Source organism: Nonomuraea sp. NPDC049028 (genome assembly GCF_043197735.1).
Taxonomy (GTDB): domain Bacteria; phylum Actinomycetota; class Actinomycetes; order Streptosporangiales; family Streptosporangiaceae; genus Nonomuraea.
Map to the genome: position 1 here is coordinate 445,779 of NZ_JBICTR010000009.1, position 52,000 is coordinate 497,778.

A 52,000-nucleotide genomic window follows, 5' to 3' on the forward strand; every position below is an offset into this window, starting at 1 on the left:
ACATCACACCCGCCAAGCCATCCTTAAGCTCAAGGTCGGCGAGGCGTGGCAGGATCACAACCTGGTGTTCTGCACGAGCGTCGGAACCCCGCTGGACGCCTCGAACGTACGGCGGCCTTCCGCAAGATCACCAAACGAGCGGGGCTCGGAACCGCCTGGAGCGCCCGGGAACTACGTCACTCGTTCGTCTCCATCATGAGTGACCAAGGCGTACCCATCGCCGATCTCGTCGGGCACGCGGGCACCAGCGTCACCGAAGCCGTGTACCGGCACCAGCTCAGACCGGTGATCACCAAAGGTGCCTAAACGATGAACTCCATCTTCGGCGACAGCCAACACGGGTAGAGAGTCCGAGCGAGATGGCTCCCCGATTGACTCCCATCGACTCCCAGACAAGGGAAAAGGGGCTCCGGATCAACTCCGAAACCCCTTGTCACCTGCAAATATCCTGGTGGAGATGAGGGGATTCGAACCCCTGACCCCTTCGATGCGAACGAGGTGGAGACGCAAATCCGACCTGGCGTTTCCTGGAGTTTCCCCAGGTCCGAACGGGTTTGGCGTACAACCTGCGGCCACCTGCGACCACTTGAAACCACATGATCCACTCCCATTTTCGCTCCCACTCCTCCCCTCCACTTTTCCCTATCTGTATAGGTTATTTCTGACCGACCTTAATGACTCTTGCATAACGCAATAAGTAACTACTTCCACTTGCGGCGCTCGTGACGCATTATGTGACGGTCCCGTCACCGTGGGGAAGCGCGGGGCAAAGGTCACATAGCGACAGGGGGACCCTCGAAATGACCGCAGCATCCCAACCCGCCCACCAACGTCCATCACCCGAGTTAACCGCGATGGAGCAGACCTACCCCGCCTACCACATCCACGAACAGCGCACCGGCATGTGGAGCGCCGTCCGGGCAGCCGCCCCCACCCGCCGGCAGGCCGAAGCCGGACTCCACCAGTACATCGTGCAGCCCGACGCGCGGGCATTGGCGGCCATCCTCGCGCAACAGCTGGAGATCGCCCACCGGTTTCGCGGCTGACCAATCACGGCTGCGGCCGGTCCTCGGGCGGTATGACGAACGTGCCCATCGACCGGCGCACCACGACCAATCCCTCCTCGGCCAGGGCCGCAATCACGTGCAGGGCAGTGTTTCTGCCGATGCCGTACTGCTGCATGAGCCTGGGAATGCCGGGGATCGTGGTGCGTGGCGGAAACTCGCCGTCCAGGATGCGCTGGCGCAGATCGTCCGCGACCTCTTCCCAGCGGTGCCGCGGCTGCCACTTGATCATGGAATGACGCTAGTGGGACCAGGCAGACCCCATCACACCGGGCATTACCCCGGACTACCTGGGTAGTCCTGGGACGTCCCAGGACTACCCAGGACCGCCACCGGAACCACCTGGAGAATGCTTATGCGTGAGTGATACACATATGGACGTGGCGGCGGGGATCAGCCTCATGCAGAGGTTGTCGGGCCCCGCCGCCACACCTATGGATACGCGGAGAACCGCGATCCGGATGTACGGAGTGCCCTCCCAGTGCCGGCTACACGCCGGAAACGCGTGGGCATACCGGACCCTCCTAAGAGAAAGCATTCCACCCTAGGCGCACCCGATCCACCCAGACGCGAAAAAACTCATACCCTGAGACACAGGAAGCTTGACAAGAGCAACGGCCCTGTGGATACCGGAAGTGGCAAACGAGCCGACCAGGTGCGATCGTGAAGCCTTGTCGCGTTCGACGCCCTCCAGGTAGAGGCCGCTCCCCCGGAGGCAGAGCCAAGCATCCCCGGAGGACATCAATTGCCCTACAGGGTGCAACCCTCGCAGCATGGCGAGATCACCGGTACGTCCCTATGGTGAGCAGTGGGCCTCCTACCTGCTGGAGTGTTCAATTCACGCCGGTAGGAGGCCCAGCCACCCTAGAGGTGGCGGCGCGGGTCGAACATCGTCCACAAGACCTTGAACACGGCGCCGGCAACAGCCAGCGCCGTGCGGATCCTCTGGTGACGCTCGTCCCGCTTGCCACTCTCGGACATGGACCGGATCTCCTCCCCCACCGGGCCATCCGGTGGGCAGTCCTGATGGATCAGGCGGAGAGGTTCGCGCGTGCGATCGGTCCCCGAGAGCTGCCCGCCCAACATCGCTCACCTTGGCCAACAGCGCAACGTGGACAATTTGCTCTCGGGGAGTCGCTTCTCCCTCGTGGCGCGTAAGAAACAGTCCGCCGGAGGACGATCCTTAACCGGAACCTCCGAGGAATCGTTTCAGCTCATCGCCAAATGGGCAGCGGTCAGACCTCGGGCCCGCGGATCTCCACCTTGTCGGCAGGCAGCACTTCGACCTCGCCGCCCCTCCGTTCAAGCACGAACACCGCGGCGTCCGGGTCGAGGTCGAGCCGAGCGCTCTCCTGGTCGTTGGCTATGCGGAAGATGCCGCGGCTTCCCGGCTCCATCACTACGACGGTGATGTCATCCGACCCGGCACGTACGACGGTGCCCCAGTTCGGGACCGTGTAGACGTAGCCGGTCTCGCGCAGATGCTTGATCGCCTTGAGGATGGTATTGCGGGCCACGCCGTACTCGTGCTCAAGCGCCACGACGGCGGGCAGGCGACGGCGAGGCCGCCATTCGCCTGCCTCGATGCGCTCGCGGAGGAGCGCTGCGACCTGCAAGTACACCGGCTGCTCACCCTCGGGATCGATCACGGTTTAACGGTAGGTACAGGGTTGATCCGTACCTGATTGCGCTCAACGTACTGGATAGAACCTAGACCGTCACGTGACCGTTGTTGCGACGCCTACTGGCCTACTGATAAGTAGGGGAATACGGTCGGCTCCATGGCCCTCCCCGACGACCCAGCTGCAAGCGAACTGATGTCCCGTTTTCCCAAGTGGACGATCCGACGCAGCGATGTCGGCCGCTACTGGGCGACTCGGGAGGAGTCGCGGCTGTCGCCTGGATGCTCGGTCACCGTCGACGCCGACGACCTCCACGGCCTTGAGGCGAAGCTGGCTTACCAGGAGCGGCTACGCGCCCAGCTGGCCAGGCGCGCGGAGATCCCGTTCACGACGGGAGATCCGACATGACCAGGCTCCCCAGCGGCTGGCGAGTACCCGACGCCAACGTGTGGACGGGCGAACTCGTGCCCTACCCGCTCGCTTTCGCCTGGCATGCTGCGGTCCTGGACGTCCGACTCTCCTACCTGGATCCGGTCGACGGGGACTGGATGTTCGACGTCCTATGGGCGCGCCACGGCCAGGACCGGTCCGGGCATCACAAGTGGAGGGCTGTCAACGCCCTGCGGCAGCGGACCATGATGGTCGAGCACCTCTGCATGGTGTGCAGCAAGCCTGCCGCCGAGCTGGGCGGACGGATCCCGTGGCTGTTCCACACCGACCCAGAATCGACCGGCGACGGCGCACGGCTGACGAACCTTCCGCCCACCTGCTGGGAGTGCATCCCGGAAGCGCTGGACACCTGCCCGCCCCTGCGCCGGCGCTCGAGAGTCTGCACCGCGGCCGGCAGTCGGGCATTCGGCTTCGTGGTCGATCTGTACTCCCCCAGCGGCGACGACGAGACGGCCGTCAGGGTGGAGTGCGACGCCATGCTCACGGCGTCGTCACCGCTGCTGCGTTGTGCGCTGGCCAAGCAGTTGTGGGTCGCACTGGACGACCTACAGGACGCGGCCCGCCCCTAGAGCAGCCCGGCCTTCGCCGACCGGAGGGGACGAGCGAGGGCCGGGCCTTCAACCCTCCGCAAGGCGCCAGCGAAAACCAGCTGTCAGCCCGCCCACACGATGTCGACGATCCGCACGACAGCCACCCCATCCAGGATCAGGAACGTCACGAACCCGTGGCCACCGAAGTCCGAGCGCCGCACCTGCGGGTCGTCGGTCGCCATCGAGGTGAGCGGATCGTAAGGGTTCTCGCACACGTCGGCCATGGCCTGCGCCAACGCGGTCAGCGCCTCGTCAGGGAACCCACCGAGCTGGGATAACGCCCGCTCGGACAGATCAGGACGGTAGGTCACGAACGGCGGGCAAGTTCCGCTGCGATGGCCTGCGCCAGCGGCACGGCTTCCCCGCGGCCTGCTTTGGCGTCCTCGATGGCCTCGTAGTAGGCGGGCCGGTTCGTGGCAATCACAGCCAGGCTCCAGCGGTGCAGCAGCTGCCGCAGCGCCTTGTACTGGGCGACGTCTCTCATGGCCGCCTGCGCCGCTGCACGGTACTGGCGCAGAAACTCGGGACGCTCCCTCGCCGGCAGACCGTCAAGGATCACTTGAGGGTCCAGCGGGTCATCCTCGAACACTGGCTGAGCAGACACCACACCCTCCTCTCGCTGCCCTTACGAGCCTACAGACATGGCATGTACTTGGCACCCGAGAGGGATGAAGAGATAGACGCACCGACGCCGCATCGACTTACAAGGAGTCGCTGCTATCCTCACGTTTCGCGCCGGTGCCCGGCTTGGGTACCTTGCCTCCCCGTGTCCTCCTGGACAGGAGTGTCGCGGCTGCCTCACCCAGTGGATAAACGGCGGGCTGGTGTCCGGGGATCTCCTTCCCTCTGAGGAGTTCACGGATACGACCGACCTTCAGGGGCTTCTTTTTCAGGTACTCGGCGAGCTGTGCGGCGGTGGCCGTCTGGTCGGCGGCCTCGCCATCGGGTCGCCCTTCGGCTGGCGCGTCACTCGGGAGGTCGGCAGGAGCGTCAGCGGCCCTAAGAAGCTCCTGATGAACGGACACCAGCCACTGCTCGATCCGCTTGTCGATCCGATCGGCCAGTTCGTTGGCTACCCTGGCCCGAACCTCGGTTTCAAGCCGCTCCTCAAAGCTCTCCTTGAAGCGTTCGTCGAAACGCTCATCGAAGCGTCGCTGGAAGCCGGAGCCGTCGCCCCACGTGTCGGCGTAGACGGTGAAAAGGTTGTCGAAGAAGTTGTCCACCCAGGTGTCTACGCCGGGCATCCCGTCGTCCTGCCACGTCTTGAGTTGATCCTGGAACGCCGCTTCGAAGCGGATCTTAAATAGGGCATCGAACCTGTCTTGGAACTTCCGTCCCGCCGTGGTGTCTCGCGCTTGTAGGCGCGGTTCGAGTTCTGTGTCGAACCGCTCGGTGATCCACTGATCGAACCGGGCGTGGAACCACTCTTCGAATTGCTCCTCTGTCCACCGTGCCCTGAACCCCATGTAGCGCCCTCGCCAAGAGCAGGAGAAATGGATCAGTCAAGTGGACGATACGCAGGGAATGAACTGGTCGAATAGAAGATGACCAGGAACGGTTGGGTTTCTCTAGAGAGACAGAAGCCGACCGTTGACGTTCTTAGCCTCGCGAGACGGCGGCTACCAACAGGTCCGTTCGGCCTTGCTCAATTAGGTACTCCACGAGTCGCTTGCGCGCTTCTGGCGTGTCGTTGTGCTGGCTGTTGAACAGAGGACCCTCGGTTTTGATCGCTTCCCGCTCGGCCGTCTCAGCCTCCTTGCGACTAGGGAAGCGGTTGATTGTAGATCGCACCGCGAAGTCCATCCACGACGACGACTCAACGTGCGACATGGTGCGAGTAAACAGCTTGTCGGTGATGCCCACGTAGAGCAGGCTGCCTCGCTCGTCGTAATACCGGTACAAGGCGGTCTGGAGCGGCGGGTCGACTCGGCTCTTCTCGGCCGCAGCCAAGAGGGCTGCCAAGCCATCATCCTGGTCGTCGTCCCCTGCGGAAATGCCTCTGGCCCGCCGCACCATGCCCACCCCATCAGGGGTCCAGGACGGGATCGAGTGCCTACGCACGAACCATGGATGGCGTTCGGGATCGAACCTTTCCCACGTGGGAGCTACCGCGTCCGGCGCGTCCGAGTCCAGATGTGTTCGACAACGCTGCCGAATGTAGGCCGCGTCCGGGAGTCCTGGCTCCATCGCCGATACGGACTTACCGGGAGCAACGCCCCACTCGCTCCACCCACCGTAATCGCAGTTCGCACCAATGCCCTGTTGGCACCGTCCCCGTTTAGTCCGGGCGACGCATTGAGGCAGCGGAGAACTATTACCGAGATCCATGAAGACAAGTAACTGATCTCCGACCCGGACGAGGAGGCGCTCGTCGTCCGGGTCGGCCAGCGTAACCGGGTCCATCTCGTAATCCTCAGACACTGGCCTGCTCAATCTGATCGAAGACGTCGCGGTTCTCTCTTGCGCACGCGAGGAGCTGCGCGGGGATGTCGGCCGTCTTTATGATCTGGCCTTCGCCGATGAAGCGACGCGTGACGAGGATGCCCGCTTCGTGCACATACTGACCGGCATGGCTCGCGGAGGCGTCCTCGATCACCCAAGGGGTCAGATCAAGCTCGAACGCGCCAAGCGCAGTCGCCAACACGCAGCTCTCCGTCGCGATCCCACACACGTAGATGTCGCGCCAGCCGTGCTCAGCGACCAACGCTGCGCCGGCAGCGTCCGCGAATAGGCCGTACCCCTTCTTGTCGATCACAGTCGCCTTGTCGATATAAGGCTGGAGTTCCTGAACGATGTCGATCTGCGGCGACGTCATGCACTCGGACCAGTGCACTAGCCGCTCGAACGGCGATCCGGGATAGTTCAGATACCTGGTAAAAACGACTGCACCGCCCGCTTCCTGCCATCGCTCCACTATGTTCGCAATGACGGGCACTACATGCGCCGACTCCTCTCGCACGAAACCGTTCTGAACGTCGACCACAACGAGCACCGCACTACTCACTGCTGGCCTGCCTCTCGGAGAGCCTCGATTGCATGGTGGAGATGGCCCGGTAAGCCGCTCGTTTCTAAGACCGCGTCACGCATTGACCGGTGTTGGCCAGTCTCTTGCGGGCGAGGGTTGGTGAGTCGGGAGCGTGCGGCCCGCAGGAACTTCCATCCGTAGCCCTTCGGCACAGTGGGCATGCGCCCTTGCTCGACCTGCTGGTTGACGTTGTCGCTGAAAGCCCAAATGGCCTGGAGATTCAACTCGTAGGCCACCAGTTCGTCTTCGGAGAGGGATCGGGCTGGATCGAGCGGATGGTAGGCGACGCCGGACCAAGACGAGTACCCAAGAGAGACTCCTTTGAGGCCGAAAGAGCGCATCTCCTGGTGCTCGAAACCTCCAGCGAGCAGTTCCTTCTCCGCACGCTCAGCGGCGACGAGACAGGTTGCGCTATCTGTACTGTCCCGCTCCACCAGGACGCGGGGTGCGCACATGACCCGCAGCGCGGTATCGAGCATTCGCCCCACCCAGTTCGGGCTGTGTACCCAGTAGGCGCTGAGGACATACGAGGCTCGGAAGGAATCGTCTCCGGCCAATGCCCCCAGACGGCCCGTCGCCCAGTGCAGGTTCTCGTCGTAGGAGCGGTACCGCCAGACAGCCAGGCTGGCGATGTTCGGGACGACGAGATCCTCAACCAGATGGAAGATGGCGACGCCGAATGACCACAGGTGCAGGTTGCACTGCCCGGATGGGTGATCCAGGGGGATGACGTGACAGTCCTGCGACGAGACAGGCATCAGACGCTTCACGGCCGTCTCACCGACGAAGGCGGCGATGAACTTGTGCGAGCGGAGCCCGAGCATGTCGGATGCCGCCGGCGTCACCGTGCTCACCGCAACAACTACGTCGCCCGGCGGCACGACGCTCGACTCCCAGGCTTCGAGCGCGTCCGGAGTGACTGGCCAACCGACCAAGGATGTGAGCGTTGCGGCGAACTCCTCGACGGTCATGCCGAGGCTGTTGCGGGCGAGCGCAAGCCGATTTCGCGCGAGAGTTGCACAGTCAGGGTTGTAGGTGGAGCGGGTACGGAGATCAATCACACGGTCACGCTCGACCATCGACGCCCTCGCTCTCAATGGGGATGCTGGGTTCCAGTGTTCAGGTGCGACGACGCCACGGAGGTGGCCGCGTCGATGCTCGGCATGGGATGTCCGAGCCGGTTGTAGAGCTGTTCGACGAGTGCTCTCAACTCAGCTACCTCGCTAGCGAGATCACGTCCTGACTGCTGGTCATCAACCCGGGCAGCCAGCGCGCGCACCTCGTCGCGCAGTTCTGCGATCTGAACCGCAATGTCTTCCAGATTGACTCGTTCAGCTTCCACTTCTTGGGGCTTGGCAATGACGAAAACCCCCTTGCCGGCGACCCCTTCAACCAACCCTTCGTTCCGGAGCAACGCAACGCCGTTGCGTGCGGCCGTGGCCGAGACGCCGTGCTGGCGCTCGAGTTCCTTGGTCGACGGGATCGCTTCCCCCACGCGCAAAGCGCCCGACGCAATCTTCGCTCTGAGATCGTTCGCAACCTTCACGTAGAGGGTGCGGTCAGCTGCGTCGGTCAAGGAAGCTCCTACTGCACTAGGGACATCTATGTGTCCTAAGTCCAGCACATCCGCAGGTTGCAATCTACTCACCTCCTCGGTCTCTGCTTGACGAACCTTGCATGCATGGTTCAGCATAGCATGCATGAAGACAGTCCCTCCGGTGCAGACAACTGAGACAGCGGTGTGCATGTGCGCAGCTACCGTGCCCGACACATCGGTGGCCGAGCCTGGCATGTCCGTTTCGGAGGCAGCGCGCCTGCTTCGCCGTTCGCGTGAGTACTTGTATTCAGGGCTGCGCGAAGGACGATTCCCGGGCACGCAGTTTGGCCGAGCGTGGGCGATGCCGCGCCAGTTCGTCGAGGGATTCGTGCGCGACGTTCTCCAGCGCGGATTGTCGATCAGCTTCGAGCACTACGCCACCGAGTGGCGTGCCAAGAACAACACCGAGGTCGTGGCCTGATGCTCGCGATCTCCCCAGACATGCGAAAGGCGGCCCCGCCTGCCAAGACATGGGCCGCCCGCATGTCCTCCACCAGTCGTCCAACCGGAAGGAACCCCTTCATCATGGCACAGCCCCACGCTTCCACCGTGCCGGTGCCGGTCGAAACCCTGCAGATGGTTGCGGAGTCGCTGATGCTCGTCGCGAGGTCCGCGGACGTGAACCGGTGCATGATCGCCGACCTGCTCGGCGAGGAGATGCAGGTCGACGTCTCGGTTCTCGCCGAGCAGATCCTTCAGCCCTCCGCGCCGCCGCCCGCTGGTGTGACCGACCTGTCCTCCTACCGTGCTCGTCGTCTGGCGGTGTCGTGATGATGACGACCGCTACCCGCCACGAGTACGTCGAGCGCGGCCACAGCCCTTCCTGGCCCGGAGGCGAGAAGCAGTCCGTCCGGGACGCTTACGACCGGATGCTCACCTACCAGACCGGGACGCGCGTGGACCCGTGCTGCTCGGACCGCAACTGCTCCTGCAAGCGGAGGTCGCGGTGACCGCCACCGACCCGTTCACCACTCCGGCCGAGGCACAGCATGAGGGGCTGGCCCGGCAGGCGCGCGACTTCTTCGCGCTGGCGATGACGCCTGAGCACTTGTCCATGTGGGCCAGGGCCGGCTCCGGTCAGCTCGACTACGAGAACGGCGTGCAGGCGGTGCGGGACGCGTTGGTAGGCCAGGGGCACGCGACGCTCGCGGTCAACGCCAACCTGGACCGGATCGCGACCGCGCTGGAGATGCTGGCCGCGATGCCGTCGGCAATCCAGTGCCTGGGCGACCAGATGAAATCGGGGTTGCAGGAGGTCGGCGGCGAGCTCCACGAGCTGTGCGCCACCGTCGACCAGGGCGTCGAGATCGCCGACTCCACAGCAGCGGCGACCGCCTCGATCTCCGTGTCGATGCACGACCTCACCGACGCAGTACTTCAGCTCTCGGAGCCCCGGCCGCGCTGGTGGCAGTGGCGGATCCGCCGAGCTCTGCGAACTGCCGCCGAGCCGCAGGAGACCGCGCCCCCGCCCTCCTGCGGTGGCCGGGCATCCCAACCCAACTCCTGGAGATCGACATGAGTGCGACGCAGATCGACCGGCTCGTGAAAGCGATCAAAGCGTACGAACTGGCCAAGCAGCGCGGCTCAGACGCCGAGAAGAACCGCTGTTTGGCCGTGCTGGACAGCGTGCAACGCACCTCCTCCCGGAGGGAAATCGGGGCCGCATACCGCGAGTACGTGGCCGAGACGAGCTGACGATCCGTGAGCCTCCCGGCACCCTCCCGGTCGGGCGGTTCACGAATCACCAGCCCTCCTCCACCTGAACCTTTGACCGAACGGACCAAGTGACATGGACGCGACGCACGCACCCCCAGCCCGCGAGATCAACGCGTGGGCCGGCAAGCGGGGCCGCCCCACGCGTGCGATGAAACTCGCAGCCGCGGCGAAGGCCGCCGCCGACGTGCGCGGCTACGACACCGACCCCGACGTGGTCGCGCTGCGGATCGAACGGCTGCGCACCCGCGTGGACCGGCTCATCTGGATCGGCCTGATCCTGGGCCTGCTGTTCACGATGGCGAACGTCCAGCGGTTCGCGGCCCAAGGCGCGGCAGTGTGGTCCATCGAGTGGTGCATCGCCTGGCTGCTCGACCCCATGGTGTCGCTCGTCCTCGTCGGGGTCCTGCTGGGCGAGCAGATCATTGCCCGCCACCAGATCAAGGGCGGCCGGTGGATCCGCCGCACCAAGTGGACCGCCCTCGCGCTCACCTATCTCATGAACACGTGGGAATCCTGGTCGACCATCCCGGCCGGCCGCCCCGACTTCGGCGGCATCCTGCTCCACTCCGTGCCGCCGGTCATGGTGTTCTGCGCGGCTGAGGCGGTCACCACGCTCAAGCACCAGATCACCACGGCCGTCCACAAGGCCTACCACTGGGCTGCCGTACGAGCCGCCGCCATTTCCGGAGCGGGAGAAGAAGCCGTCGCCCGCGCCAAAGCGATCGCCGACGCGCACACCGCCACCGAACCGGACGTCGACTCGCGCGCGTCCGGCGCCCTCGCCGACCTGAAGATGTGGACGCGCCAGCGGGTGCTCGGCGTCGAAACCCCGACGGTGGAGCCGACAACTTCGGTCGCCGCGGCGGTCGTTTCCCCGACCGTTGACGCGACCGAGGAGCGACCGGCCGTGCGACCGACACCTGTCGGGCCAGCGGCGGCTCTCACGGTCGTGGACACGGTCGCGCTACCGGTCGCGGACGGGCACGAATTCGGCGACCGAGACAGCGACCCGAGCCGCGACCCTGACAGCGACCGCGAAAGGCCCGACGAGCAGGACAATCGCGAGGCCGAAGACTGGATCCGCCGTCGGTGCCGCGGCCAAAACGGCGTCGGTCGACGACCGACGAAAACCGAAGTCGCGGAGCGCTACGAATTCAGCGAAACGTGGGGTCTCCAGCGCGTCCAGGCCGTGCAGAAGCGAATGACCGCGCAGGGCTACGAGTTCAAGACCGACAGGACAGTGCTGGCGCCGCCGAAAACGGTCGCTGACTCGGACGCTTCCGGCGACCGGGCGGAGGCGTCCGCATGATCCTCACCGACCCCCCTTCCGGAGACCAGTCATGACCCGCTACTTCGACCCCGCCTGTGAGCACATGCACAACCTGGAAGACCTCCCCACGTGCCCGACACACGGGGTCAACTTCTCTCCCTCGTGCGCCGGCTGTCAGGCCGTGGCCGGGCTGACGCCGTGCAGTCCGCGAGGTGGCCAGTCATGACGCTGAAGATCGCCCTCGCCTGTGCTGCTGTCGCGGCGTTACCGCTGACAACCGAAGCGTGCGCGGCCGACGCCCAGGTTCGCCCCGCCAAGGGCGGCGTGTGCGGGTCCGGCCTGAACAGTGAGCAGGCAGCCAACGCCGCCGCGGTGATCAGGGCCGCCGACGACATGGGCATGCCCGAGCGTGCGACCGTGATCGCCGTCGCCACGACGTTGCAGGAGTCCGATCTGGACAGCAGCACGGTCGGCGACAACGGCCTCGCGATCGGCATCTTCCAGCAGCACCCGCATTGGGGTCGCAACCGAACGAACCCTGAAGTGTCGGCGCGCCGCTTCTTCTCCCACCTCAAGCAAGTCAAGGGATGGGAGGACATGCCCCTCACGCGAGCCGCTCAAGCCGTCCAGAACAGCGCCTTTCCGAACGCCTACGCCAAACACGAATCCCGAGCGACCCGGATCGTTGCCAAGCTCGCCTCCCACGCCTGCAAAGAGGGCCGCTGATGTCGACGCGCGAGACCACTCCGGAGTGCCGCCGCTTGGCGGTCGCCGTCACCCACCGTAATCGGCTGTGTGGGGAGACCTCTAAGGGGCTCGCCCTAAGGGGCCCCATCGGAAGATCAAACGGCGATCCAACGCCTGGGCACATGCGCATGCATGCGCATGCGCGCGCGAGGCGACCCTACCGCATCTCACGCACTGTCACTAGCGCCGGGAGCACATCCATGCCGCGTCACCGCCTTACGCCCCGGCAGAACCGGGCCAAAACCAACGGCCAGGACATCGCCGACGCGGAGGCTCGCGGTGACTGGCGGGCGGTCTACATCATCGCGACTCAGTGGGTGATGGCCGAGGCCAGAGCCCTCGGCGAGATCGACCCAGCCAAGGAGAGCGAGGTCTACGAGGCGCTGTCCAAGCCGCTGCTCAACGCCGCCGAGCAGCTCAACAACCAGACCTGGAGGATCCATGCCTGACACTGCGACGGGCACCAACTGGCTGGCCGGCGTCGTCCCCGACGCGCAGCCGGAGGAAGCCCCCGGCCCAGCCGCGACAGGGCGGGATCCCGCTGATGCTCCCGGCCTGCCGCTGAACGAAGGACCTTCTACGCCTCGACAGGAGCCGGTCGGCCGACCGGAGGACGGGCCGGAGCCGGTTCGGCGTCCGGACCCGGCCGCAGCACCTGAGCCGGAGTCGCAGCCGAGGAAGCAGTTCGCTGGCGCCGTACTGGCCGTGGTCGCGCACTTCTTCGGCATGGCCGCCGAAGACCGCGCCGACCGCAAAGCCCGCGGCAACGGCCGATGGTGGTGGATGCGATGGATGGGCGAGCAGCCCGCCAGTGTCCAGGACCACCTGTACTACTACCTGCACGAACGCTTCACCCGGCGAGACGGCCGCAAGGGCTGGGACCTGGATACCGCCAGCCCGCTGCTCAACTGGCTGTTCGCCACGTTCGTCTACCGCGCCTACGGGCTGACGGTGGGCCTTGTGCTCGGCTGTCTGCTGCCTTACGCGCTGGGGTGGCTCAACCAACGGCCCGCCCGCGGCCTGCTCACGCTGGCGCTGTGCGTGTTCGTGGAGCGGAACGTCGTGTCGTGGCTGCTGGCCACGGTCTGCAAGAGCTGAAGGGAGGTGAGTTCGCATGGTTACCGCAGTTCTCGGCGTGACACTCTTGATGATCGTCAGGGTGTTGAATGACGCCTCGAAGAACAACCGCTTCCGGAAGATCAAGTTTCTTTCGGGGGCTCGCGCGCCAGTCGGCGGCGCGGGCGGCCAGGCCGGAGGCGCGGGCGCCGGAGCGGGGAGCCCCAGCTGGCTGCCCATGATCAAAATCTGGCTGCTGGGGCTGGCCGGCTGGTGTTTCTGCTCCGAGTGGTTCGCCAACAGCTTCCTGCAGTGGGCCGACTTCCATATTGGGCCGCTGCCCGTGCTGCTGATCCCGATCGTGTTCTCGGCCGTCTGGCTGTTCGTGGACTTCGTCGACCGGGGCGGCATCAAACCGCTGTCGTTCAAGCTCGTGTTCTTGCTGCCGATGCTGATGGCGGCCACGCACGGCAAGCTGCACGACCTGGTCGTCTATCTGCCATCGCAGCCTGACACCTTCATCGTGCACTTCCTGGACCAGGTGTTCTAAGGGGGTGAGCTGTGGACCCGCTGACGTTGTCGCTGTTCGTGGCGTGGGCGATCGTCCGCGCCATGAGCGAGGCGGGATGGTTCGGCCTCCAGGTGGTCAAGCAGGCGCCCTCGCGCCGCCGCCAGGCCCTCGCCACCGGCTACGACTTGTCCGACGACGCGCCCGGCACCGAGCCGTTCACGTGGGCGCGTGTGCTCCGCCGCCGCGCGGAGGGCAAGCACGTGCGGGCCACCGGCTGGGCGATCGCCGCGCTGGCCAAGAACCTGCTGTCGGCTGGACGTCTCCCGCTCAAGGTTGGTCGCCGCTTCCGTCAGGGCTGGCGCGCCGGTTGGAGCGAGCAGAGGCGCCGGAAGGAGAGGGACCAGCCGTGGCGGGAGTGGTGGGGAGGGTGGTGGGACTGGTGGAAGTCCCGCGGCGATGAGGACGCTCCTGACACCTACGACGACGAGCCATACGAGCAGGACCCGGACGAGGAACAGCCCGAGCAGGACGACGACAGGGACGAGGAGCCAGAGCAGGAGCCCGACCCTGAGGACGTTCCCGACGCCGACGAAGACCCGGAACCAGACCCGGAAGCGGACGACGCACCCGACCCGGACGACCAGCCCGACGACGAGCCAGACGAAACCGACGAGGACGGCGAGGACGGCGAGGGCCGACGCGACGAGCCGGAGTCCGAGCCCGAGGTCGAGTACGAGGTAGACGTCACCGTCCACCGGCCATCGCGCCGCGGCCCCGCACACATCGAGCCGCCCCCTGACGGCGGGAGACCCCAACTCCCCGCGCCGCCCGTACCCGCCACGGTCGCGGTTTTGGACCGCCCAACAGGAACCGATCAAGGAGAGTCCATGGCAGACGAAGTAGCTACCCGAGACGCGAGCGCGCAGGTCGCCACCCGTGACGGCTCTGCAGCACCCGCCCCGTCGGGCGGGGTCGCGCTCACCCACTCCCAAGCCGTCCAGGTTGGCGAGGACATCGTCAAGCGCATCGCCAAACGCCTCGACAAAATCGACGACCTCAAGAAGGCGATCAGCGCAGACATGAAGTGGATCGGCGACCAGATCAACGACCTGGAAAAGGCTGGCATCGGCGGCGACCTGGTCGCCAAGTGGCTGGACGCGCTGTGGACCGGCGACGCCGTACACAGCGGCGCGAGCTCGCTGAGCAGCCAGATCGTCGATATGCACCAGTCGGCCAAGGACGCCCTCTCCGCCCAGCGGAGTGCGGGCGACACGATGGCCGATGCGAAGGCCCAGGTGGGCGAAGAGAACGTCGCCAAGAGCACCGAGTACTACGACTAACCAGGCCCAGGCCGGGCGAGCTCCGCTTGTCCGGCCCCGTCCCCTGAAGGAGGGAACGGCAGATGACGACCACAACCAGTGACAGCGCGCCCGAGGCGTCCCCTCCTTCGGAGAACGGCGATCCGGCCGAACAGAGCGAGCAGCGGCAGGCGCCCACCAAGACGTACCCGATTGGCGGGGAGGTGCTGAGGGCCGCCAAGAGCGCCTGGTGGCGTAACCAGAAGGGGCTGTACCCCATCGCCTGCGGTGTCGGACTCGCAGTGGCCGGGAGCGGACTGCATGAGCAGCACGCCAGCCCACTGCTAGGAGCCGCCATCCCCGCGGGTGTCTTCCTCGCGTCTCTGACCCAGGAGAAGATCCGGGCTTGGCTGGCCAAGGAGCCGTGGCGGCGCACGTGGGCGGCTGGCTGCCTGGCCGCCGCCGCGGCGTGGACGAGCGCCGCCACCGCGACTGGCGCGGGCATGGACACCCTGATGCCGTCCGCTCTGGTGGTCGGCGGATCCCTGCTGTCCGCGCCGTGGTGGTTCACCAACCGGTGGATCCCCCGTAAACGATGGGAAGCGCCCGTCCGCACCAGCGACCAGGCGGCGGACTCTGAGACAGCCTCAGAGCAGGTTGCGGTCGGAGCCGCACCCGAGCGTGCCGCGATGGATGCCGCGCCGGAACACCTCGCGATCGAGCCACCACCGCACCCGCACCAAGTCAGATGGGATTCCACCCTCGCCCAGCAGGAGTTGAAGAACACCCGCCTGGAGCAGCGGGAACAGATCGTCGATCACCTGGGCGACCCCAACGGCTCGGCGTGGATCATCAACGGCACCGACGCCCGGATGTCCTGGCAGACGATGTTCCGGGCGCTGTCGGCCATCTACGCCAGCTACGACCGGCCGGGCGTAGACAACCTCGTGCACCTGGAGCGGGAGAAGGAGCGGTGGGAGACCCGAGCACGGCTGGTCATCCTGGAGCGCGACCCGCTCCTGCAGACCATCGAGTGGGTCAGGCCGGGCCTGGACCCGGCCACCGGCAAGATCCCGTTCGCCGTGTATCCGGATGGGTCTGGCTGGGCGCCGTACACGCTGTACGTGCCGGGCTGGGGCACGCCGCATGACCAGGTGATCGGCGAGACCGGGTCCGGCAAGGGCGGCGGCCTCCGAGTGATCGCGATCGAAACGCTGGCGGCCGGCAACCGTCTGGTGCTGTTCGATCCGCACGGCAACGGCGCTCTGGAAGACGTCACCGGTCTCGTACGCACGCCGCTGGTCACCCCCCGGCAGATGCTCGCCGGGATGGCCGGCGTCGAGGCCGTGCTGGAGGAACGCATCCGCATGCGGAGCGAAGTCGGCAAGCACCGGTTCGAGGAGGCCATCGACCACAAGATCCTGCACGTGATGGTGGACGAAACGACCCAGGTCCTGGGGCTTGACCGGGAGATCGCGCGCATTCTCGGCCGCGTATACCGGGAGGGCCGCAAGTTCTGGGTCAAGGGCAGTCTTGCCGATCAGTCCACAGCGTTTGGTGACCAGCTCGGCCATTCAGGTGCGGTCATTCGCGATCAGGCGCAGGGCGGCACGACCGTGCTCTACCGCACCTCCCCGACCGAGGCGCGGCGCACCAACCCTGGCGTAGACCTGCCGGTCCCGCCGCACAAGCTGCCCGAATGGATCGACGAGGACGCCGGCATCAGGTTCACCGGCCTCGGCTACGTCATCGGCAGCACCAAGCGGGTGCTGAAGTCGCGCACCCAGTGGGTTCCCGACGCCATGTTCGCGGCCTGGTGCCCGCCGATCGACGAGCAGGTGCTCGACGAACGCTGCGAGGAGGTGTTCCAGCGAGCGTTCGAGGCGGCCATGAACGACGGCGCCGACGCAGCCAGCAAGAAGAAGCCCGAAGTGGCCCAGCGCGGCGACGAACGCCCAAGCAACGTGACGGCCCTCTACTCGTCAGCCCCTGATGATGACGAACGCGCCTCCCAGCTCTTGCTTGAGTTTCTGCACGAGTGTGGTGGCAGGGCCACGCGCGCGCAGATTTCCGACGCCCGCATCTGTCCGGCCGCGCAGGCGCACCGCCTGCTCTCGGCCATGAAAGGCAACCAGATCACCGAGGTCAGCCACGGCGAATACGAGGTGCGGGCCTCGTGACCACCGGCAGATCAGGCGCCGAGATGAGCGAGCCGGTCCCGGACGGTCGGAGCGGAGAACCGCGCCTTCACCAGGCCTGCGGTCGGCTCGGAGTCGGCTCGCTCAGCACGCCAGCGCAGCGCATCCACGACGGCCTGCCGCCCCACCCAGGAGACGGCGAGCTCGTCCGCGTCGTAGACGTGTTGCCGGAACGCCTCGGCGCCGGCCAATCGCAGGCGCAGGCCCAGCGTTCCGCCGACGAGGCCCAGGCCACCGAGGAACACCAGCCAGGCGCTGCTGAACAGCAGCCCGAGCACCAGCACGACCGCGCTGGTCTTGAGCAGGCCGGTCGCCCACGAACCGGCGCGTTCAGCGACACGGCGCTTGGCGCTGTCCAGGTGGACGCGGGCCACCTCGACAGCGACGAGCCCTTGCACCACGGCGCGCGACCCCTCGACGGCCAGCCGCTCACCCACGGTCAGGACCGGGGTCGGCCTGGCCGTGGTGGGCCGGGCGACCTCGACGACGCATCCATCACTGATGAGCACATCGGGGGCGCGGAACCGCTCGGGCACCGGGAGCTCCGCGACACGCTCGCGGACGACCTGGGCGTACGACTCGGCGTGCGAACCCTGCATGGCCGCATGGTAAGCGCGACCCCTGCACCTCGTACAGGACGGACCTCCCGCAAAACCACCCAATCCCTCAGAAGGAGATCGTCATGCCCACCACCGTCACCGTGTTCTGCGGCACCTGCGGCGGACCTATGCAGGCAGCCGCCAGCGCCCTGAACCACCAAGACCCGCCGGCCACGGCGGAATGCCCGACATGCTGCACGACCGTGCAGGTCAGCACCTGAAGGAGAGCGATGTTCGACAACGACCCCGCGTACCAGGATCTGCGGCAGACCCGTGAGGAAGAGGGCTACGACGGCCCTTTGAACTACGGGCGAGACGCCGGCACCTACAGCAAGAGCGACCCGCTCAGCCCACAAGCGCTCGCCGCCGATGATCTACGCAGGCGAGGAGCGGGCACGTGACTGTACGCACCACGCAGGTGATTACTTACACACACCCCGACGTCCTCAGCAGAGGCGTGGCCGAGGGATGGGCCGACCCCGAGCCCGACCCCACGCAGATCGACTGGGCGCCCCGCCAGGCTGCCGCCGCGGTCCCCTTCCGCGTGGTCGACGGCCGTCCGCTCAACCCCTTCGCCCCGACCGGCATCCGGTACGGCCGCGCCGAGCTCGGCCACTGGGGCGAGCAGCTCTGCGCCGACGCCATCGTGACTGCCTTCACCGAGGACGGCCGCCGGCTGGTCATGGTGGAGCGTGGCGACGGCCACGGCTGGGCGCTGCCAGGCGGCTGCGTAGAGCCGGGCGAGAAGCCGGCCGAAGCCGCGGTCCGCGAGCTTAAGGAGGAGACGGGGCTGGCGCTCGAAGGCGTCTGGGACGTACTGCCGGCTCGGTACGTGCCCGACCCTCGCGCCTCGGATGAGGCGTGGATGGTGACGGTGCCCGCCAGGCTCCACCTGGGCACCGCCCGCCGAGAGGACCTTCCGGTTCCGGTGGCTGCGGATGACGCCGCCCAGGCCGCGTGGGTGCGGGCCGACAGCTACGCCGTCCTGGTGGCGCACCTCGCAGACACCTATGAGGGGCGCCTGTTCGCCGCTCACGAGGAGATGCTGTACGACCTGCTCGGCTGACACCCGCGCACAGCCCCCCTGAGCCGGGTGTGTCCCAGCCGGAACCCTGCGGCTGGGGCACACCCCCTCCACCCACTAGTGACAAAGGAGATCATTGTGAGACCCGAAGACCGCACGGACGAGGAAGAACGGAAGCTCGCAGACAAGGAGTACCTGCGGCAGCGGGTGAACGAGTTCTACGACCGGCAGCGCGGCCAGCAGATCGCGGACAACGCACGAGGCCTCCCTACGAGCCGGGCAGAGCGGTCATCATGACCCAGACCAGCAGTCCGGCGTCAGAATCTCTGGTGCCTGCCGACATGGACTGGCGCTACTACGAGGCGAAGATCCTGACGTCTCTCGCGGAACGCGAGCCGGGCGGGGCATGGCTACCAGGGTTCGACTGCCTCCTGCAGCTGTTCGAGGCGCTCCGCCGCGAGGGCGACATGCCGCGTTGCCATCTGCTGGCCCTCACCGCGGAGGCCGAGCACCGGACGCACGTCTGTGATGGCGAACCGGAGCCGCCGGTGGCGACGCTGGCCGACATCGATCAGGCCGTTGCCGACGGCGACCACGGCGCCTTACGCGCGAACGCGTTCGGCCTGTGGCTGCACGTCTGGAACTGCGCTGCCCGCCAGGGCGACTACGACACGCTCGCCCGTCTGGCCTCCATGTGGCTGGCTTACGCCCGCTACTACCCGCCCGCACAGGTCGTCTCAGCTACGCCGCCGATGTTCTGACCCTCGCACCCGATCGGGTGTCCACATAGATAGGCGCCCCTGCCTCATATGAGGCAGGGGCGCCTCCACGTCCGGAACCCATATCCGGTTTGTGTAGATTTGGCGCGTGGGAGTGTGGCGCGGACCTGACGGCATCCAGGTCGAGGTGATCGTGCTGCAGACTCGCCCGCTCTTGAAAGTCACCCAGACCGTGAACCAACGCCGCTACCTTCTCGGCTACTGCCGGACCATCCAGGGCGTGGAGCAGCACGTCGACCTGGCTGACCTCGTCGAGGTGATCGCTTTCCCTCGCGCGCCCCAACGCCTCAGACGGTGACGGGCGGGCGGCTGATCGCCTCGGCGAGCTGGCGCACGCCGGCCACCCGCGGGTGGCGTTCCACCAACTCGGCCGCGATCCGTCGAATTGACGGCCGGTCACGCACCTCTGCTGGCGCATGCCGGTAGGCCTCCAGCAGCGCCGCCGTGGTCTGCTCAGGCTTGCCCCATTGCCAGTAGAAACGGGCGAGATCAGTACGGAGCCGCCCACGCCGCTCAGGTGTCGGGTACATGCCATCACGCAGGTCGCGGGCGGCGTGCAGTGCCGTTCGGGGATCGCCGAGGGCGTAGGCGATATTCGCGCGATAGAGCCTTGCGAAGGGCACGGCGGTCGGGGCCATGGCCGGTATCCGGGCGGCGGCCTGCTCAGCTTCGGCGATCCCCTCCAGGGCGCGCGACTCGTCCCCGCCCCAGGCGTGGGTGTAGGCCCTCGCGCACAGCAGTCGCAGGTGCATGTCGGCTTGAGCCGTCGTACGCAGGCCGGTTGCCGTCAGTTGGTCGATCCCCCGGGACATCACGGCGGCGGCGAGGTCGGGCCGTCCTTGGATGCGCAGCATCATGCCCAGCGCCCGCGCCGCGGCGGCCGTGGCCACCGAGTCGCCGGACCGGGCGGCGTAGAACACCGCCCGTTCCGCCGTGATCCGGGCGGAGTCCTTCCGGCCGACCTTGTTGAGGGTGTCGGTAGCCAAACCGTGCGCAGCCGAGACCAGCGCCCACCCCGTGGGGGTGTCGGCTCGCTCGGCCGCCTCCAGCGATGATGCGAGCAGACCGGGCAGAGTGGCTATCAGGCCGGACAGCTCGCTGCCGTCGAACCGCTGGCGTGCTGCCCGCAGCATCTGGGCGATCTGCGCCGGCTCGGCGGAGCGGAGAGGCTGTGGGGGCACCGCGAGGGCGTCGTCGAGGCGCTGGAGGAGCGACAGTGGGATGCTCAGCCCGGCCGCGGTGAGCAGCGTGCGACGCCTCATCGGATCATCGGTCCTCTCGTCGGCATGACTCTCACCATGAAATGTAGCCGCGCCATTGCTGTGTGTAACTGATTTGGGGCGCTGAGGCGTTTCGAGCGCCGCTCCAGGACGCAGCTCATGGGGCGCCACGTCGTAGAGGCGACACAACATGTGCTCGTAGTCCGCGGATACGGCCACAGCTCCGTGCTCCCACCGGCAGAGCATCACTCCATTGACCGCTGGGAGAGGCCGCCCGTCAGCCTCATACAAGGCCAGAAGCTCGTCCACCGCCTGCGGCCGGGACCAGCCGCGCGCCAGCCGGCACGCCTCCAGCGGCAGAACGTCCGGCAACTGATGAAGAATCGCCGCGGCCACCTGCCGCGCGCCCAAGCCCTGACGCTGGCACGACAGGCGGATGTCGCGGGCCTGGCGGACCAGGTCAGCGCGCTGCGCACGACTCATCGCCACCGCGTCACCTCCAGCGCGAAACACTGCGCCGAGCGTACGCCCGACCCTGTACAGCGGGCATTGCCGCGGCGGCAATGCCCGCATTGCCTCGGCATTGATACGGCGAGGGCAGGGCGAGACCGTGTGCGCACAGGCACATCGAGCACCCACCTCGACGGGCATGCCACGCCGACGCGGATCTCCCGCGCTTGTCCCTGCCCTCATGGGCGGACAGGTGGCCAGAGACGTGCTCCAGTCCATCCCACTCCCCGAACCGCAGGAGGACACATGCGGCCATGTCTGTCTGCCCTCCACATGTGCGCCTACGACGCACGAGGACGGCTCTCCGCAACCGGCCAACTCCATCCCAACCGGGAATCTGGGTTGGTCACGCGGACTCACCACCTACTTGCCGGCCTGGCCCGGCGCAACCCCGCCATTCGGGTCGCCCTCACCAAGACGGGCGCCGCCGAGCCCTCCGCCAGGGCCTACGAACTATGCACCCCAGAGGGCCTCACCGTGACCGTACGGGAGATCGCCACCGCGTTCCCCGAACTGCTGCACCAAGGAGGTCACAAGAGCGAGCGCCTGGTCAGGCACTTCTACGAAGACACCATCGACGATCCGGCCAACCGGGTGTGGTCGTCGCTGGCCAAGCAGTACGCCTGCGCCATCGGCTCCGCCGGCATCCCGCGCGTCCTGGCCCAGTCGATCAATCCCCTGATCAGTCTGCTGAAGGCCCGCGAACTAGGGCTGCTCGACAGGACCTACGTGACCGGGGTGATCAACGACAGCGGGACCGACTTCGCCCGCCGATTCGATTATCTGGCCCGCCAGATCAAGGACGGCGCACAGGTAGCGGTGATCGCGGTGTCGGAATCGGTGCGGCAGGAACTGTGTGCGGCCGGAGTGCCAGACGGCGCCCTGCGCAAGGTGCTCAACGGGATGGACGTGGACGACTACACAGCCCGGCTTCGGCAGGCAGAGGCTGGCGCGGTGTGGGAGCGGGTCCGTAAGCGTAACGCGGTGCCGCCAGGACTCCGAGTCGTCCTGGTGTGCGCCAGACGGGTCGCGTGGAAAGGCCATCCAGACGTGATCCGGGCGGCTCGAATGCTGGCCGAGCGCGGCCAATTGGAAGGAGCGTGCGTGGTGTTCAACGGCGCGGGCATGCTCGACACCCGCGCCCCGGAATACCAGCAGGAACTGCAGTCACTCATCGCCGAGCTTGACCTGGGCGGGAAGGTGTTCCTCCTCGACCAGCTCACTCCCGAGGAGGTGGTGTCCTGCTACGTCGGCGCGCGCGTGGCAGTGCACCCCTCGCGCAAGCCAGAGCCGTTCGGATACGCCAACGTGGAGGCGATGCTGGCGGGGGTGCCCGTCATCGCTACCGCGCACGGAGGGCCGGTGGAGTACATCGAGCACGGCGCCTCCGGGCTTCTGGTCCCTCCACGCAGCCCGGAGCAGATAGCCGTCGCCCTGGAGGCGCTACTTGGAGACGACGCTCTGCACGCGCGGATGGGCCGGGCCGGCCGTGCCAGCGCGGAACGGTTCACTCTTGATGCGATGCTCGACGGTTACCTGGACGCGATCACCACCGCCACGATGGTGCACGGGGCAGGCCGCTGATGGCGCTACTGACTCTGCCGCGCACCCACTACCAGCGAGTGGGCGAGGGCAACCACAGCGAGGTGTACCACCGGCCAGGCAGCCGCTGGTGCGTCCAGGTCTTCAAGATGGATTGCCCGGAGCTGACCGCGGCCAAGGTGCGCCGCGAATACGCTTACCTGGTCGAGGCGTACTCCGGCATGCCCGGCTTGATCCCTCGCCAGCGGCTGTTCGCCCCGGCCGACAACGCCCACATCTCCAGGGTGCTGCTGGTCAAGGAGTGGGTACAGGTCGACACGTCGCTGCCGCTGAATCGGATCCACGGCGACGACCTCACCCCCGGCCGCCGCGCCCAACTCCAGCTGTTCATCGCCATCACGCGCGGCCTGCTGGCCAGAGGCGCCACCGAGGAGATGCTGCTGCCGGACCTCAACGACCCGCGCTTTACCAACCTGGCGTTCTCCACGGCCGGCGCTCTGCGACTGCTCGACACCAACCGGCTGATCTCCACCGCGAAGCTGATGCGCCTTCCCAAGGGAGAGACCCTGAACCTGGCCAGGCGGCGTATCCACGCCCGATGGCTGCGCCGCCTGATGTACCTGGAGGCAACGTTCAACAGCCAGACCCGGGACGATCTGCGGCGTGACCCGCTGTTCAGCCGCTACCTCGCGCTGGCTGACTTCGAGGCCCTGTTCAACGACAGCGTCGCCTTGGGCGAGCTGCTGTAACGGCCCCACGCGTGGCGCGGCCCGAAACGACAATGTCGGGCCACGCCCCCGTGACACGATGACATCCAGTCGCCGACGACAACGAGGATGTTTCATGCTGCGTATCGCCATCCCGAACAAGGGCTCACTGTCGGTTCCCGCGTCGGAGATGCTCCGCGAGGCCGGATACCGACAGCGGAGCCAAGCCAAAGAACTCGTCGTCGAGGACCCTCGTAACGGCATCGAGTTCTTCTTCCTGCGCCCCCGTGACATCGCCGTGTACGTCGGCTCCGGCCGCCTCGACATCGGCATCACCGGCCGCGACCTCCTCATCGACTCGGGGGCCGCCGCTGAAGAAATCCTCACTCTGGGCTTCGCCCCTTCATCCTTCCGCTTCGCCGGCGCACCCGGCATGGCCGCCACGGTGCACGACCTCGCCGGGAAGACGATCGCCACCTCATTCGTCGGCATCGTCGAGAAGTATCTGGCTGAGCACGGGGTGGCCGCCGCGGGGATTGTCCACCTGGACGGCGCAGTAGAGACGGCATTGCGGCTGGGCGTCGCTGACGTGATCGCTGACGTCGTCGAGACTGGGAGCACCTTGCGAACTCTCGGCCTGACCACCATCGGCGAGCCGATCATGGAGTCCGAAGCAATCGTCATCCGTCCTGCCGGGGCCAGACCCGCTCAGGACTCCGAGCGGCTCTTCCTGCGCCGCCTGGACAGCGTGCTCATTGCGCGCCGGTACGTGCTCATGGACTACGACATCCGCACATCGGACGTGGAGCGGGCCATCACTTTCACCCCCGGCCTGGAATCCCCCACGGTCTCCCCGCTGCACCGCGAGGGCTGGGTAGCTGTCCGCGCCATGGTTCCTGCCGATCAGGCGCAGACGATCATGGACAAGTTGGAGTCTGCGGGCGCTCGCGCCATCCTGATCACCCAGATACACGCCTGCCGCGTGTAGAGGTAGGAGCCGCCGCCGACCGGCTGGTCACCAGCGCCTAGTCGGTCTTGTCGGCAGCCTCCTGGAGCGCCTTCTCCGCTGCCTCCCGAGCCACCAGATCCGCCGCCTCCCGAAGCGCCCTCTCCGCCTTCTGCCGGCTGTCTACCGTCCCCCACCAGGCGTGCTCCTGGATCTCCACCGCCAGGTCCCGGCACCTCGCTTGGGCGTCCAGCCACGCTGACGACGCGGCCCGGCCGAGGGCGGACAGCTCCTCCTGAGCGGCGACGAAGGCGGCCCGCTTCTGCAGCAGGTCGGGCGGAATCTCGTAGCCGGCCATGGTGGATCTCCCCTGGTTGAGCGCAGTCGCCGCGATCCTAGCCCGAACGGGTGTGCGATCAGGGATGCGGGGCCTGGTGTCGGCAGCAGCGGCTACCGCCTCACGACAACCAACATGGCGTACCTAGCGTCTCACTCGTTGTCACGTTCCACTACCCCGCCCAAAGGACTCAAAGATGCGTCCCGCTCCCGCCCTCACCGCCCTCGGCACCGCTGCGACCGTGCTGCTCACCCTCACCCCGGCCGCCCAGGCGGCGACTCCCGCCCTGATGTTCACGAAGGTCTACTACGACAGCCCCGGCAAGGACACCCGCTCCAACGCCAGCCTGAACGCCGAATACGCGACCTTGAAGAACACCACCAGCAAGACGGTCCAGCTGGAGAAGTGGATCCTGCGCGACAAGAGCGGCCACAAGTACCGGTTCGGCCGGCTCCTCCTCGCTCCGGGCAAGAGCGTCACCGTACGGACCGGGTCAGGCAACGACGGGACGAGCACCGTGTACTGGGGCAGCGGCAACTACATCTGGAACAACTCCCCCGGCGGAGACGTGGCGGGCATCTACCGGGGATCCGACCTGAAGAAGATCGACACCTGCTCGTGGGGGCGCAGCAGCAGGGCGTACACCACCTGCTGACGAAACTGTCGGAGGCGTCACCTACAGTCAGCCACGGCCAGTTGGGCTTCCCCGGTATGACGAAAGAGCCCGCCGCTCCACGAAGGGAGCGGCGGGCTCGGCGCGAACTGACTCGCGCGAGCTCTAGCCCGCCGGTTTCCACGCGGGTAAAAGCGCGCCTCCTCGCGGTCGGCATCGCGGCTTTGGGGGACCTACGGGATTGAGCGACGTCCTCACTGCCCAGGTGGGCATGCTGGCCACACCTCGTTCATGGAGAACTCGAGCCGCAGCGAATCGTCGTCAGGAAGGACTATCACCCGGGCCTGCGAGTTCGTCGCCCACCAGCACTCGGGGAGGAGAAAGTACCGCCGGTTCGAATGGATCAGCAGGCGCAGGCCGGTGTATCGGTAGCGGAACATCGCGTTCGGGTCCGGGAACTGCGTCTCCGGAAGGTCCTCCAAGTACAAACGCCGCGCCGCATAGACCACCGTGCTCGGTAGCATGCTTGGATCCACCTGGAACTGGCGAGCCTCATCCTTTCCCCGCTGCTGCGCGAACACCGTGACGGCCCACAACAGCAGGACCAGGAGGAGCGCCGCGCAGACCGCGCAGATCGCGCGCCAGACGATCTGGTCCTTGGAGGGGGTCATTTGCCGCGGATTGAGCCTGCGGTACAGAGAGGCGCTGTAGACCAGCGCGAAGGCGCCGAGGCCCAGGCCAATCGGCACGACGTAGTCCTGGAGTGGCTCCAAGCGGACTTTCCGCATGACGTCGGGCAGGCCTGGCAACGGGCTGGTCATCTCCATAATGCCTACCACGGCGCTCGCGACTCCGAGCACGGCCGCTACCGCGACCGTCCACATCGTGGCTGTGCGATGCGCAGCGACGGACCGGGTCAGCCACACGTGCACCGGGGCAGCGATCAGGGCCACCACTAGGACCAGCACTAGCGCTTTAATGGTCGGTGCGACGCTGTACTGCACATAGTCCTGGAAGGACAGGCCCAGCATGCTCTGATTCACACCGAGGCGCCCGTACATGGTGTTGGTGCGTACCGCTCCGAAGTACATCATGATCGCCGCGACGAAGGTGGTCGGTGGCACGATGTGGGCGAGGATGCCCCATACGCGAGAGAAGTCCTGACCGGCCTTGCCCCTGTCACGTGCGGATGTGTTCATGGCCGGAGGGGTTCTACGACTGGCTCGGCGCCGGACCATCGTCATCATCATCCGGCGGTGTGGAGGTCTCTTCTTTAGGTGACGTGGTAGCGCCGTCGGTGGGGGTGGTGTCGTCTGTCGGCCCGCTATTGGACTCCTCGGGCTGGGGCGTCACGGGTGTTTCCGGCTCGTCCGACGGGGATTCGGTCATGGTGGATGAAGGTGTGGCCGTCGCGCACGCCGGGAGAGAGGCAGGATCGGACGCCACCGCGCACGCGTCCCTAGCGTAGTCACCTGATTTGTAGCCAAGCTTCGCGAGGCGGTCAAGGGCCTTTTCGGCCCTGTCGTACTCGCCCACGGCAGCGGCACTGACCGCCTCTGAGCGGAGGCGGAGGTTCCGCATGTGCCAGTGCATGCTGTCGGGAATATCGCCGCGATGCCGCTCCGCCGCGTCAACGCTATCGAGCGCCCCGCGGTAATCTCCCATGCTCGTCTGCGCCGCCGCCAAGCAGGTCTGCGCGATAGCCTTTTCGCTGTCTGTGCTGTCGTCGTCGGCCGCCACCCGGCCCATCTCTGTGGCCGCAGACTGGAAATCGTGGTTTTCCAGCCACCTCTGGCAGTCCAGGCCCACCTTGACCGTGGCCTCGGGAAGGTCCCCCCTGCCCTTGAGCGGGACGAGCTGGCCGGCCGGCGTGATGGCCGGCCGTGCCTGCGCAGGCGAGCCACCACAGCCGCCCATCAGCACCACGGTGGCCGCGAACACCGCCCCCACGGCCGACAAGGTCCTCTCCACCGTCCCCCCGATCCCTTGCTGGTACCGAAGTCAGGTCATACCGCGCCAGGGTGGGCCCCACTCTCGTAGGACTCACCGATCACCATGAGCTGGTGAATTCTTGCCTGATCTCCCATTCGCGGGTGGACGTCAACGTTCTACTGGGGGCTCACCATGCAGCCGTCCGAACGGTCCGCGCTGCAGAAGATGCTGGCCACCTGCTAGCCCGTACAACGCGAAGAAGCCCGGCCGTCCCGAAGGACAGGCGGGCTTCTCGCTCCCAGGCGTCTCTCGGCACCGTACGCCGCGAGACCTCCGATGCGCTACTGCTTGGTCTCACGGCCCCAAAGGTCCGCAACCAGATCGACTCCCTGAGGGGTGGCATAAGCCACCGGGAACACCGCGCCGTTCTGCGACTCTGTCTTCACGCTGAAGTGCCCGGAATTCTGGCTCGTGGTCCGGGGAAGGTTACGAGCGCCACCGTTGCGCGACACCTGACGACGAAACAGGTTGATCTCGACCAGCCAGCTCGTGAGCGTCTTGGCGTTGGTCTGCAAGATGTCGGCCAGCTCGGTCATCCCGATCAGGCCCTCGGAGTTGCAGTAGGCGTCCCACTTGCCCGCCTTCGGCTTAGCGATCGCCAGTTCCTTGGAGACCTGCTGCTCGCGCTCCAGAACGGCGACGTACTTGCGCGCCATCTCCAGCTCGGACATCGGCCTGTTGGTGGCGATCTCCGCCTCGCGTGTCCTCACCGCGAAGTACGCCTGCGCGGCGGCAACCTGCGGCTTATTCGGGTCGCCGTTCATGGCGATCAGATAGGCGGCGTAGCGGTTCAGCCGGTAGTCGACTCGGGGAGCACCTCCGGTGCCTTCTTGCCGGAGGCGGCAAAAAGCCTGTTCAGAGTAGGTGGCGGTGTTCTCGGCCGAGCGGATGGCGCGCTCGATGGAGTCTTCGAAACGACGCCACTGGTCGTAGCCCATGACGGACTGGAGCTCGCGCGCGAACCAGTATTCACCCTGCTCATCCTCGCGTCGGATCGCGTCGAACGGCGAATCGGGCCCCGCCCCACCATTGCTGGTACGCGCAATGCTATTTTCGGACACGTCAACTCTTCCGTTCTGGAGTTGGCCGAACCCGGGCCTGTTCGCGCAGGTGCCGGGTCTTGAATCGAACTTGGCATCGATTCTCCCAGTAGCCACCTGTGTGCAATGCGCGCATTACGGACGTGTCGACTGGGAGAAATCTCACTTCGATAACGGGAACACCTGATGTCCCAATAGAAGCAGAATCCATGCTTGCCAGACTGGAGATAACGGGTTACCAGGTCAGCCGTACAACGCGAGAAGCGCCGCCGCCCCTCCCCGCCGTCAAGGCAGGAAGAAGCGGGGGCGTCGCGTTACCGGCTCTTGGCGAGCACGTCAGTACGGTTGCCGCCATGGCCAGCGAGACCAGGCGACGTAGAACCTACTGGCAAGACGACGAGGACTACCTGAGGCGGCGGAAGGAAGCGATACAGCGGATCGTGGCCGAAGCCCCGCCAATAACGTCCGACCAGATCGTGAAACTGCGGCACATCTTCGGCAGCGCCGTACGACGGCAGGACCAGCGCCCCTCCTAAACATGGAAAAAGGGGCCGGGCGGCCCGAAGGCGACCCGACCCCGTAAGTACCCGCCGCTGTACCACCGTCGTGGGTGCCAGGGTTTCCCATGGCAGAGGCGGGCAGATCAGCCTAGCGAACCAGGCTGACACCCTTCGGCGACGACACCTGACGGACGAACATGCTGACGCCCATCGCGACGAACGCCATGATGGCCGTCGTCTGGTCACCCGACAGGGCCAGGCCAAACACCAGCGCCAGCGTGATACCCGCCTGAGCGAAGCCCAGCACCGCCGACTGGATCGAGGATCCGCCGTCCGCTGCTCGAGTAACGACCGCCGTCCACACGCCGATCGCAGCAGCCGCTATCGCGTTGATAGCACCCACCTGGTCGGAGGTGAGCGGCAGCACGAACGCCGTCAGCATCTGGAGGGCCGCCGACAGAAAGCCCAGGATGATGGCCGGTTCACGGCCGAACAAGGTTGGAGAAGAAGCCATGTCAGCCTCCTACGGCTTGACGGTGTAGCCGTTGTCGAAGTCGTAGGCGAACGACTCCGAGTCGGATCCCTTGGTGATCCACGCGGTGTCGCCGCCGTTGCCCCAGATGTGGCCGTGGTAGCCGCAGAGGCTGTTCATGTAGAGCGCGTGGACCGAACCGCCAGCCGACACCGCGGGGACGCCCCGACCGCTGTAGACGCGCACCGTGTGGCCGACCGGAAGCATGACGCTTCCGTCCGTGCCCGTGACGATCCCAGCCAGCGAGGTGACCTTGAGCGTGTTGCAGTTGCGGTCGTTGTCGTCGACGTGGCTCTTGGCCCACTGATCAGCGACGACCAGGCCCGCCACGTTCACCGCGTCGGCGCCGGTATTGCGGACATCGACGAATTCCTGGTTCCTGTTCCAGACGGTGTCGCTGCCGTAGGCGTTGTAGCCGACCTGCGTAATGGCCAGGCCCGGCACGTCCGCAGAAGCGGTGGCCGAGGCTGGAGCGCCGGTCAGGCCCGCGGCGGCGATGACAGCGGCGAATAGGACAGCGCTCTTGCGCATGAGGGATGCTCCTCGGATGGGGGAAATGCGAAAGGCGGACCACATACGGCAGTCCGCCCAGGGACCGAGAATCGAACTCGGGAAGCCGGTCCTCAGTTACCGATCAGTTAGCGGCAAGACCTGGCGCCAGACTCCACGCCTGCGACACAATCACCCGCTGTGGCCGATCAAGAAACGTACGAACAGAAGCTCAACGCGGTGATCCGCGAAGCGAAATGGCGGAACCTACTGGCACTGTCAGGCATGGTCGTGAGGCAGATCATCTATGCCGCGGTCGTGTGCGCAGCAGTCGGCTACTTCTACGGCCTCGACCTGGACGCCTACCCGGACCTGCTGCTGGCAGGGGTCCCCGTCGGCACCGCCGTGTTCCTGATCATCGCTACGCACAAGTCCGACAACCGCAACGCGGAAGCCGTCTTGCGAGCAGGCGTTACCTGGACGACATCCAAGCGCAAGACACTTATCCCGCCGGACAGGCCCGTGCCCGCCGCTGAGGGGTTGTAGAGGGCGTTCCTGGTACGGCCAGTAGCGCAGCCAGAGGCCGTCCACGCAGGCCGGCTACTTGCCGACTTCGAGGTGGACGCTGACGTTGTCCAGAGCGGTCCGGATCTGCTCGATCAAGGCGTCAACGTCGAGGTTGGCGTTCTGCGCGGCCAGAGCGTCGGCGAGCGTCTTGATGGTGGCGTTCTGCGCGTCGAGCTTCGCCTCCATCGACGCCAGCCGGGCGCGCATCTCGTACACCCACTTCGCCGAGTTGACCAGCACGTTCCCGGCCTGCCACTCCGGGTTGTCCTTGCTGCCGAACGGCACCGCCAGTTCGTGCTGCCACAGTTCCTTGGCGCTCACGTCGTCCTCCTGATCGCTGTAGTCGGGGTTCCAGAAGCCGGCGATGACGTCCGGGCCGCGGACCCGCCGCACTCCCCTGTCCCCGGAGTTGCCTTCCAGGGTTTGCACGCGGCCGTCGCCGAGATTCCGCTCCACCACGCCCACGTGGTCGACGCGGTCCAGCATGTTGGTGCCGTCCCAGTCGAAGTAGACGATCGCGCCCGGCTTGGCGAGCCTGCGGAGGTTGTCGGCGGTGCCTGCATGCCATCGGCCCAGCTTCTGGCCGTCCTCGGCGCCGTAGACGGTGTAAGCCCTGTCGCCGTTGGGGCAGACGGCCTCGTAGTTGCCCGAGTAGAAGGCCGCCCACGTCACCGTCATCTGACACCACGGCGTAGAACCGGACCGGAACTCCGCGCCGTTACGGCCTCCGTACCAGGCGTGGATCGGGTTCGGCTCACCCCACCCCAGCATCTTGCGCATCTGGGTGAGCATCGCCGCGGCGGTCACTGGACGTCCCCGCGGTAGATGCCGGCCTCGTCAGGTCCGCCGTACAGCTCCTGCAGCACCTGCTCTTCGTCGGGCTCGGTCGGGCCGGCGTCACGCCGGTTGACGTTCGCCACGGTCAGTTCCGCCTCGTTCTGCCTCATGGCGTTCCCTCCGTCGGTTTGCAGCTGTAGGTGGTGGATCCGGTCTCGGTGGGCGCGCACTGGTAGGTCACGCCCAGGTAGGTGAACGTCCACCCGGACGGCGCAGGGCCCGTCTCACCCCGCGGCCCTGGCTCGCCTCGCTCGCCCGGCTGGCCGGCGGCGCCGTCTTTCCCGTCCTTGCCGTCGGCTCCCGCGTCCCCCTTGGCTCCTGGAAGTCCGGTGACCGTTGCTCCGGGATCGCCCTTTAGGCCGGGAACACCTTGTAGCCCGACCGCGCCATCCTTGCCCGGCTTCCCATCTCGGCCAGCAGGCCCAGGCGGACCGCTCGGGCCGGGCAGACCGCGAGGACCCACCACCGTCTGGCCAGCCGGACCGACAGGACCGCGCTCCCCCGGAGGGCCAGCGGACGGTGACACGAGCGGCACGCCGCCCATCCTCTTCACCTGGTCCGACAGCACAGCGCTGTCCGATTCGGCCTGGCGCAGCTGCTCGCCGAGAGCGTGGATCTGCATCGAGATGACCACCACCAGCACGCCGATCACACCGGCGGCGGAGACGAGCAGCCAGTTGCGACGTAGTCGCCGCACATGCACACCCATCAGGCCCCCTGCCGGGCGAGCCAGATCTGCACGACAATCCCCATGAGCACCAAAACCGCGGGCAGAACCCCGGCGTACACCGCCTGCCTCACGTTCGTCCCGCGACGCTCCGTGGCCGCGTCGATGCTCGCCTTGAGCGCCCGCATGTCCTCGGTCAGCTGGCGCCGCAGCTCGACGACGTCCGATTCGAGTTCGCCGAACCGCCTGTCGTCGTAGCGCCTGTCAGCCGTGTACTCGGTCCGTTGGACGAGCTGGGTCAACGACATGGTTACGTGGTCGATCCGGCGGGAGACCTCGCCCAGGGACGGCTCATCAGCCACATCGCTCCTCGCCGTGAGAGTTGGGGGTGCCGCCCGCCCGGCACCCTCGGAAGAAGGCGGGCGGCACGATCAGGTGGCGATGTGACCCGCACTCCGCAGGATGGTGGTCAGGTCGAACGCGTACTGACGGGTGGCCACCGCGTCCGCTCGAAGCGCGTTGTACTGCGCCGGTGTCGGCGTTCCCGCGATGTCGCCAGAGGTGAAGTCGGCCTGGTTGGCGATCACCGCCGCTTGCAGGAACATGCGTTTTACCTGGCCGGACGCGTTGACGCTGAAGACGTCGCCGTCGTTGCAGCCGAGATGGCAGGTGCCAGACTCCACCGACGGGATGGACATATCCGTCAGGAGCCAGCCTTTGCTGGCGGCGGTCATCGGCTGACGGGCTTGCAGGAGCGCTTTGAGTTCGGCGACTTCCCGTTCCAGGGTGCGGATGCGGGTTCCTAGGTCTGCCGGGTAGACGTCAGGCACCGGGCACCTCCAGCCCTTCGAGTACGAGGCGCGCTTCTTCTTTGCCGGACCCGCGCGAGGTGGGGGTGATGCCGATGCCGATGATGCGCCGGGTGCGCCACACGCCGCGATGCCACTGGTTGTTGAAGTAGAAGCGCCCGCTGTCACCGAGGGTGTTGGGTGTGAAGGTGACGACTTTGCCGAACGTGACCGTCACCTGGTCGACTCTCAGGGCGCCGGGCGCGGTCGCTGCCCAGAACGCGGCGTAGTCCTCCAGGGTTTGCTGCTGGCTGACGGTGCTGTAGGACAGGGTGCGGTCCAGTCTGGGCCAGCCTGCGGCCAGGTGGGCGGTCGCCTCATGCGCGTCGGAGATGAGCGGCGTTGAGGTGGTGGAGGCGTCCGTGGATGCGGTGGCGCCTCGCGCCCGCCATCTGGTCCCGCCACGGAGGGCGTCGATCTCTTCGCCCCACTCCAGGATGTCGCCGCCGGACCGGCCGTCGGCGAACAAGTGCGGGGCTGGGCTTTGCACGCCGAGTTTCGGGTAGCCCCACCGCCACTGGCGTTGCAAGGCGCCGTCCACGAGAGCAAGGTCGATGACCCACTCGAAGCCGTCATCGACCTGGGCCAACTCAACCAGTCGCCCGCCGTAGCTCGCCCCTTCGGACTCCAGGTAGGTGCGGTCGCGTACGACGCCGCTGGTGCCAGGCTGCAGGGTGAGGCTGATGTTGGCGTGCGCCTGCGCGGACAGGTGGGACAGCAGGCTGCGGGCGATGTCGATCTGGTCGGCCGAGTAGTTGAGGTCGGACTGGATTTCGACGTGCGCCAGGTAGGCGTCCAGGGTGCTGCCCCGCAACTGGATCGCGGGGGTGCCTCTACGGCTGCGGGACGGCTGGGCGGAGGTGATCCAATACTCGCCCCACGGCTCGCCCTCCCTGAAGATCTGGCAGGTGATGACGCCGGGCCCGATGGACAGGTCCGTGTCGTCGCGCGGGATGATCTCAGCCACTTGGTCGCCGATGCGCCGGTTCGGGATCGGGATGGTCGCGCTGAAAGCCCCCGGTTGCAGGATCCTCTTGTCGAAGGTGACGTTCGTCAGGTTCAGGTCGCCCAGGTAGGTGCGGTCCAGCAGCCTGGTGAACACGTACCGGAACTTCGACGCGCCCCGGCCGGGCGCGAACGGCTGCACCACAGGAGGGTCAGGAACCGGCTCTTCCGCGCTGGGCAGGAACACCGTGAACGCGGCGGCAGCAAGAGGCAGTGATGGCGACAGCGTCACATCGCCGGTCGGCGCTGTGGACACGACCGGCTTGGACACCATCGCGCCCGACACCCACACGCCCGACTGGGCCTGCCCGCGCGCCGTGTACTCGCTAGGCAGACTCCACGACACGGAGCCGCCCGGCGGGGACGGCACGCCGGTCACGTACCGCAGTTCGACGCCGGACGGCTGGCTGGGGGCGAGGCCGGGCGTGGTCGTGTCTGACTCGTTGGCGGTCTGCGTACGGTCGGTGACCGCGCCGGAGATGGCGACGATCACCACAACTCCGTCGGCGACCGGGCCCTGGGACGCGGTGTAGGAGACGGGTTCGCCGACGTCGCAGACGCGTTTCCACAGGTTGACGCCTGCCCACGTGCCGTTGACGCTGCCCGGCCATAGGTCGCCCGGGTAGGCGTCCAGGAGCAGCCAGTCACCGCCCAGGTTCATCGCGCCATGCCCGCCCGAGTCGGCCGACTGGAAGGCGAGCAGCACGTCTCCGGGCCGGGCGTCACCTCTGCTGACGGTGCCGCTCGGCGCTTGGAGGGTGTTGAACTGGACCGAACGAACCGCAGCCGTCACGCTGGCCTCCGATCATGCAGGTCAGCGCGCTACCAGGTCAGATGGTGGCGTCTCGCCACGTCAGGTCGGCTCCGTTGGTGCCGTCGGCGGCGGTCGTGTACTGGATCAGGTTGGATCCGGCCTTCAGGACGAAGTCGGAGACCGGGTCGCTCACCCCGCCCAGGGTCGACATTTTCGACACGCCGTCGAGGGTGACCGTCCCGTTAGCGGTGTCGATCTCCAGGATCTGGTCGGCCGAGAGCGTGATCGTGAACTGCAGCGTCCTGTCCAACGCCTGGTTGACCAGCGTCGGGTCGGTGAGCGGCCCTTTCAGCCTGATCAGCGGATGCGTGCTGGAGTTTCCCGCGTTCGCCAAGGCGGTCGGGGTGTTCAGAGCGACGGTCGCGCCGCGCGGATCCAGCCCGTACAGGCGCGGATCACCGCACGCGATCAGCACACCGACCGTGGGCAGGCCGGCGTTGTAGTCGCCGTCCATCGTGATCGGCCGGTCGATCACCTGCCCGTAGGCGAGGCGTGGAGCCCCATACGCTTTGATCACCAGCGGCAGCGGATCTTCGGATTCGGGCAGGCCGGTGGCGGCGATCACCTGCTCCAACAGGTCATCCACCGACAACGGGTCGGTCGCCGAGTTGGCCTGCAACCGCAGCGTGACGACCCGCTGCTGGGACAACTTGAGAGCGTCCCACGCGCCATGCTGGGCGGGCTTCTCCACGTTCAGGTTGTCCACGCTGGGCGTGCCCAGCCAGCCCTCGACCGGCAGCAGCACGCGGATGCTCGTCGTCGGCCCCCACAAGGTGCCGTTCCACTCCGCCTCGCCGTTCGCACCGGTCAGCGAATCGCCGGGCTTGACCGGTATGGTGACCGTCAGGGCGGGCCACTCGCTGACCGACTCGAACACCGGCAAGGCGAACGACTGCTCGTACGTCAGGGTGAGCGCCGGCCACTCCGAGATCGACTCGAAGACGGGCAGCGCCAGGTCCACGTTCGGCGTGGTGATCGCGAGCGCAGGCCACTCCGAGACCGACTCGAACGCCGGCAGCGCCACGTCTGAGCGGTGGAAGGTTAGACGGCCACGGACGCTGACCTGGATCGGATGAGACCGGCCGATGCGAGCCACGCACGCCCCCCAGTCAGTAGAAGGCGGCGCGGTTGACTGCCTGGCCCAGCATGATGCCGCGCCCGGGCAACAAACGGGATCACGGCGGGAAGGATTTCGATCCCGCACCAGTTCCACGCCCTGGAGCCGCCAGTGCCGTCGAAGTTGAGCGTCACCGACGAGCCGACCGTCGGCGTGTCGGCGGCCTTGTAGACGGCGATGCCGGACGATTGCCCGGAGATGTTCCACGCGAACCCCACGTCGCTGGAGGTGGGGGTACCGGCCTGATTCTGATCTGCCGCGATGCCGACTGCACGGCTATTCGCCGCAGTGGAGGTGTAGACGGCCGCGGTCAGGTTGGCGGTGGCGCTGCTGCCCTCGCCGGTCGCGCCCACGGGCGCGGCCAGGTCGACACCGGTGAGCACCAGTAGTTTCAGTTCGACGGTGTCGCCGCCGCTGTTGCTGGCCAGCGTCACCGTGCGGGCAACCGATGGGGCGGCGGGAGCTGTGAAGATTTCCACAGCCGGTGTGGCGCCGCCCGAGTCGAGGATGTCGCGCTTGGCTCTGGAGGTCCACGTCAACGCGGTGCCGGAGTTGGTGACGGTGTGGGTGACGGTGCCGGAGTTGGACCCGCACAACGCCACCAGCAGGCTGTCGGCAGGCGCGGTGAAGGATGCGGTGGTCCTGGGGGTGGTGCCGGTGACAATCGCCGGGCTGGAGGCGTCGACGGCGATCGCCATCTACTCCTCACTCCACACCACATACGTGTACGCCAAGACGGCGGCGGCGGCCGTGACGCGGACTCGCAAAAACTTGGAGACTGGGACTGCAAACTCCCGCCCGAGCGGCCACATCTTCACGTACGACGTTGTTGGCGCGATCAGTTGCAGGTCGCCCGTCCTGGTGGCGGTGATAGACCCCTCGGCGGAGGCCGTGTAGCCGGTCGCGCTGGTGCCCAGCGTCATCAAGCTGGCTGGCGCGTTCGGGTCGCTGTACGGCTGCACACCGGCGCTGACATGCGCGGTAACGGTGGCCGCGACGTCCGTCTGGACGAGTTCGCACCGGATCGGCTCGGCCGCAGCGGACCCGTTGAAACCAATCCCCCACTCCACCACTTTGATGGCCTTCGTTGATGGGGTGGCGATCTGCAGCAGCGTCTTCACGGCTGTTCCGGTGCTGACCGGGGTGAGCGCCGCCGTCGTCGGCATGGCCCCGTTGGCAGCCCAATACAAGGCCATGACCTGGCCCCTTTCATGCGAAAACCCCGCACGCTGGTGGGGTCGAAGATCGGAATAGGGTCGGGTCGGTCAGGCGGTGTCGCGGAGCACGGTCCGCCAGGCACCGTCGGAATGGAATGCGATCGAAAAATCCCCGTCGCTGGTTGTTCGCACCCCTTCGAACCACCGGAACAGGAACGCCCTGTTCGACAGGCCCGGCGCGTAGATCAGCAGCCCTTCGGCGCTGAGCGTCGTCGACGTCCACGTGATCGTGTTGAACTTCCAGCCGACTTTGTTCGCGGTGGCCAGCCCGGCGAACGAGACGACCGTCAGGTTCTGGCCGCCCGAGGTGTAGCCAGGCCCGCTGGACTCTCCCGAGTTCCACGGCGAGACGTTCCACGCCGGGTTTGTCTGCGAGAAGTCCGGCACGACGGTGCCCGTGTACAGCGCGCCCTTGAACACACCAGGCGTCGTGCTGCCCACGTCGATAGTGACCGTCTGACGCATCGTCTTGACGTAGCTGTCGATGAACCACGCGTCCTGCGTGATCGCCACAGGGACCTCCTATCTGAGGTTGATGCGGACGTGCTGCTTCTCGCGGCCGTCCGGGCTGGTCTCCTGCGTGGTTTCGTGGCCTGCCTGGTCGGTCACCCTCTTGAACCGGCTTCCGTCCTCGCCCCGCCACTCCTTCACCTGGTCGCGTGTGGCCGACGTGCGTTCGCCGACCACCACGTCCGCCGTGCGGCCCTGGCCGAGCGGCGCGCCGCCGCGCAGCCAGCGGCCGAACGGCCCGTCCCTACTTGGATCCCAAGGCATGCCGAAGCCCGCCCCCTCGCGTGTAGAAGTGAAATAGAGAGCGGGCTCAGCCGCGACTGTCGAGAACCGCGCCGATCTTCGCCGTCACCACATCCGCGTCCATCGACTCCCGGATCTGGGTGTTGTAGAAGTTCACCGACGTACCGCCAGACATCGAACCGCCACCCGACGAGGTGCCCGCGTTCACGCCCTCGGTCGACGCCACACGGGCAGCAGGTACGACCATCACCTGCTGAGGCGCGGACACTCGCGAATAGTTCGTGAGCGCCGCATCCCGGTTGCCCTGCAGCCCATACGCGCTCTCGCTACCGGCAACCGAATTACTGGAATTCAGCGAAGAGCCGGGCGCTGGCGGGATCACGCTGCCTTGCGAGCCCTTGCCGGACCCCGAGCCCGACGAGGTCTTCGTGGAGCCGCTCTTCGCCGCTGCGACGGCAGCAGCAGCCGCCTTGGCGACCGCCTCGGCAACCGTGATCGCGGCCGACGTGACCTTCTCGCTGCTCTTGACGATCATGTCCGCCGAGATGCCGATCGCGTCGTTGACCCCGATCACCGAGTCGCTGACCGTCTGGGCTCCAGCCGCCCACGCGGTCGCCATCTGCGTGCCCACCGTGCCAACCTGAGCCACGGCCGACGTGAACGAACCAGCATCACCCAACGTCTGCGACAGCGTCGACGTGGCATCCGTCAGACCAGACGACACGTTGTACTGGACCTCCTTGAGCCCCCCCGACAGGCTGTCGACCTTCTTCGACGCCTGAGCCGAGAAGACTTCAAGCCCGAAATCACTCGCGACCTGGCCGAGCAGGTCGACAGCCCTGCTCCGGAAGGCGGGGTCGTACGGGATGAACGCCTCAGGTGCTCGACCCTCGCCATACAGGATCGTCGGCGAGTCTGCGACGTGCGGAGCAGGAGTAGCCCTACCGCCCGCAGCGAACCGCTGAACGCCACCTTCCGCGTAGCGCATGATCGCGCCCGCCGCGAGTTGGCTGTTCTTGGTGTACACCGACAGCGGAATTTTGCGGCCGCTGTTCAGCCGGACAAAATTATCGATCGCGTCCTGCGCCGGCTTGACGTCCGCTCCGACGTGGATGTCCTTGCTCTTGAGCTTGGCCAGCACCTCGACCAGGTCCTGGCCGCCCTTCGCCGCCTTGAGGGCGTCCGACCCACTGATCCCATACGCCTTCGCCAGTTCGAGGACTTGCGCGCGGGCCGACTCGTTCTTACCCGCCAAGTCGATCATCGCCGGGAGTTGGTTCAGCACCGCATCCCGAGCGGTCGTGGTGTCTCTCGCCAAGGTGCCCTGCGCGTCTGCGCTGGACCGGACCTTCTCCAGGAAGCCGGCGAAGGCGTCACGGGCCGAGATGACGGCGTCGCGCTGCTTAGCTGTCAGGCCGGGTGTGAGCTCTAGCTTGCCGTTGGCGCCCTCGATGGCGGTCTTGGTGTCGTTGAACGCCTTCTCCATCTCGCGGACCGCCGCCGCAGCGTCAGTCTGGGAGTTGAAGGCATCCAGGGAAGCCTTCCAGTCGGCCATCCGCTGAGTGGCCTCGCCGAGCGCCTTCTGGGTGCCGTCGACGTGCCCGCCGAGAGTCTCGATTGCCGCGCCGACCTCCCCGGTGGTGGCGGGGATACCGTTCATGGATTGGGCGTACTGCGGGAACAACTCCTTGAGCTTCTCGACGGGGACGCCTGTGTCGAGTGCCTGCTTGGCGAGCCTGTTGAAGGCACTCGCCGCCCCTTCCGCGTTGCCAGACGCAACCGCGTTGGCCAGCGACTTATCAAGGTTGTCGATCGCTTGACGGCCGGAGTCCAACTGGATGCCGAAGTTGCTGTCGACGAAGCCGGTGATCCCTTCGGCGATCTTCGCCAGCGGATTGTCGCCAGCCAGGCGGGCGGCTGAGTCTCGGAAAGTCTCGAACTGGCCGACTACCCCGCTGAACTTGGGGCCGAGCTGGTCGAGCAGGTCAGCCGTAGGCTGGCTGCCCTTGCCGAATGCCAGGAGGTTCCCCGACAGCTTCTCGATGTCCGGATTCAGCCCTGACAGTGTGTCGGCTATCTTGTCGAACGCGGCTGCGGTGCCGAGGACGGCGGCTGCGATGACGCCGCCCTTGAAGATCCCGCTGAGGAGCGAGAGCTTGCCGCCAGCCGCTCCTGCGGCCTCGCCTGCGGCGCCGACCTTCGACGCGAATCCTCCCAGGAAGTCCGACACGGTCTTGAAGATCTGGTAGCCCTTGACCGCGCCGACCACCGCTGCGATGGCGATGGCGAGCGCCTGGATCTGGCCAGGAGACATGCTTCCGAGCACCTCGGCTAGCGCCAGCAGGCCGGCGATTTTCAGGGACGCGCCGAGCTTCATCGCGGCGAAGATCAGGCCGACGCCCTTGGCGATCGCCTCGATCTGGGCCGGATCGAGTCCGGCGATCTTCTCCGAAAGGTGTACAAGGAAATCTAGGGCGCCCGGTCCAACGTTTGCTCCCGCCTCGGCGATGTTGCCCGCGAAGGTCGCGATGTTGTGCAGTACCTCAGCAACCTTGGGCCCCTGCTCGGCGGCGTAGGCGAGGAACTCCTTGAACTCGGGCGAGTCCTTGAGGTTGGTGCCCCAGTCCTCGAAGTCCTGGCTGATGTCTTCGACCCACTGGGTGAGCGGACCGGTGAACGGCAGGAATCCTTCAACCACTCCGCGAAGGCCGCCTGCCACGTTGATCGTGGCCCGACCCAGCCCGGCGATCGCATCCGGCGCCCGCTGGCCCAGGTCGTCGAAGAACTTCGTCCACTCCGGGGAGCGGAGCGCCTTCTCGGCGGCGTCGGCGAACTCGCCGAGCCCCTTCGCTCCGCCCTTGACCAGAGGAGTGGCCCGGTCCATGCCAGCCCGAAGGACGTCCAAGCCCTTCTCAATGACGGGAAACACGTCCGGCTGCAGGCTGCGCTGCCAGGCGACGTACTCGTCCTGGAACGCTTTGATGTCCTTGGCCAGCGCCCGCTCAGCCGCCGACAGCTTGGCCATCTTGGTGGCCGCGCCGCCCGAGGACGACCCAACCTGGTCGAGGGCGGCCTTCTGCTGCAGCTGCTCAACCTTGAGCGCCTGGACGGCTCTCAGGTGGTCGCGCTGTGCCTTGATGACCGCCTGCTGGGCGTCAGCGACCTTCCGCTGCGCTTCGGCGATCCGGTTCTGCGCGTCGGCCACATCGCGGGCCCCGTCGCGGGCCACACGCGCCGACTCGGCACGGGCAGCGCCCAGGGCGCGCTCGGCATCGGCTTCGGCGCGCTGGGCGTCGAGAATCCGCTCCTTGGCCGCTACGACTTCGTCGCTGCCTTCGACTCCCTTCTTGTCGGAGTCGGCCCGCTCTTTGGCCAGGTCGCCGTTGCGCTCCTGGATCTCCTTCAGTGCCAGTTCGGCCTCACGCAGTCGGAGAGAAGCGTCCTGCTTGTCGAGAGCGGATGCCCGCGGGTCTGCGTTGATCCGCGCCAGCTCGGCCTGCGCCCGCGCGATCGAGATCTGCGCCCGCTCCTCCGACAGCGCGCCACGCTCAGTGGCCAGAGCCAGGTCTTCGATGCGCTCCCGCGCTGCCTCTCGGGCTCTGGTGAGGTCCTCGATCGCCCGCTGGGTGGCGCGGTGGGCATCCTGGACGGAGCGTTCGGCGTCGGCGATCCTGGCCGCCGCCTGAGCCTGTCGGTCGGCGGCATCCTCAGCCGCGCGAGCCGCATCCTGTTGGGCGGACCGCACGTCGGACACGGCGTCACGCACGCTCTGCTGCGCCTGCTTGACCGCCTGCGCCGAGTCCTTGACCCGGTCCTGCGCCTCGGCCAACCGCAGCGCCGAAGCCGCCGCCTCGGCAGCCTTCTGACCAGCAGACTTGATCGCCCCGCCAGCCCCGCCTGACGCGGTCTCGGCCTGCTTCAACGCGTCGTTGATGCGGCCAAGCGACGGGATCGCAACCGACGCGAACCCTGCCGCACCCACGGCGGCAACGCCGAAAGCCGCCCCGAGTCCGGCCACACCGACACCGATTGACACCGCCGAAGGCAGCGCAGCCAGAGCCGCAGCGACCGTGGCGATACCAGCCAGCGCCCCGCCGATGTCGGCGTCCACCTTGACACGAGCGGACTTGCCGCTGACGCTCGACATCTGCGACTGCACCGCACGCAACTGTGCGAGCGCCGCCGCAGAATCGACCCGAACCTTCGGGTCGGCAGAGGTGGCGTTCAGGCGCTCCAGGTCGCGCTGGATGCTCGACAACTCAGAGCGGGCCGCACCCGCGTCCAGGTCCACGCCGATCCGCCGAGACGACAACTCCTCCAGGCGGCGACGCAACTCCGCGACCTGCGCCTGCGCCTGCGCGGCGTCTACGTCCGCGCGGACCGTGGCCCGTGTTCCGTTGAGCCGGTCAACCTCGCGCTGAAGCTGCTGAATCCGAGCTGTGGCGGCCGAGGTGTCGGCGTTGATGTTGATGCTGGCAGCCTTGCCCAGCGAGTCCCGCAGCGACTTGGCCGCCGCTTCGGCCCTGGCCATGGCGGTGACAAAAGGCTTGATATCGGCGTCGAGCCGGACAGTTACAGAGCGGTCGGCCGTCGAACTCACCCCCAGCGTCAGGGGGTGAGCGAGCCACCCGAGTCATGCAATGTGGAGATGGATCAGCGAATGTCGTGCGATCGTGCCAACCGGCACCTCAATGGGCGCGTCTTACGCGCACCCCAGTTCTCTCCCCAGGAGCCCCACATGACTCACTACGGGCAACCAGAACAGCCCTACGGGCCACCACAGTTACCCTCGCAGCCCTACGGCGAGAGGTACGCCCCGCAGCAGCCGCCCTACATCCCGCCTGCGCCGCCGCAGCCCAGGAGCCAGGCGCTCGCCGTCACCGCGCTCGTGGCCGGCGTCATCGCGGTCGTGGCCGCCCTGTGGGTGGTGTCCCGCGGTGTCGCCCCGTTCATCGGCCTGATCGCTCTGGTGCTGGCCATCGTCGCCCTGGTCGCCAAGAAGCAGGGCGGCACCAAGCTCGCCGCTGCCGGCCTCGCCCTCGGCATGGTGTCGATCCCGTTGGCCGTCATCCTGTGGGTTGTCGCCACCAACCAGCAGACCGCCAACGAGCGGCAGGTGCAGCAGATGACGGACTGCATCAACAAGAACCCCGAGGACGTCTTGTCCTGCTCCGGCCTCGACTAGCCTCGCCCGGCCGCCCGCTTGACCTTCAGATAGACGCGGAACAGCAAACCGGGCGGGCTCTGTAGATATTCCGACTTCCTGTGCTCCAGCGGCGTACAGGCGTGGCACCGCGTCGGGGGCGGCGCCTCGTAGGCACCTTCGTTGTCGGGGTCGGTCGTCTCCGCCAACGGCAGCCCGCACCCCGGACATTTGCTCTGCTCGTTGCGGCGGTGGGCTTTGCCGTAGCCGAGATCCTCACCGGTCCACTCGGCGTCGTGTGTCGTCACCGACCGGACCAGACGCCCTTCCTCGTACTCGTGCGTCGTCACGGACCTGCGCTGCCGGCCGAGCAGGACCGACCGAGGAACCCCGTGAGCGGCAGCGAGAGCTACCTCTTCCGCGAGCTCCGGAGAACTTCTGAGGCTCGCCGCGATTTTGGGACTTCAACGCTGCCCGTGGACAGGGTGAACAGCATCACCTGAAGTTCGTTCCACTGCCCCAACGTCAGCCGGTCCACCAGAGCGGCGGCCTGCTCCTCGGACATGACCGGGTCTACCGCGCTCGCCGCCAGCAGCGCCACGCCGAACGTCTCGCCGTTCCACTGGCCGTCATCGCTGCCCTCACGCGGCGGGTTGGCTGCCACCAGGTCCGACCACGCCTTGTGGGCGAGCGCCCGCAGCCGCAGATGGACGGTGTGCTCAGCCATCTCCGCTTCGAGTTCCTGCGCCCGCTTGGCCGCATCCTTGCCCGCCTTGCTGGTTCCGGCGAGGGAGTCCATGCTGTCGCGGTACTCGGCGGTCACCACGGCGTCTGCCTGCTCCCACTCCGCCCGCAGGTCGGCATTCGTGCACAGGGGGTAGACACGCTCGGGCAGTTTGAGCTGCCCGAGGATGTCGTCGATGCTCGTCACTACGCGGCCACCGTCGCAGCAGCATCAGCGGTGGTGTGGTTGAACAGCTTGGACACGAACTTCTGCGCCGCGTTCAACTCGGGCGGCTGCATGTTCGGCCGACCGCACCTCACCGGGTACACCTCGACGACCTGGCCGGCGGCGTAAGCGGTTTCGTGCGCCATGTTGCGCCGCACCACCAGGTAGCCGAGCTGCCGGTCGGTGAGGGTGTCCCAGCCGATGTCCTCGACCGCGACCTCCTTACGCTTAACGGTCAGCTCGATGCTGTACTTGACCGTGCCCGCGTCCTCGGTCTCGTCGCGGGAGGCGAGCGCTGTGTTGTCCACTGCGGCCTGCTCGGGGCTGATTCCCAAGCCGTCCTTGGTGATGTACTCCTGCAAGTCCACGCCCGCGTTGCACTCGGCAGCGGTCGGCGCGGACACGTTGGCGATCGTCAGGCAGAACGTCGCCTTGACGTTGCCATCGCCCAAAAGGTCGGCAGCCATGCGTCACTCCTTGTCGGTGGTCTTGGCCGCCGTACTGCGGCTCGTGCTGGGCTTGGGGCTCTCGACCGCGGCTGCGGGAGAAGCGTCGGGCGCGTCGACGCGCTCAAAGTCGGGGAAATGCCGCAGCGCCTGCGGCGACACCTCGGCGACCTGGCCGTTGATCGTGGAGCGGACGCGGATCTTCGGGGCGGGCATCAGATGCGCACCGCCGCGAACGTCACCGTCGTCACCGAACTGCAGACGAACGTGACCAGCCGGCCGTCGTCCGGGTCGCCGTACTCGGGCAGCATCGGAATCCACTGCTCAGCGCCCGTCGCGATCGTGTAAACCTTGTCCGGGTTGTCCACCAGGTAGGCGGTCTGGCCAGCGCCGGAGACGGTGCAGGTGATCGACCCGCCGCTGCCGTTCTTCAGGTGGATGAACGTCCGAGGACCGGCCAGGACCTTGTCCCCGGTGGTGGCGGTAGCGGCGTAGTAGGTGGGCGTGACCCCGCCCACCGTGACCGCCTGAGCTGTACGGGTAGCCATGCGGGCTCTCCTCCAGGCATGCGAAAGAGCCCGGTCACCGGAGGGTGGCGGGCTACGTGAAGTGGGTGTTAGGCGGGCTGAGAGCGGAACAGGATCTCGACGACCGCCATGTACACGGGGACGGGAACTGAGTCGTCCCGGAATGTCTGGCGTTGACCAGGTTGAGTCTGGACGCGGTACGTGGACCGGCCCGTCACCGTGAGCCGCCGACCGATCAGCGCCGCGCGTACAGCGTCAGCAGCGTCCTCGGCTTGAGTCTCGGTGGCACCGAATACGTTGATCTGCGCCGTGTAGTCGAGGTACTCCAACGGCTCCGCCTCGTTGCCGTCCGGGACGCCCGACGACGGGTAGACGACGGCGTACCGCTTGAACGTGGAACTCCCAGGAGTGGCCTGCCAGCCGGAGCCGGCTGGCTGTCTGGCCCGGTCGACGAGCATCGGGATGGCGGCGACGGCGGCAACCACGGCGTCGGTGTGGGGGCGTGCAGGCGCTACAGGGATGGTCATTCGAGTGCCTTCTTGCCGACCTGGCCGAGCATGTCGTCCAGTGGGGCGGTCGCTTTGTCGAAGGCGGGCCGCATGTACGGCTGTGGGCTCATACGGCTCGTTCCGTACTCGACGTACCCGCCGTAGTTGGCCGTGGGTCCCGCCTCGAAACCGGGTCCATCGAAGTCCGCACCGATGGAACTCTTCAGATTGCCGGTGTCCACGGGCGCGATCGCCTGGGCGCCCGCCACCGTGTCGAGGCCGATTTTGCGTACGACTGTCTCGGTTAGCGCTTCGGCTTTCGCGCCTGCCCTACTCAGATCGCTGATGTACTTGTCGAGGTCGGAGGTGTCCCAGCCCATCACGCCTCCCGTTCGGTGAGGTTGATCTGAGCTTTCAGAACCCGCTCGAAGCGTTCGGTGGCGTGCCGGATGTCGGTGACGAGCAGTTGCTTGCCGACGATGCCCGGGTCTGGCGCGGTGGTGATGGTGATCAGGTCGTGCTCGAACACCTCTGCCGCGTCCCATTCGATGGCGATCTCGTAGGAGGCGACAGCGGTCTGCTGCTCCCCCACGACGATCACGCTGGATGGGGACGGCGCTGTGATGCGACACGGGCCGGTGTAGACCGTGGTCGAGGCTGGCGGATGCCAGGTCCCGTCCGGGTCTTCGGTTCCGTCGCCGACTCCTGGTCGGGTGATGGTGCATCTGCCGGTCTGCGTGCCTGTGGCGACTGGCCGGTGGTGCTCGGACCATCTGCCGTGGATCGGCGCGCTACCTGCCAGGGGCGACACTGGGGCCTCCCCTCAGCAGGGCGTGTACCCGCGGTATCCGAGCCAGGGATCGAAGTCGACGATGCCGAGGCCGACGTTGTCGTCTCCTACACCGTCGTCCACCTGCTGGCGTAGTGCCGCGGCGCGGGCCCTTAGTTCGGCCGCCACCTTGGTGCCGTCCGTGGACAGGTCCTGAGTGGTGATGACCTTGCCGACCAGCGCCTCATTCGAAGCGATGAGCTCCAATGCAGTGGCCGCGGCCAACTTGACCGAGCCCTCCATCGACAGGAGGGCGTCGATCTGCGGATCAATCAACAGCAGGTTGTCCGCGTCCGTATCCGGGATCAGCAGCCGCACCCGGCCTACATCCGTCGAGTAGTCGATGGCCATCGCGACCTCCTAGGAGGCGGGGATGACGGCGATCCCGAACGTGGCGGACGCCGGATCGACAGCGCCAGCGGTGCCGTTGATGATCCGGATGGTCACCGTGTTGGCGGCGCTGACGAACCCGCAGAACACCAGGCCTGCCGTGAGGTTTCCGGGCGGAGCCACGATCACGAAATCTCCCGTGGCGGCGCCCGTGACCGTGGCGGTGAGCGTGCCGACCGCGCCTGCAGCGATGGACGCGAAGTCCAGCGTGGCGGTTGCGGTGAGCATCTTCTGCGCCGCCGGGACACGACCCGAAGTGTTGAGTGTGGCGAGGCCGCCGGCCACGCCCTTTGTGGTGGCGCCCATCAGGAGCCCTTCCTGCTCGTTGTGCGCTTGCGCGTGGTTCGGGTCGGGCTGGGCGCCGGCTCCTGCAAAGCCTCAACCGGGGCGAGTGGCTCGGGTTGAGTGTCAGGCTCCCGCAGTTCGACCGTTTCCGGCCCTTCTGCGGGGGCCTCGGATCCTGCCTGGAGCTGCGGCATTCGGTCGAGCATCTCTCCCAGCCGGTCGTACACGGCGGCCAGGTACGCCTCCGTGCCGTTGATCGGCGGCGGCAAAGGGGCCACGGTCAGGAGCCGGTGCCGTTGGACGCCACGGCGCTCTTCGGGTCCAGCAGCACACCGCCGAACACGTGGCGAACCTTCGTGTCGATGCTGTCGGTGTCGAAGTCGCCGTCCATCGGGTCGACGGCGCCGCCGCCCACGCGGGTGGCGTTCGCCGACTTCATGAACAGCTCCGGCGTCTCATGGCCGGACAGGAAGCCGATCTCCATGGCGGGCCGGCCGACGTTCGGGTCGGCGAACAGGTACCAGGAGGTGTTGCCATTGGTGGTGGAGACGATCGGCAGCCACGGGTCGACGACCACGCTGACGTCGTTCTTCAGCCAGTTGGCGACGCGGAGCTGATTGTTGCCGGTGCCGTCGCCTCCGCCGTCGGCGGCGAGGATCTCGGTGGCGTTGAGAATGTTGTTCGCGGTGATCTTCAGGGCGGGCGGAACAACGAGGACGACGTTGCCCAGGTAGATGGGGTTGCCGTCCGTGTCGACCTGCGCGGCCAGGACCGTGAAGGCGGTGGTCAGGCCCGCCACCGACAGCGCCGGGTTGGAGGTGACGATGTTGTTGTTGCCGCCGGCGAAGAACGTGCCGTCAGGGCCGGTCGTACCCGCGAACAGGTCGGTGACGAACCGCTCCTCGGAGAACCGCGCCGAGTTGGCCAGCCGCTGCGGCATGTCGCGCAGCGCGTCCAGGTCGTCGTTGATGAACGACTCCCAGGAGAAGGGCAGCCGCTTGCCGTACTTCTTGACCTGGTACTGGTAGCGGGCGTCGGAGACGGACGCGGCCGGGTACTCCGCCGTTTCCTTCACCTCGGACAGGACGGCCTCGCCGCCGTTGACGGCGAACCGGTCGACGGTCCGGAAGTCGCGAACCCTTCCGCGCTTGGCGATGGACTGCCACATGACGGGCATGTGCTGGTAGGAGGCGAGCATCTGCCGGTCGATGATGTCGCCGAACAGGTACGGAAAGTCGGAGGTCGTCATGGCCTCCTGGAGCCGGTCGCTGCGGATGCGGCCCGTCAGGACGCCCTCGTACAGGCGGGCCGCCTCCAGCAGGGACTGCTTGTACTGCGGGTTGTTGCGTCCGCCGCGGACTCGGCGGCCTTCGCGGGCGTAGAGCCGCTCGGCGGTGGCGTCCTGCGCGTTGTAGGTCTCGATCAGGTCGAGGAGCTGCATTGTGGTTTTCCTTGCTCGTCAGGCGCTCCGCGCCGGGGCATGAGAAGAGCCCCCGGCCGGTGGCGCGGAGGCTGCGAGAGAGCGGGGTGGGCGGGAGGTCAGTAGCCGATCTTCACGCGGATGGTCGCGGTCGCACCCGAGGTGACCGCTTCGAGGGCGTAGCCGAAGCGGACGCCCGACGTGGTCGCCGACAGCTTGGGGGTGTTCCCGGTGACGTAGTAGAGGATGTCGCCCGCGGCGATCGCCGTGTTGCTGCCGTTCGTGCCCTTCACCGACAGGGTGGCCACACCGTCCGTTTTGATGGTGGTGAGCCCGTCGGCGGCCTCGTTGATCAGCGCGACGCCCGGGATCTGACCGACCAAGACCGGGTCGCCGGACGCCGGGGTGGTCGGGTCGGTGGCCGCCAGCGCGATCTGCGTGCCGTCCTCGAAGACGATGTTCCTGGCCATAGGTCAGCCCCTTCCGTGGGCCGCGGTCAGGGCGGCCTTCTCGTTCATGCCGATGTCGGTGAAGACACCGGCGAGTTCCTTGTCCAGGTCGGACTCGGACAGGTCGTGCTTGGTGTCGCCGCCCAGTCCGCGGGGCACCCCGGCGCCGGTCGCCTCAGCGAGGCTGGCAACGTAGGTCTGCTCGCCCTCGATGGCCGCCTTAATGGCTTCGCCCAGCTTGACCGCGTCCAGGGCGCCGTCCTCGGTGGTGGGCAGGTCGCGGCACACCGACTCGGTGACGCGCGGGTGCGCGACAGCGTGCAGGCTGGATGTCTTCAGCGCCTCAGCGACAGCCGTGCGGGCCGCCTTGTCGTTGGCCAGGGCGCGCTTGTCGGCGTCGGACTCGTCCAGGCGCTTCTTCAGGTCGGCGATCTCAGCGCTGGCGGCCTGCTGCGCCTCGGTGAGCGCCTTGGTCGCCGCCTCGATGGCCTTCGTGGATTCGGTGAGCTGGGCGGCGAGTTCGCGCTCGCGCGCAGACTCGGCGACGTCGGTGGCGGCGCCGTCCGGCGCGCCCTGCTGGTTGGTTCCGCTCATGCGGGACTCCTCCAGGGTTGGGGCCGGCGGCGCCGGCGTGGTGTGGGCCGCGGTCTCGACGACCTCGGCGGGCGCGGTCTCCGGGTCGTCCCAGATGTCGCGCTGGTACAGGTGGGGGCAGTCGGCCTCGACGCGGGCGGAGAAGGCTTGCAGGCCGTCGCCGACTGCGGAGGACAGGGCGATGCGTTCGTCTCGGGTGAGGCGGCCGTCGCCGAACATGTCGTCGGCCATCTCGGTGAAGGACTTGTGCATGCGGGATTCCAGCCAGTGGCCGACGTTGCGTGCCTCGGCGACTTTCGCCTTCTGCTTGCTCTTGAGGAAGGCGGGAAGCTTGTCGTCCTCGTCGTCTTCGCCCTTGTCGTCGCTGCCATCTGTAGCGGTGTCCGGCTTCTTGCCGTCGTCCGTGGCGTCCTTCTTCTTGAACGGCGGCGCTAGTGCTTCGGCAGCTTGCCGAAGGAGTTCGCCTTCGGACCGCGCGGACTCCAGTAGGGCCACGATCTTTCCTCCTGCTCCTGCCGCGGTCACGAAGTCCACGGACGCGGCTTCGCTGAGGCTGGTGACGATGGGGCCGCGGATGGTGTCGTCGGTGGATGCCTCGACGGTCCCGACTGCTCGGATGCTCATGCCGATGTCGCCGGCCATCGCTTCGACGACGGGAGCCCAGTGCGGGTACACCTCGACCTCGGCGTACAAGCCGTCACCCTCGTAGACGGCTGTGGTGGCGAGCCTTCCGGCGAGGTCGCGGACGGACCGTTCGGGCCGGTCGTAGGCTTCGGTCGCGCCCGGATGGTCGAGGAAGACCGGTAGGCCCTCGTGGAAGACGCCGGCGTCGCGCTTCAGCATCGACGCCGGGTAGTAGCCGGACGAGCCTTGGATGTCTCCTTGGATGATGCGGGCTCGGAAGCGGCGGCCCTTGGGCGTCTGCCCGCCTGCGGCCTCAGCGAGCGGCACGCGCTCGGTGAGCGCCTGCTGTTCGGGCACGGGACCTCCCGGTCAGGTAGTGGCGAGGCGTTCCAGGTCTTTGATGGGCCGGATACCGAAGCTGTCCCGCCACCCTGTGGTGGTGCGGAGTTGCGGCAGGTCGGCCCAGGCGATGGCGCCGGAGTCGAGCAGGTCGAGGCGTCGGCGGCCCATAATGGCGAGCCGTTCCTGCTCGGGGAGCGAGTCGAACACCTGGCGCGCGTCGGGAAGGACGTCGTCTGGTTCCGGGATGTCGAAGCCGAGATCGGCCCAGCTCTTGGTTTTGGGGGTGCGGGAGCAGCGGCCTTGCTGGTGGTCGATAGGGCCCGGCTCTGTCAGCGGGTGGACGGTCCCGTGTTTTGCCCAGCATGAGGGGCATGTGCGGCCGCGGCTGGAGTTGAGTTCGGCGTGCCAGATCCAGCCGTCCAGAACGTCGGCGTGGTCTTCCTGTCCTATCTCGGCTGCCTGCCGGTGCGCGTCGAGAGTCTCCGTCCTTGCCAGGTTCAGCGCCCGGGTCAACCCACCGTTGAACTCGCCCTCCAGGTTGCGGAGCATGCGGGCGGCTGTGGTTCGCGGGTTGTCGCCGACCACCACGCCGCGCACGAGTTCACGCTTCATCGCCGCGGTGGCCTCGTCGGCGAGCGGCCAGTGGCGGGCGTTGATCTGCTCGGCGGTGCGGCGGACGATCGCGTCTACCGTGTCGGGCCGCTGTCGTCGGTAGCGGGCCGCGAACGCCTGCGTGGACCCGTACGGGAGCTGGGAGGCGATCAGTTCGCCCTGCCCGTCCAAGGCGAGGCGGGCGGCCTCAGCGGTGCTGGCGACGGTCTGGGTGCGGGTCAGTTCGGCGAGTCTGGCCAGCGCGTCGGCGATGACGTCCAGGGCGGACATCATCCGCGCGGTGCGTTCGATGACGCGCCGCGATGGCCACCTCCCGTCGCCCGCCTGTAGAACCTCCGCGATACCTGCGGCGACGTCGATCGCGGCTTGGTCCCAGGCTCGCACCCAGGCGGCTACCAGGGTGCGAGTGACGGAGTCGAGGATGGAGCCGACGGCGCGCCGCATCTGCTCGACCAGGCGCAGCGTCTCGTGAGTGATCGGCACAGGATCACCCCCAACGAGATTCCGCGAAGGCCATAACCTGCATCACCTTTCGGGTTAGCCTCGCGACATGGACTCCGACCTCACCGTTTTGGCTGCCATCCGCGCGTTGACCGGCGTTATTCGAGCCTTCGAACTGCACGCGGATGCGAACCCCGATGATGCGGTGCTCCTTCACTCCGATGCGAATTCGCTCCGGACTATCCGCGATGACCTTCTCCAGGACAGCCCCTACTCGCTCGACTACGCCAGGGAGGACCACGGGGCTTCGCGCGAGTGGTGCCGTGCCGTAGGCCGCTTGACTGAAGGCAGCGATGCTTGGGGCTTCGAGCCGTCCCGTGATCCCTGGGGGTCACGGGACTAGTTCGCGCCCTCCGCCTCGTCCTCTTCTGCCTGGTCTGCCGTGTCCGACTCGCCTGTGCCAGGGTCGCTCTCCGGCGGGTCCGGTTGACGGCCGGCCAGCATGCGGGCTGGGTCTTCGCCGCGACGGAAGGCGTCCACGGCTGCTTGGCCTGCCGCTCCGGACGCGCCTTCGGGTGGCTTGTAGTTGCCGTCGTCGTCGGTGAGCAACTCGAGGATGCTGTCTGTGTCTCGGACCCCCAGCGCTTCCAGGAGGAGGCGTA

General features: G+C 67.0%; 75 protein-coding genes and 1 tRNA gene (2 of these 76 only partly in view). 29 read left to right on the plus strand and 47 right to left on the minus strand.

The annotated features are described in order from the left end of the window. On the plus strand, window positions 1-199 hold the end of the coding sequence (gene xerC / locus ACGFJ2_RS35685; protein WP_393476321.1) for a tyrosine recombinase XerC. The gene continues 632 nt to the left of window position 1, outside the view; only the last 199 of its 831 coding nucleotides appear in the window; the start codon falls outside the window, past its left edge; it ends in the stop codon at window positions 197-199. Further along, window positions 127-306, plus strand: a complete 180-nt coding sequence (locus ACGFJ2_RS35690; RefSeq protein ID WP_393476308.1) for a hypothetical protein — start codon at window positions 127-129, stop codon at window positions 304-306. Before xerC ends, ACGFJ2_RS35690 begins: the two co-directional genes overlap by 73 nt. 143 nt (window positions 307-449) lie before the next feature. On the opposite strand, the gene ACGFJ2_RS35695 is transcribed toward ACGFJ2_RS35690, so the two are convergent. After that, window positions 450-603, minus strand: a tRNA-Ala gene (locus tag ACGFJ2_RS35695). 251 nt (window positions 604-854) lie between these two features. Here ACGFJ2_RS35695 and ACGFJ2_RS35700 point away from each other — a divergent pair. Then, window positions 855-1,046, plus strand: a complete 192-nt coding sequence (locus ACGFJ2_RS35700; protein WP_393475833.1) for a hypothetical protein — start codon at window positions 855-857, stop codon at window positions 1,044-1,046. Between the two features lie 4 nt (window positions 1,047-1,050). On the opposite strand, the gene ACGFJ2_RS35705 is transcribed toward ACGFJ2_RS35700, so the two are convergent. Both ACGFJ2_RS35705 and ACGFJ2_RS35710 read right to left on the minus strand, forming a co-directional pair. Then, window positions 1,051-1,296, minus strand: a complete 246-nt coding sequence (locus ACGFJ2_RS35705; protein ID WP_393475836.1) for a winged helix-turn-helix domain-containing protein — start codon at window positions 1,294-1,296, stop codon at window positions 1,051-1,053. Window positions 1,297-2,299: 1,003 nt separating this feature from the next. Beyond that, window positions 2,300-2,713 (minus strand): GntR family transcriptional regulator, encoded by a 414-nt coding sequence (locus tag ACGFJ2_RS35710; protein WP_393475839.1) that lies wholly within the window; start codon window positions 2,711-2,713, stop codon window positions 2,300-2,302. A 132-nt stretch (window positions 2,714-2,845) separates the two neighbouring features. On the opposite strand from ACGFJ2_RS35710, the gene ACGFJ2_RS35715 reads away from it, so the two are divergent. Together ACGFJ2_RS35715 and ACGFJ2_RS35720 are read left to right on the plus strand one after the other, a co-directional pair. Then, the gene (locus ACGFJ2_RS35715; protein WP_358179058.1) at window positions 2,846-3,094 is read left to right on the plus strand and encodes a hypothetical protein; all 249 of its coding nucleotides are present in this window, start codon (window positions 2,846-2,848) and stop codon (window positions 3,092-3,094) included. Continuing rightward, complete coding sequence (locus tag ACGFJ2_RS35720) at window positions 3,091-3,705, plus strand: hypothetical protein (protein ID WP_358179056.1); 615 nt, start codon at window positions 3,091-3,093, stop codon at window positions 3,703-3,705. The genes ACGFJ2_RS35715 and ACGFJ2_RS35720 overlap by 4 nt, the downstream gene beginning before the upstream one ends. Before the next feature lie 83 nt (window positions 3,706-3,788). Here the strand turns inward: ACGFJ2_RS35720 and ACGFJ2_RS35725 are convergent, their stop codons facing one another. From ACGFJ2_RS35725 to ACGFJ2_RS35755, 7 genes are all read right to left on the minus strand, one after another. Next, window positions 3,789-4,037, minus strand: coding sequence for a type II toxin-antitoxin system RelE/ParE family toxin (locus ACGFJ2_RS35725; RefSeq protein WP_393475843.1), 249 nt, complete (start codon window positions 4,035-4,037; stop codon window positions 3,789-3,791). Beyond that, a complete protein-coding gene (locus tag ACGFJ2_RS35730) occupies window positions 4,034-4,315 on the minus strand; it encodes a DUF6247 family protein (RefSeq protein WP_393475846.1) in 282 nt (93 codons plus the stop codon). The genes ACGFJ2_RS35725 and ACGFJ2_RS35730 overlap by 4 nt, the downstream gene beginning before the upstream one ends. 112 nt (window positions 4,316-4,427) lie before the next feature. Further along, window positions 4,428-5,192 carry a hypothetical protein gene (locus ACGFJ2_RS35735; protein WP_393475849.1) on the minus strand — a complete coding sequence of 255 codons (765 nt, stop codon included), beginning with the start codon at window positions 5,190-5,192 and terminating at the stop codon, window positions 4,428-4,430. 133 nt (window positions 5,193-5,325) lie between these two features. Further along, on the minus strand, window positions 5,326-5,742 hold the full coding sequence (locus ACGFJ2_RS35740; RefSeq protein ID WP_393475852.1) for a hypothetical protein: 417 nt from the start codon (window positions 5,740-5,742) through the stop codon (window positions 5,326-5,328). Between the two features lie 397 nt (window positions 5,743-6,139). Next, complete coding sequence (locus tag ACGFJ2_RS35745) at window positions 6,140-6,718, minus strand: cysteine hydrolase (RefSeq protein ID WP_393475855.1); 579 nt, start codon at window positions 6,716-6,718, stop codon at window positions 6,140-6,142. 8 nt (window positions 6,719-6,726) lie between these two features. Further along, window positions 6,727-7,830, minus strand: coding sequence for a hypothetical protein (locus ACGFJ2_RS35750; RefSeq protein WP_393475858.1), 1,104 nt, complete (start codon window positions 7,828-7,830; stop codon window positions 6,727-6,729). 14 nt (window positions 7,831-7,844) lie between these two features. After that, on the minus strand, window positions 7,845-8,327 hold the full coding sequence (locus ACGFJ2_RS35755) for a GntR family transcriptional regulator (RefSeq protein WP_393475860.1): 483 nt from the start codon (window positions 8,325-8,327) through the stop codon (window positions 7,845-7,847). A 214-nt stretch (window positions 8,328-8,541) separates the two neighbouring features. Between ACGFJ2_RS35755 and ACGFJ2_RS35760 the strand changes: the two genes are divergently transcribed. The 12 genes from ACGFJ2_RS35760 to ACGFJ2_RS35815 all read left to right on the plus strand — a co-directional run bounded on the left by ACGFJ2_RS35760 (window position 8,542) and on the right by ACGFJ2_RS35815 (window position 17,126). Further along, entirely contained in the window at window positions 8,542-8,769 is a 228-nt protein-coding gene (locus ACGFJ2_RS35760) for an excisionase family DNA-binding protein (protein WP_393476311.1), read from the plus strand. Further along, window positions 8,769-9,119 carry a hypothetical protein gene (locus tag ACGFJ2_RS35765; RefSeq protein WP_393475862.1) on the plus strand — a complete coding sequence of 117 codons (351 nt, stop codon included), beginning with the start codon at window positions 8,769-8,771 and terminating at the stop codon, window positions 9,117-9,119. The genes ACGFJ2_RS35760 and ACGFJ2_RS35765 overlap by 1 nt, the downstream gene beginning before the upstream one ends. Then, window positions 9,119-9,298, plus strand: coding sequence for a hypothetical protein (locus ACGFJ2_RS35770; protein WP_393475865.1), 180 nt, complete (start codon window positions 9,119-9,121; stop codon window positions 9,296-9,298). Before ACGFJ2_RS35765 ends, ACGFJ2_RS35770 begins: the two co-directional genes overlap by 1 nt. Then, complete coding sequence (locus ACGFJ2_RS35775; RefSeq protein ID WP_393475868.1) at window positions 9,295-9,867, plus strand: hypothetical protein; 573 nt, start codon at window positions 9,295-9,297, stop codon at window positions 9,865-9,867. Before ACGFJ2_RS35770 ends, ACGFJ2_RS35775 begins: the two co-directional genes overlap by 4 nt. Further along, window positions 9,864-10,043 carry a hypothetical protein gene (locus ACGFJ2_RS35780; protein WP_393475871.1) on the plus strand — a complete coding sequence of 60 codons (180 nt, stop codon included), beginning with the start codon at window positions 9,864-9,866 and terminating at the stop codon, window positions 10,041-10,043. Before ACGFJ2_RS35775 ends, ACGFJ2_RS35780 begins: the two co-directional genes overlap by 4 nt. Window positions 10,044-10,137: 94 nt before the next feature. Beyond that, window positions 10,138-11,373 carry a hypothetical protein gene (locus ACGFJ2_RS35785; RefSeq protein ID WP_393475874.1) on the plus strand — a complete coding sequence of 412 codons (1,236 nt, stop codon included), beginning with the start codon at window positions 10,138-10,140 and terminating at the stop codon, window positions 11,371-11,373. A gap of 183 nt (window positions 11,374-11,556) precedes the next feature. Then, window positions 11,557-12,060, plus strand: a complete 504-nt coding sequence (locus ACGFJ2_RS35790) for a hypothetical protein (RefSeq protein WP_393475877.1) — start codon at window positions 11,557-11,559, stop codon at window positions 12,058-12,060. A gap of 221 nt (window positions 12,061-12,281) precedes the next feature. Next, window positions 12,282-12,530: a hypothetical protein gene (locus tag ACGFJ2_RS35795; RefSeq protein WP_393475880.1), complete on the plus strand. Its 249-nt coding sequence runs from the start codon at window positions 12,282-12,284 to the stop codon at window positions 12,528-12,530. Next, a complete protein-coding gene (locus ACGFJ2_RS35800) occupies window positions 12,523-13,179 on the plus strand; it encodes a hypothetical protein (RefSeq protein WP_393475882.1) in 657 nt (218 codons plus the stop codon). The genes ACGFJ2_RS35795 and ACGFJ2_RS35800 overlap by 8 nt, the downstream gene beginning before the upstream one ends. Window positions 13,180-13,195: 16 nt before the next feature. Beyond that, on the plus strand, window positions 13,196-13,687 hold the full coding sequence (locus ACGFJ2_RS35805; protein ID WP_393475885.1) for a hypothetical protein: 492 nt from the start codon (window positions 13,196-13,198) through the stop codon (window positions 13,685-13,687). Between the two features lie 11 nt (window positions 13,688-13,698). Then, complete coding sequence (locus ACGFJ2_RS35810; protein WP_393475888.1) at window positions 13,699-14,988, plus strand: hypothetical protein; 1,290 nt, start codon at window positions 13,699-13,701, stop codon at window positions 14,986-14,988. Window positions 14,989-15,050: 62 nt separating this feature from the next. After that, window positions 15,051-17,126, plus strand: a complete 2,076-nt coding sequence (locus tag ACGFJ2_RS35815; RefSeq protein ID WP_393475891.1) for a hypothetical protein — start codon at window positions 15,051-15,053, stop codon at window positions 17,124-17,126. An 11-nt stretch (window positions 17,127-17,137) separates the two neighbouring features. Here ACGFJ2_RS35815 and ACGFJ2_RS35820 read toward each other — a convergent pair whose 3' ends face one another. Both ACGFJ2_RS35820 and ACGFJ2_RS35825 read right to left on the minus strand, forming a co-directional pair. Beyond that, window positions 17,138-17,743 carry a hypothetical protein gene (locus ACGFJ2_RS35820; RefSeq protein WP_393475894.1) on the minus strand — a complete coding sequence of 202 codons (606 nt, stop codon included), beginning with the start codon at window positions 17,741-17,743 and terminating at the stop codon, window positions 17,138-17,140. A gap of 67 nt (window positions 17,744-17,810) precedes the next feature. Next, entirely contained in the window at window positions 17,811-17,984 is a 174-nt protein-coding gene (locus ACGFJ2_RS35825; RefSeq protein WP_393475897.1) for a hypothetical protein, read from the minus strand. Here ACGFJ2_RS35825 and ACGFJ2_RS35830 point away from each other — a divergent pair. From ACGFJ2_RS35830 to ACGFJ2_RS35850, 5 genes are all read left to right on the plus strand, one after another. Continuing rightward, entirely contained in the window at window positions 17,974-18,144 is a 171-nt protein-coding gene (locus ACGFJ2_RS35830; protein ID WP_393475900.1) for a hypothetical protein, read from the plus strand. The two genes, ACGFJ2_RS35825 and ACGFJ2_RS35830, sit on opposite strands and share 11 nt — an antisense overlap. Beyond that, complete coding sequence (locus ACGFJ2_RS35835) at window positions 18,141-18,809, plus strand: NUDIX domain-containing protein (protein ID WP_393475903.1); 669 nt, start codon at window positions 18,141-18,143, stop codon at window positions 18,807-18,809. Before ACGFJ2_RS35830 ends, ACGFJ2_RS35835 begins: the two co-directional genes overlap by 4 nt. 96 nt (window positions 18,810-18,905) lie before the next feature. Further along, a complete protein-coding gene (locus tag ACGFJ2_RS35840; RefSeq protein ID WP_393475906.1) occupies window positions 18,906-19,064 on the plus strand; it encodes a hypothetical protein in 159 nt (52 codons plus the stop codon). Between the two features lie 32 nt (window positions 19,065-19,096). After that, a complete protein-coding gene (locus ACGFJ2_RS35845; protein ID WP_393475909.1) occupies window positions 19,097-19,528 on the plus strand; it encodes a hypothetical protein in 432 nt (143 codons plus the stop codon). Between the two features lie 106 nt (window positions 19,529-19,634). After that, window positions 19,635-19,844: a hypothetical protein gene (locus tag ACGFJ2_RS35850; RefSeq protein ID WP_393475912.1), complete on the plus strand. Its 210-nt coding sequence runs from the start codon at window positions 19,635-19,637 to the stop codon at window positions 19,842-19,844. Here the strand turns inward: ACGFJ2_RS35850 and ACGFJ2_RS35855 are convergent. After that, entirely contained in the window at window positions 19,834-20,808 is a 975-nt protein-coding gene (locus ACGFJ2_RS35855) for a hypothetical protein (RefSeq protein WP_393475915.1), read from the minus strand. The two genes, ACGFJ2_RS35850 and ACGFJ2_RS35855, sit on opposite strands and share 11 nt — an antisense overlap. 810 nt (window positions 20,809-21,618) lie before the next feature. On the opposite strand from ACGFJ2_RS35855, the gene ACGFJ2_RS35860 reads away from it, so the two are divergent. From ACGFJ2_RS35860 to hisG, 3 genes are all read left to right on the plus strand, one after another. Then, a complete protein-coding gene (locus ACGFJ2_RS35860; RefSeq protein ID WP_393475918.1) occupies window positions 21,619-22,860 on the plus strand; it encodes a glycosyltransferase family 4 protein in 1,242 nt (413 codons plus the stop codon). Further along, window positions 22,860-23,567, plus strand: coding sequence for a hypothetical protein (locus ACGFJ2_RS35865; RefSeq protein WP_393475921.1), 708 nt, complete (start codon window positions 22,860-22,862; stop codon window positions 23,565-23,567). The genes ACGFJ2_RS35860 and ACGFJ2_RS35865 overlap by 1 nt, the downstream gene beginning before the upstream one ends. 94 nt (window positions 23,568-23,661) lie before the next feature. Continuing rightward, window positions 23,662-24,513 carry an ATP phosphoribosyltransferase gene (hisG, locus tag ACGFJ2_RS35870; protein WP_393475924.1) on the plus strand — a complete coding sequence of 284 codons (852 nt, stop codon included), beginning with the start codon at window positions 23,662-23,664 and terminating at the stop codon, window positions 24,511-24,513. Between the two features lie 37 nt (window positions 24,514-24,550). Here the strand turns inward: hisG and ACGFJ2_RS35875 are convergent, their stop codons facing one another. Next, window positions 24,551-24,829, minus strand: coding sequence for a hypothetical protein (locus ACGFJ2_RS35875; RefSeq protein ID WP_393475928.1), 279 nt, complete (start codon window positions 24,827-24,829; stop codon window positions 24,551-24,553). 175 nt (window positions 24,830-25,004) lie between these two features. Between ACGFJ2_RS35875 and ACGFJ2_RS35880 the strand changes: the two genes are divergently transcribed. Next, the gene (locus ACGFJ2_RS35880; protein WP_393475931.1) at window positions 25,005-25,463 is read left to right on the plus strand and encodes a lamin tail domain-containing protein; all 459 of its coding nucleotides are present in this window, start codon (window positions 25,005-25,007) and stop codon (window positions 25,461-25,463) included. 212 nt (window positions 25,464-25,675) lie between these two features. On the opposite strand, the gene ACGFJ2_RS35885 is transcribed toward ACGFJ2_RS35880, so the two are convergent. From ACGFJ2_RS35885 to ACGFJ2_RS35905, 5 genes are all read right to left on the minus strand, one after another. After that, window positions 25,676-26,620, minus strand: coding sequence for a hypothetical protein (locus ACGFJ2_RS35885; protein WP_393475934.1), 945 nt, complete (start codon window positions 26,618-26,620; stop codon window positions 25,676-25,678). A 13-nt stretch (window positions 26,621-26,633) separates the two neighbouring features. After that, entirely contained in the window at window positions 26,634-27,371 is a 738-nt protein-coding gene (locus ACGFJ2_RS35890; protein ID WP_393475937.1) for a tol-pal system YbgF family protein, read from the minus strand. Window positions 27,372-27,694: 323 nt separating this feature from the next. Beyond that, window positions 27,695-28,474 (minus strand): phage antirepressor KilAC domain-containing protein, encoded by a 780-nt coding sequence (locus ACGFJ2_RS35895; RefSeq protein ID WP_358178990.1) that lies wholly within the window; start codon window positions 28,472-28,474, stop codon window positions 27,695-27,697. A 627-nt stretch (window positions 28,475-29,101) separates the two neighbouring features. Continuing rightward, the gene (locus tag ACGFJ2_RS35900; protein WP_358178986.1) at window positions 29,102-29,467 is read right to left on the minus strand and encodes a hypothetical protein; all 366 of its coding nucleotides are present in this window, start codon (window positions 29,465-29,467) and stop codon (window positions 29,102-29,104) included. Window positions 29,468-29,476: 9 nt separating this feature from the next. Beyond that, window positions 29,477-30,016 carry a hypothetical protein gene (locus tag ACGFJ2_RS35905; protein ID WP_393475940.1) on the minus strand — a complete coding sequence of 180 codons (540 nt, stop codon included), beginning with the start codon at window positions 30,014-30,016 and terminating at the stop codon, window positions 29,477-29,479. Window positions 30,017-30,175: 159 nt separating this feature from the next. Here ACGFJ2_RS35905 and ACGFJ2_RS35910 point away from each other — a divergent pair, with 159 nt between their 5' ends. Continuing rightward, window positions 30,176-30,520: a hypothetical protein gene (locus tag ACGFJ2_RS35910; protein WP_393475943.1), complete on the plus strand. Its 345-nt coding sequence runs from the start codon at window positions 30,176-30,178 to the stop codon at window positions 30,518-30,520. A gap of 54 nt (window positions 30,521-30,574) precedes the next feature. On the opposite strand, the gene ACGFJ2_RS35915 is transcribed toward ACGFJ2_RS35910, so the two are convergent. From ACGFJ2_RS35915 to ACGFJ2_RS35970, 12 genes are all read right to left on the minus strand, one after another. After that, the gene (locus ACGFJ2_RS35915) at window positions 30,575-31,348 is read right to left on the minus strand and encodes a CHAP domain-containing protein (protein ID WP_393475946.1); all 774 of its coding nucleotides are present in this window, start codon (window positions 31,346-31,348) and stop codon (window positions 30,575-30,577) included. Beyond that, window positions 31,345-31,488 carry a hypothetical protein gene (locus tag ACGFJ2_RS35920; RefSeq protein WP_393475949.1) on the minus strand — a complete coding sequence of 48 codons (144 nt, stop codon included), beginning with the start codon at window positions 31,486-31,488 and terminating at the stop codon, window positions 31,345-31,347. The genes ACGFJ2_RS35915 and ACGFJ2_RS35920 overlap by 4 nt, the downstream gene beginning before the upstream one ends. Further along, window positions 31,485-32,087: a hypothetical protein gene (locus ACGFJ2_RS35925; protein ID WP_393475952.1), complete on the minus strand. Its 603-nt coding sequence runs from the start codon at window positions 32,085-32,087 to the stop codon at window positions 31,485-31,487. The genes ACGFJ2_RS35920 and ACGFJ2_RS35925 overlap by 4 nt, the downstream gene beginning before the upstream one ends. Further along, the gene (locus ACGFJ2_RS35930; RefSeq protein ID WP_393475955.1) at window positions 32,087-32,407 is read right to left on the minus strand and encodes a hypothetical protein; all 321 of its coding nucleotides are present in this window, start codon (window positions 32,405-32,407) and stop codon (window positions 32,087-32,089) included. The genes ACGFJ2_RS35925 and ACGFJ2_RS35930 overlap by 1 nt, the downstream gene beginning before the upstream one ends. A gap of 69 nt (window positions 32,408-32,476) precedes the next feature. Next, a complete protein-coding gene (locus ACGFJ2_RS35935; protein WP_393475958.1) occupies window positions 32,477-32,875 on the minus strand; it encodes a hypothetical protein in 399 nt (132 codons plus the stop codon). Next, complete coding sequence (locus ACGFJ2_RS35940) at window positions 32,868-34,691, minus strand: hypothetical protein (RefSeq protein WP_393475961.1); 1,824 nt, start codon at window positions 34,689-34,691, stop codon at window positions 32,868-32,870. Before ACGFJ2_RS35940 ends, ACGFJ2_RS35935 begins: the two co-directional genes overlap by 8 nt. Before the next feature lie 37 nt (window positions 34,692-34,728). Further along, window positions 34,729-35,736: a phage distal tail protein gene (locus ACGFJ2_RS35945; protein WP_357962066.1), complete on the minus strand. Its 1,008-nt coding sequence runs from the start codon at window positions 35,734-35,736 to the stop codon at window positions 34,729-34,731. A 17-nt stretch (window positions 35,737-35,753) separates the two neighbouring features. Beyond that, window positions 35,754-36,527 carry a hypothetical protein gene (locus ACGFJ2_RS35950; protein ID WP_393475965.1) on the minus strand — a complete coding sequence of 258 codons (774 nt, stop codon included), beginning with the start codon at window positions 36,525-36,527 and terminating at the stop codon, window positions 35,754-35,756. Continuing rightward, window positions 36,528-37,025 carry a hypothetical protein gene (locus tag ACGFJ2_RS35955; protein WP_358178971.1) on the minus strand — a complete coding sequence of 166 codons (498 nt, stop codon included), beginning with the start codon at window positions 37,023-37,025 and terminating at the stop codon, window positions 36,528-36,530. It lies immediately after the preceding gene. Window positions 37,026-37,094: 69 nt separating this feature from the next. Then, on the minus strand, window positions 37,095-37,559 hold the full coding sequence (locus tag ACGFJ2_RS35960) for a hypothetical protein (RefSeq protein ID WP_358178969.1): 465 nt from the start codon (window positions 37,557-37,559) through the stop codon (window positions 37,095-37,097). A gap of 9 nt (window positions 37,560-37,568) precedes the next feature. After that, a complete protein-coding gene (locus ACGFJ2_RS35965; protein WP_358178967.1) occupies window positions 37,569-37,820 on the minus strand; it encodes a hypothetical protein in 252 nt (83 codons plus the stop codon). A gap of 46 nt (window positions 37,821-37,866) precedes the next feature. Further along, the gene (locus ACGFJ2_RS35970; protein WP_393475970.1) at window positions 37,867-42,399 is read right to left on the minus strand and encodes a hypothetical protein; all 4,533 of its coding nucleotides are present in this window, start codon (window positions 42,397-42,399) and stop codon (window positions 37,867-37,869) included. A 138-nt stretch (window positions 42,400-42,537) separates the two neighbouring features. On the opposite strand from ACGFJ2_RS35970, the gene ACGFJ2_RS35975 reads away from it, so the two are divergent. Next, window positions 42,538-42,984 (plus strand): DUF4190 domain-containing protein, encoded by a 447-nt coding sequence (locus tag ACGFJ2_RS35975; RefSeq protein ID WP_358178963.1) that lies wholly within the window; start codon window positions 42,538-42,540, stop codon window positions 42,982-42,984. Here the strand turns inward: ACGFJ2_RS35975 and ACGFJ2_RS35980 are convergent. From ACGFJ2_RS35980 to ACGFJ2_RS36050, 15 genes are all read right to left on the minus strand, one after another. Then, window positions 42,981-43,292: a hypothetical protein gene (locus tag ACGFJ2_RS35980; protein WP_358178961.1), complete on the minus strand. Its 312-nt coding sequence runs from the start codon at window positions 43,290-43,292 to the stop codon at window positions 42,981-42,983. The two genes, ACGFJ2_RS35975 and ACGFJ2_RS35980, sit on opposite strands and share 4 nt — an antisense overlap. 59 nt (window positions 43,293-43,351) lie before the next feature. After that, window positions 43,352-43,873, minus strand: a complete 522-nt coding sequence (locus ACGFJ2_RS35985; RefSeq protein ID WP_358178959.1) for a hypothetical protein — start codon at window positions 43,871-43,873, stop codon at window positions 43,352-43,354. Next, entirely contained in the window at window positions 43,873-44,358 is a 486-nt protein-coding gene (locus ACGFJ2_RS35990; protein WP_357962041.1) for a hypothetical protein, read from the minus strand. The genes ACGFJ2_RS35985 and ACGFJ2_RS35990 overlap by 1 nt, the downstream gene beginning before the upstream one ends. A 3-nt stretch (window positions 44,359-44,361) precedes the next feature. After that, complete coding sequence (locus tag ACGFJ2_RS35995; protein WP_357962038.1) at window positions 44,362-44,553, minus strand: hypothetical protein; 192 nt, start codon at window positions 44,551-44,553, stop codon at window positions 44,362-44,364. After that, complete coding sequence (locus ACGFJ2_RS36000) at window positions 44,553-44,885, minus strand: hypothetical protein (protein ID WP_393475976.1); 333 nt, start codon at window positions 44,883-44,885, stop codon at window positions 44,553-44,555. Before ACGFJ2_RS36000 ends, ACGFJ2_RS35995 begins: the two co-directional genes overlap by 1 nt. Before the next feature lie 68 nt (window positions 44,886-44,953). After that, window positions 44,954-45,391 (minus strand): hypothetical protein, encoded by a 438-nt coding sequence (locus tag ACGFJ2_RS36005; protein WP_393475979.1) that lies wholly within the window; start codon window positions 45,389-45,391, stop codon window positions 44,954-44,956. Beyond that, entirely contained in the window at window positions 45,388-45,732 is a 345-nt protein-coding gene (locus tag ACGFJ2_RS36010; protein ID WP_393475982.1) for an HK97-gp10 family putative phage morphogenesis protein, read from the minus strand. The genes ACGFJ2_RS36005 and ACGFJ2_RS36010 overlap by 4 nt, the downstream gene beginning before the upstream one ends. Further along, window positions 45,732-46,163: a DUF6093 family protein gene (locus ACGFJ2_RS36015; RefSeq protein ID WP_393475985.1), complete on the minus strand. Its 432-nt coding sequence runs from the start codon at window positions 46,161-46,163 to the stop codon at window positions 45,732-45,734. The genes ACGFJ2_RS36010 and ACGFJ2_RS36015 overlap by 1 nt, the downstream gene beginning before the upstream one ends. 12 nt (window positions 46,164-46,175) lie before the next feature. Next, a complete protein-coding gene (locus ACGFJ2_RS36020) occupies window positions 46,176-46,532 on the minus strand; it encodes a hypothetical protein (RefSeq protein ID WP_393475988.1) in 357 nt (118 codons plus the stop codon). A 9-nt stretch (window positions 46,533-46,541) separates the two neighbouring features. Further along, window positions 46,542-46,877 (minus strand): hypothetical protein, encoded by a 336-nt coding sequence (locus ACGFJ2_RS36025; protein WP_393475991.1) that lies wholly within the window; start codon window positions 46,875-46,877, stop codon window positions 46,542-46,544. After that, entirely contained in the window at window positions 46,877-47,125 is a 249-nt protein-coding gene (locus tag ACGFJ2_RS36030; RefSeq protein ID WP_393475994.1) for a hypothetical protein, read from the minus strand. The genes ACGFJ2_RS36025 and ACGFJ2_RS36030 overlap by 1 nt, the downstream gene beginning before the upstream one ends. A gap of 11 nt (window positions 47,126-47,136) precedes the next feature. Beyond that, window positions 47,137-48,297, minus strand: coding sequence for a Mu-like prophage major head subunit gpT family protein (locus ACGFJ2_RS36035; RefSeq protein WP_393475996.1), 1,161 nt, complete (start codon window positions 48,295-48,297; stop codon window positions 47,137-47,139). 98 nt (window positions 48,298-48,395) lie between these two features. Continuing rightward, complete coding sequence (locus ACGFJ2_RS36040; RefSeq protein WP_393475999.1) at window positions 48,396-48,746, minus strand: capsid cement protein; 351 nt, start codon at window positions 48,744-48,746, stop codon at window positions 48,396-48,398. A 3-nt stretch (window positions 48,747-48,749) separates the two neighbouring features. Further along, the gene (locus tag ACGFJ2_RS36045) at window positions 48,750-50,300 is read right to left on the minus strand and encodes a hypothetical protein (protein WP_393476002.1); all 1,551 of its coding nucleotides are present in this window, start codon (window positions 50,298-50,300) and stop codon (window positions 48,750-48,752) included. 12 nt (window positions 50,301-50,312) lie between these two features. Beyond that, on the minus strand, window positions 50,313-51,380 hold the full coding sequence (locus ACGFJ2_RS36050; protein WP_393476005.1) for a hypothetical protein: 1,068 nt from the start codon (window positions 51,378-51,380) through the stop codon (window positions 50,313-50,315). A 67-nt stretch (window positions 51,381-51,447) separates the two neighbouring features. On the opposite strand from ACGFJ2_RS36050, the gene ACGFJ2_RS36055 reads away from it, so the two are divergent. Beyond that, the gene (locus tag ACGFJ2_RS36055; RefSeq protein WP_393476008.1) at window positions 51,448-51,741 is read left to right on the plus strand and encodes a hypothetical protein; all 294 of its coding nucleotides are present in this window, start codon (window positions 51,448-51,450) and stop codon (window positions 51,739-51,741) included. On the opposite strand, the gene ACGFJ2_RS36060 is transcribed toward ACGFJ2_RS36055, so the two are convergent. Continuing rightward, window positions 51,738-52,000, minus strand: the final stretch of a protein-coding gene (locus ACGFJ2_RS36060) for a hypothetical protein (RefSeq protein WP_393476011.1). 1,462 nt of this gene lie beyond the right edge of the window; 263 of the gene's 1,725 nt are visible here — the last part of the coding sequence; its start codon lies beyond the right edge, outside the window — the gene reads right to left on this strand; it ends in the stop codon at window positions 51,738-51,740. The two genes, ACGFJ2_RS36055 and ACGFJ2_RS36060, sit on opposite strands and share 4 nt — an antisense overlap.

What these genes read in the sequence shown, in the direction of transcription:
- ACGFJ2_RS35700 (WP_393475833.1), top strand. Translation starts at nt 855, where the DNA reads ATGGAGCAGACCTACCCCGCCTACCACATCCACGAACAGCGCACCGGC.
- ACGFJ2_RS35705 (WP_393475836.1), bottom strand. Translation starts at nt 1,296, where the DNA reads ATGATCAAGTGGCAGCCGCGGCACCGCTGGGAAGAGGTCGCGGACGAT.
- ACGFJ2_RS35715 (WP_358179058.1), top strand. Translation starts at nt 2,846, where the DNA reads ATGGCCCTCCCCGACGACCCAGCTGCAAGCGAACTGATGTCCCGTTTT.
- ACGFJ2_RS35720 (WP_358179056.1), top strand. Translation starts at nt 3,091, where the DNA reads ATGACCAGGCTCCCCAGCGGCTGGCGAGTACCCGACGCCAACGTGTGG.
- ACGFJ2_RS35735 (WP_393475849.1), bottom strand. Translation starts at nt 5,192, where the DNA reads ATGGGGTTCAGGGCACGGTGGACAGAGGAGCAATTCGAAGAGTGGTTC.
- ACGFJ2_RS35740 (WP_393475852.1), bottom strand. Translation starts at nt 5,742, where the DNA reads ATGGTGCGGCGGGCCAGAGGCATTTCCGCAGGGGACGACGACCAGGAT.
- ACGFJ2_RS35750 (WP_393475858.1), bottom strand. Translation starts at nt 7,830, where the DNA reads ATGGTCGAGCGTGACCGTGTGATTGATCTCCGTACCCGCTCCACCTAC.
- ACGFJ2_RS35760 (WP_393476311.1), top strand. Translation starts at nt 8,542, where the DNA reads ATGTCCGTTTCGGAGGCAGCGCGCCTGCTTCGCCGTTCGCGTGAGTAC.
- ACGFJ2_RS35765 (WP_393475862.1), top strand. Translation starts at nt 8,769, where the DNA reads ATGCTCGCGATCTCCCCAGACATGCGAAAGGCGGCCCCGCCTGCCAAG.
- ACGFJ2_RS35770 (WP_393475865.1), top strand. Translation starts at nt 9,119, where the DNA reads ATGATGACGACCGCTACCCGCCACGAGTACGTCGAGCGCGGCCACAGC.
- ACGFJ2_RS35780 (WP_393475871.1), top strand. Translation starts at nt 9,864, where the DNA reads ATGAGTGCGACGCAGATCGACCGGCTCGTGAAAGCGATCAAAGCGTAC.
- ACGFJ2_RS35785 (WP_393475874.1), top strand. Translation starts at nt 10,138, where the DNA reads ATGGACGCGACGCACGCACCCCCAGCCCGCGAGATCAACGCGTGGGCC.
- ACGFJ2_RS35790 (WP_393475877.1), top strand. Translation starts at nt 11,557, where the DNA reads ATGACGCTGAAGATCGCCCTCGCCTGTGCTGCTGTCGCGGCGTTACCG.
- ACGFJ2_RS35795 (WP_393475880.1), top strand. Translation starts at nt 12,282, where the DNA reads ATGCCGCGTCACCGCCTTACGCCCCGGCAGAACCGGGCCAAAACCAAC.
- ACGFJ2_RS35800 (WP_393475882.1), top strand. Translation starts at nt 12,523, where the DNA reads ATGCCTGACACTGCGACGGGCACCAACTGGCTGGCCGGCGTCGTCCCC.
- ACGFJ2_RS35805 (WP_393475885.1), top strand. Translation starts at nt 13,196, where the DNA reads ATGGTTACCGCAGTTCTCGGCGTGACACTCTTGATGATCGTCAGGGTG.
- ACGFJ2_RS35815 (WP_393475891.1), top strand. Translation starts at nt 15,051, where the DNA reads ATGACGACCACAACCAGTGACAGCGCGCCCGAGGCGTCCCCTCCTTCG.
- ACGFJ2_RS35820 (WP_393475894.1), bottom strand. Translation starts at nt 17,743, where the DNA reads ATGCAGGGTTCGCACGCCGAGTCGTACGCCCAGGTCGTCCGCGAGCGT.
- ACGFJ2_RS35830 (WP_393475900.1), top strand. Translation starts at nt 17,974, where the DNA reads ATGTTCGACAACGACCCCGCGTACCAGGATCTGCGGCAGACCCGTGAG.
- ACGFJ2_RS35855 (WP_393475915.1), bottom strand. Translation starts at nt 20,808, where the DNA reads ATGAGGCGTCGCACGCTGCTCACCGCGGCCGGGCTGAGCATCCCACTG.
- ACGFJ2_RS35865 (WP_393475921.1), top strand. Translation starts at nt 22,860, where the DNA reads ATGGCGCTACTGACTCTGCCGCGCACCCACTACCAGCGAGTGGGCGAG.
- hisG (WP_393475924.1), top strand. Translation starts at nt 23,662, where the DNA reads ATGCTGCGTATCGCCATCCCGAACAAGGGCTCACTGTCGGTTCCCGCG.
- ACGFJ2_RS35875 (WP_393475928.1), bottom strand. Translation starts at nt 24,829, where the DNA reads ATGGCCGGCTACGAGATTCCGCCCGACCTGCTGCAGAAGCGGGCCGCC.
- ACGFJ2_RS35880 (WP_393475931.1), top strand. Translation starts at nt 25,005, where the DNA reads ATGCGTCCCGCTCCCGCCCTCACCGCCCTCGGCACCGCTGCGACCGTG.
- ACGFJ2_RS35885 (WP_393475934.1), bottom strand. Translation starts at nt 26,620, where the DNA reads ATGAACACATCCGCACGTGACAGGGGCAAGGCCGGTCAGGACTTCTCT.
- ACGFJ2_RS35900 (WP_358178986.1), bottom strand. Translation starts at nt 29,467, where the DNA reads ATGGCTTCTTCTCCAACCTTGTTCGGCCGTGAACCGGCCATCATCCTG.
- ACGFJ2_RS35905 (WP_393475940.1), bottom strand. Translation starts at nt 30,016, where the DNA reads ATGCGCAAGAGCGCTGTCCTATTCGCCGCTGTCATCGCCGCCGCGGGC.
- ACGFJ2_RS35920 (WP_393475949.1), bottom strand. Translation starts at nt 31,488, where the DNA reads ATGAGGCAGAACGAGGCGGAACTGACCGTGGCGAACGTCAACCGGCGT.
- ACGFJ2_RS35925 (WP_393475952.1), bottom strand. Translation starts at nt 32,087, where the DNA reads ATGGGTGTGCATGTGCGGCGACTACGTCGCAACTGGCTGCTCGTCTCC.
- ACGFJ2_RS35950 (WP_393475965.1), bottom strand. Translation starts at nt 36,527, where the DNA reads ATGGCGATCGCCGTCGACGCCTCCAGCCCGGCGATTGTCACCGGCACC.
- ACGFJ2_RS35955 (WP_358178971.1), bottom strand. Translation starts at nt 37,025, where the DNA reads ATGGCCTTGTATTGGGCTGCCAACGGGGCCATGCCGACGACGGCGGCG.
- ACGFJ2_RS35965 (WP_358178967.1), bottom strand. Translation starts at nt 37,820, where the DNA reads ATGCCTTGGGATCCAAGTAGGGACGGGCCGTTCGGCCGCTGGCTGCGC.
- ACGFJ2_RS35975 (WP_358178963.1), top strand. Translation starts at nt 42,538, where the DNA reads ATGACTCACTACGGGCAACCAGAACAGCCCTACGGGCCACCACAGTTA.
- ACGFJ2_RS35990 (WP_357962041.1), bottom strand. Translation starts at nt 44,358, where the DNA reads ATGGCTGCCGACCTTTTGGGCGATGGCAACGTCAAGGCGACGTTCTGC.
- ACGFJ2_RS35995 (WP_357962038.1), bottom strand. Translation starts at nt 44,553, where the DNA reads ATGCCCGCCCCGAAGATCCGCGTCCGCTCCACGATCAACGGCCAGGTC.
- ACGFJ2_RS36000 (WP_393475976.1), bottom strand. Translation starts at nt 44,885, where the DNA reads ATGGCTACCCGTACAGCTCAGGCGGTCACGGTGGGCGGGGTCACGCCC.
- ACGFJ2_RS36005 (WP_393475979.1), bottom strand. Translation starts at nt 45,391, where the DNA reads ATGACCATCCCTGTAGCGCCTGCACGCCCCCACACCGACGCCGTGGTT.
- ACGFJ2_RS36010 (WP_393475982.1), bottom strand. Translation starts at nt 45,732, where the DNA reads ATGGGCTGGGACACCTCCGACCTCGACAAGTACATCAGCGATCTGAGT.
- ACGFJ2_RS36020 (WP_393475988.1), bottom strand. Translation starts at nt 46,532, where the DNA reads ATGGCCATCGACTACTCGACGGATGTAGGCCGGGTGCGGCTGCTGATC.
- ACGFJ2_RS36025 (WP_393475991.1), bottom strand. Translation starts at nt 46,877, where the DNA reads ATGGGCGCCACCACAAAGGGCGTGGCCGGCGGCCTCGCCACACTCAAC.
- ACGFJ2_RS36035 (WP_393475996.1), bottom strand. Translation starts at nt 48,297, where the DNA reads ATGCAGCTCCTCGACCTGATCGAGACCTACAACGCGCAGGACGCCACC.
- ACGFJ2_RS36040 (WP_393475999.1), bottom strand. Translation starts at nt 48,746, where the DNA reads ATGGCCAGGAACATCGTCTTCGAGGACGGCACGCAGATCGCGCTGGCG.
- ACGFJ2_RS36055 (WP_393476008.1), top strand. Translation starts at nt 51,448, where the DNA reads ATGGACTCCGACCTCACCGTTTTGGCTGCCATCCGCGCGTTGACCGGC.